Source organism: Georgenia sp. SUBG003, from assembly GCF_000715355.2.
Lineage (GTDB): Bacteria > Actinomycetota > Actinomycetes > Actinomycetales > Actinomycetaceae > Georgenia.
In genome coordinates this window covers 2,178,543-2,233,246 of the sequence record NZ_CP180204.1, presented here as the reverse complement: position 1 = coordinate 2,233,246, position 54,704 = coordinate 2,178,543, and the positions used below count along the sequence as shown (strand labels likewise).

At 73.3% G+C, this 54,704-nt stretch carries 56 protein-coding genes and 10 pseudogenes (2 of these 66 cut by a window edge); 31 read left to right on the top strand and 35 right to left on the bottom strand.

Annotated features, from left to right (window positions below):
• Window positions 1–594, top strand: partial view of a potassium channel family protein gene (locus tag DA06_RS11080; protein ID WP_043499984.1) — the 3' portion only. Its footprint begins 123 nt before the window's first position; only the last 594 of its 717 coding nucleotides appear in the window; its start codon lies off the left edge, out of view; it ends in the stop codon at window positions 592–594.
• Here DA06_RS11080 and DA06_RS11075 read toward each other — a convergent pair.
• Together DA06_RS11075 and DA06_RS11070 are read right to left on the bottom strand one after the other, a co-directional pair.
• Complete coding sequence (locus DA06_RS11075) at window positions 512–1,135, bottom strand: DUF3159 domain-containing protein (protein ID WP_418607714.1); 624 nt, start codon at window positions 1,133–1,135, stop codon at window positions 512–514. The two genes, DA06_RS11080 and DA06_RS11075, sit on opposite strands and share 83 nt — an antisense overlap.
• A gap of 112 nt (window positions 1,136–1,247) precedes the next feature.
• The gene (locus tag DA06_RS11070; RefSeq protein WP_043499976.1) at window positions 1,248–1,496 is read right to left on the bottom strand and encodes a hypothetical protein; all 249 of its coding nucleotides are present in this window, start codon (window positions 1,494–1,496) and stop codon (window positions 1,248–1,250) included.
• A gap of 220 nt (window positions 1,497–1,716) precedes the next feature.
• On the opposite strand from DA06_RS11070, the gene DA06_RS11065 reads away from it, so the two are divergent.
• Entirely contained in the window at window positions 1,717–3,030 is a 1,314-nt protein-coding gene (locus DA06_RS11065; protein ID WP_418607712.1) for a C40 family peptidase, read from the top strand.
• Between the two features lie 79 nt (window positions 3,031–3,109).
• A complete protein-coding gene (locus DA06_RS11060) occupies window positions 3,110–3,613 on the top strand; it encodes a nucleoside deaminase (RefSeq protein WP_043499974.1) in 504 nt (167 codons plus the stop codon).
• A gap of 32 nt (window positions 3,614–3,645) precedes the next feature.
• On the opposite strand, the gene DA06_RS11055 is transcribed toward DA06_RS11060, so the two are convergent.
• Window positions 3,646–5,121, bottom strand: coding sequence for a DUF222 domain-containing protein (locus tag DA06_RS11055; protein ID WP_418607710.1), 1,476 nt, complete (start codon window positions 5,119–5,121; stop codon window positions 3,646–3,648).
• On the opposite strand from DA06_RS11055, the pseudogene DA06_RS11050 reads away from it, so the two are divergent.
• Both DA06_RS11050 and DA06_RS11045 read left to right on the top strand, forming a co-directional pair.
• Window positions 5,066–5,398: pseudogene (locus DA06_RS11050) on the top strand (phosphotransferase); the annotation flags it as partial. The gene DA06_RS11055 and the pseudogene DA06_RS11050 overlap by 56 nt on opposite strands.
• A 14-nt stretch (window positions 5,399–5,412) precedes the next feature.
• On the top strand, window positions 5,413–5,607 hold the full coding sequence (locus DA06_RS11045; protein ID WP_052436645.1) for a hypothetical protein: 195 nt from the start codon (window positions 5,413–5,415) through the stop codon (window positions 5,605–5,607).
• Window positions 5,608–5,635: 28 nt separating this feature from the next.
• Here DA06_RS11045 and purB read toward each other — a convergent pair whose 3' ends face one another.
• Window positions 5,636–7,072 (bottom strand): adenylosuccinate lyase, encoded by a 1,437-nt coding sequence (gene purB / locus DA06_RS11040; RefSeq protein ID WP_043499966.1) that lies wholly within the window; start codon window positions 7,070–7,072, stop codon window positions 5,636–5,638.
• Window positions 7,073–7,367: 295 nt separating this feature from the next.
• On the opposite strand from purB, the gene DA06_RS11035 reads away from it, so the two are divergent.
• The 4 genes and pseudogenes from DA06_RS11035 to ligD all read left to right on the top strand — a co-directional run bounded on the left by DA06_RS11035 (window position 7,368) and on the right by ligD (window position 10,150).
• The gene (locus tag DA06_RS11035; RefSeq protein ID WP_043499964.1) at window positions 7,368–7,958 is read left to right on the top strand and encodes a histidine phosphatase family protein; all 591 of its coding nucleotides are present in this window, start codon (window positions 7,368–7,370) and stop codon (window positions 7,956–7,958) included.
• 75 nt (window positions 7,959–8,033) lie between these two features.
• Window positions 8,034–8,384, top strand: coding sequence for a PadR family transcriptional regulator (locus DA06_RS11030; protein WP_043499962.1), 351 nt, complete (start codon window positions 8,034–8,036; stop codon window positions 8,382–8,384).
• Window positions 8,381–9,124 (top strand): HAAS signaling domain-containing protein, encoded by a 744-nt coding sequence (locus DA06_RS11025; protein WP_043499960.1) that lies wholly within the window; start codon window positions 8,381–8,383, stop codon window positions 9,122–9,124. Before DA06_RS11030 ends, DA06_RS11025 begins: the two co-directional genes overlap by 4 nt.
• 61 nt (window positions 9,125–9,185) lie before the next feature.
• Window positions 9,186–10,150 (top strand): annotated as a pseudogene (ligD, locus tag DA06_RS11020) (non-homologous end-joining DNA ligase).
• A 72-nt stretch (window positions 10,151–10,222) separates the two neighbouring features.
• Here ligD and hemL read toward each other — a convergent pair.
• From hemL to DA06_RS11005, 3 genes and pseudogenes are all read right to left on the bottom strand, one after another.
• A pseudogene (gene hemL, locus DA06_RS11015) lies at window positions 10,223–11,580 on the bottom strand (glutamate-1-semialdehyde 2,1-aminomutase).
• Between the two features lie 131 nt (window positions 11,581–11,711).
• Window positions 11,712–12,761, bottom strand: coding sequence for a porphobilinogen synthase (gene hemB / locus DA06_RS11010; RefSeq protein WP_418607707.1), 1,050 nt, complete (start codon window positions 12,759–12,761; stop codon window positions 11,712–11,714).
• On the bottom strand, window positions 12,758–13,321 hold the full coding sequence (locus DA06_RS11005; protein WP_418607706.1) for a uroporphyrinogen-III synthase: 564 nt from the start codon (window positions 13,319–13,321) through the stop codon (window positions 12,758–12,760). The genes hemB and DA06_RS11005 overlap by 4 nt, the downstream gene beginning before the upstream one ends.
• A gap of 45 nt (window positions 13,322–13,366) precedes the next feature.
• Between DA06_RS11005 and DA06_RS11000 the strand changes: the two genes are divergently transcribed.
• Both DA06_RS11000 and DA06_RS10995 read left to right on the top strand, forming a co-directional pair.
• Window positions 13,367–13,801, top strand: a complete 435-nt coding sequence (locus DA06_RS11000; protein ID WP_418607705.1) for a GNAT family N-acetyltransferase — start codon at window positions 13,367–13,369, stop codon at window positions 13,799–13,801.
• A 91-nt stretch (window positions 13,802–13,892) separates the two neighbouring features.
• Window positions 13,893–14,909 (top strand): DNA topoisomerase IB, encoded by a 1,017-nt coding sequence (locus DA06_RS10995; protein WP_418607704.1) that lies wholly within the window; start codon window positions 13,893–13,895, stop codon window positions 14,907–14,909.
• On the opposite strand, the gene DA06_RS10990 is transcribed toward DA06_RS10995, so the two are convergent.
• From DA06_RS10990 to DA06_RS10940, 11 genes and pseudogenes are all read right to left on the bottom strand, one after another.
• A complete protein-coding gene (locus DA06_RS10990) occupies window positions 14,815–15,366 on the bottom strand; it encodes an FGGY-family carbohydrate kinase (RefSeq protein WP_418608498.1) in 552 nt (183 codons plus the stop codon). The two genes, DA06_RS10995 and DA06_RS10990, sit on opposite strands and share 95 nt — an antisense overlap.
• Window positions 15,367–15,490: 124 nt before the next feature.
• Window positions 15,491–15,952 (bottom strand): annotated as a pseudogene (locus DA06_RS10985) (rhamnulokinase); the annotation flags it as partial.
• A 167-nt stretch (window positions 15,953–16,119) separates the two neighbouring features.
• Window positions 16,120–17,136, bottom strand: a complete 1,017-nt coding sequence (locus tag DA06_RS10980) for an ABC transporter substrate-binding protein (RefSeq protein ID WP_043499939.1) — start codon at window positions 17,134–17,136, stop codon at window positions 16,120–16,122.
• A 54-nt stretch (window positions 17,137–17,190) separates the two neighbouring features.
• Window positions 17,191–18,207, bottom strand: coding sequence for an ABC transporter permease (locus DA06_RS10975; RefSeq protein WP_418607702.1), 1,017 nt, complete (start codon window positions 18,205–18,207; stop codon window positions 17,191–17,193).
• Window positions 18,204–19,859 (bottom strand): sugar ABC transporter ATP-binding protein, encoded by a 1,656-nt coding sequence (locus DA06_RS10970; RefSeq protein WP_418607701.1) that lies wholly within the window; start codon window positions 19,857–19,859, stop codon window positions 18,204–18,206. The genes DA06_RS10975 and DA06_RS10970 overlap by 4 nt, the downstream gene beginning before the upstream one ends.
• Window positions 19,860–19,964: 105 nt before the next feature.
• On the bottom strand, window positions 19,965–21,185 hold the full coding sequence (gene rhaI / locus DA06_RS10965; protein ID WP_418607700.1) for an L-rhamnose isomerase: 1,221 nt from the start codon (window positions 21,183–21,185) through the stop codon (window positions 19,965–19,967).
• Window positions 21,182–21,595, bottom strand: a complete 414-nt coding sequence (locus DA06_RS10960) for an L-rhamnose mutarotase (RefSeq protein WP_418607699.1) — start codon at window positions 21,593–21,595, stop codon at window positions 21,182–21,184. The genes rhaI and DA06_RS10960 overlap by 4 nt, the downstream gene beginning before the upstream one ends.
• Window positions 21,596–21,892: 297 nt before the next feature.
• Window positions 21,893–22,993 carry a rhamnose ABC transporter substrate-binding protein gene (gene rhaS, locus DA06_RS10955; protein WP_043499937.1) on the bottom strand — a complete coding sequence of 367 codons (1,101 nt, stop codon included), beginning with the start codon at window positions 22,991–22,993 and terminating at the stop codon, window positions 21,893–21,895.
• 60 nt (window positions 22,994–23,053) lie between these two features.
• Window positions 23,054–24,118, bottom strand: a complete 1,065-nt coding sequence (locus DA06_RS10950) for an ABC transporter permease (protein WP_418607697.1) — start codon at window positions 24,116–24,118, stop codon at window positions 23,054–23,056.
• Window positions 24,108–25,151, bottom strand: coding sequence for an ABC transporter permease (locus DA06_RS10945; protein WP_043499936.1), 1,044 nt, complete (start codon window positions 25,149–25,151; stop codon window positions 24,108–24,110). The genes DA06_RS10950 and DA06_RS10945 overlap by 11 nt, the downstream gene beginning before the upstream one ends.
• Window positions 25,148–26,635, bottom strand: coding sequence for a sugar ABC transporter ATP-binding protein (locus tag DA06_RS10940; RefSeq protein WP_043499941.1), 1,488 nt, complete (start codon window positions 26,633–26,635; stop codon window positions 25,148–25,150). Before DA06_RS10940 ends, DA06_RS10945 begins: the two co-directional genes overlap by 4 nt.
• A 610-nt stretch (window positions 26,636–27,245) precedes the next feature.
• Here DA06_RS10940 and DA06_RS10935 point away from each other — a divergent pair.
• From DA06_RS10935 to DA06_RS10920, 4 genes and pseudogenes are all read left to right on the top strand, one after another.
• Window positions 27,246–27,656: pseudogene (locus tag DA06_RS10935) on the top strand (LacI family DNA-binding transcriptional regulator); the annotation flags it as partial.
• A gap of 82 nt (window positions 27,657–27,738) precedes the next feature.
• Entirely contained in the window at window positions 27,739–28,263 is a 525-nt protein-coding gene (locus DA06_RS10930) for a substrate-binding domain-containing protein (RefSeq protein WP_418607694.1), read from the top strand.
• A 134-nt stretch (window positions 28,264–28,397) separates the two neighbouring features.
• Window positions 28,398–28,532, top strand: coding sequence for a hypothetical protein (locus DA06_RS10925; protein WP_418608496.1), 135 nt, complete (start codon window positions 28,398–28,400; stop codon window positions 28,530–28,532).
• 22 nt (window positions 28,533–28,554) lie between these two features.
• The gene (locus DA06_RS10920) at window positions 28,555–28,860 is read left to right on the top strand and encodes an SDR family oxidoreductase (RefSeq protein ID WP_418607693.1); all 306 of its coding nucleotides are present in this window, start codon (window positions 28,555–28,557) and stop codon (window positions 28,858–28,860) included.
• Window positions 28,861–28,869: 9 nt separating this feature from the next.
• Here the strand turns inward: DA06_RS10920 and DA06_RS10915 are convergent, their stop codons facing one another.
• The 3 genes from DA06_RS10915 to DA06_RS10905 all read right to left on the bottom strand — a co-directional run bounded on the left by DA06_RS10915 (window position 28,870) and on the right by DA06_RS10905 (window position 31,000).
• Window positions 28,870–29,961 (bottom strand): NAD(P)-binding domain-containing protein, encoded by a 1,092-nt coding sequence (locus DA06_RS10915; protein ID WP_043499932.1) that lies wholly within the window; start codon window positions 29,959–29,961, stop codon window positions 28,870–28,872.
• Between the two features lie 159 nt (window positions 29,962–30,120).
• On the bottom strand, window positions 30,121–30,477 hold the full coding sequence (locus tag DA06_RS10910) for a helix-turn-helix domain-containing protein (RefSeq protein WP_418607690.1): 357 nt from the start codon (window positions 30,475–30,477) through the stop codon (window positions 30,121–30,123).
• 193 nt (window positions 30,478–30,670) lie between these two features.
• Window positions 30,671–31,000, bottom strand: coding sequence for a WhiB family transcriptional regulator (locus tag DA06_RS10905; RefSeq protein WP_043499921.1), 330 nt, complete (start codon window positions 30,998–31,000; stop codon window positions 30,671–30,673).
• Between the two features lie 227 nt (window positions 31,001–31,227).
• On the opposite strand from DA06_RS10905, the gene DA06_RS10900 reads away from it, so the two are divergent.
• Window positions 31,228–31,995: a TIGR03089 family protein gene (locus tag DA06_RS10900; RefSeq protein ID WP_052436641.1), complete on the top strand. Its 768-nt coding sequence runs from the start codon at window positions 31,228–31,230 to the stop codon at window positions 31,993–31,995.
• A 5-nt stretch (window positions 31,996–32,000) separates the two neighbouring features.
• Here DA06_RS10900 and DA06_RS10895 read toward each other — a convergent pair whose 3' ends face one another.
• Window positions 32,001–32,435 (bottom strand): hypothetical protein, encoded by a 435-nt coding sequence (locus DA06_RS10895; RefSeq protein ID WP_418607689.1) that lies wholly within the window; start codon window positions 32,433–32,435, stop codon window positions 32,001–32,003.
• A gap of 37 nt (window positions 32,436–32,472) precedes the next feature.
• On the opposite strand from DA06_RS10895, the gene DA06_RS10890 reads away from it, so the two are divergent.
• The gene (locus DA06_RS10890) at window positions 32,473–32,835 is read left to right on the top strand and encodes a response regulator transcription factor (protein WP_418607686.1); all 363 of its coding nucleotides are present in this window, start codon (window positions 32,473–32,475) and stop codon (window positions 32,833–32,835) included.
• Window positions 32,836–33,014: 179 nt separating this feature from the next.
• Here DA06_RS10890 and ggt read toward each other — a convergent pair whose 3' ends face one another.
• From ggt to DA06_RS10875, 3 genes and pseudogenes are all read right to left on the bottom strand, one after another.
• On the bottom strand, window positions 33,015–34,850 hold the full coding sequence (gene ggt, locus DA06_RS10885) for a gamma-glutamyltransferase (protein WP_043499913.1): 1,836 nt from the start codon (window positions 34,848–34,850) through the stop codon (window positions 33,015–33,017).
• A gap of 159 nt (window positions 34,851–35,009) precedes the next feature.
• Complete coding sequence (locus DA06_RS10880) at window positions 35,010–35,747, bottom strand: S49 family peptidase (RefSeq protein WP_052436640.1); 738 nt, start codon at window positions 35,745–35,747, stop codon at window positions 35,010–35,012.
• Window positions 35,748–35,926: 179 nt separating this feature from the next.
• Window positions 35,927–36,619 (bottom strand): annotated as a pseudogene (locus DA06_RS10875) (S49 family peptidase); the annotation flags it as partial.
• Between the two features lie 190 nt (window positions 36,620–36,809).
• On the opposite strand from DA06_RS10875, the gene DA06_RS10870 reads away from it, so the two are divergent.
• The 7 genes from DA06_RS10870 (at window position 36,810) to DA06_RS10840 (ending at window position 42,379) form a co-directional block, all read left to right on the top strand.
• Window positions 36,810–37,133 (top strand): LLM class flavin-dependent oxidoreductase, encoded by a 324-nt coding sequence (locus tag DA06_RS10870; RefSeq protein WP_418607684.1) that lies wholly within the window; start codon window positions 36,810–36,812, stop codon window positions 37,131–37,133.
• Between the two features lie 34 nt (window positions 37,134–37,167).
• The gene (locus tag DA06_RS10865) at window positions 37,168–37,572 is read left to right on the top strand and encodes an LLM class flavin-dependent oxidoreductase (RefSeq protein ID WP_418607682.1); all 405 of its coding nucleotides are present in this window, start codon (window positions 37,168–37,170) and stop codon (window positions 37,570–37,572) included.
• A complete protein-coding gene (locus DA06_RS10860; protein ID WP_418607680.1) occupies window positions 37,569–37,736 on the top strand; it encodes a hypothetical protein in 168 nt (55 codons plus the stop codon). The genes DA06_RS10865 and DA06_RS10860 overlap by 4 nt, the downstream gene beginning before the upstream one ends.
• 146 nt (window positions 37,737–37,882) lie before the next feature.
• Complete coding sequence (locus DA06_RS10855; RefSeq protein ID WP_418607678.1) at window positions 37,883–39,985, top strand: FG-GAP repeat domain-containing protein; 2,103 nt, start codon at window positions 37,883–37,885, stop codon at window positions 39,983–39,985.
• Complete coding sequence (locus DA06_RS10850; RefSeq protein ID WP_043499907.1) at window positions 39,961–40,923, top strand: FIMAH domain-containing protein; 963 nt, start codon at window positions 39,961–39,963, stop codon at window positions 40,921–40,923. Before DA06_RS10855 ends, DA06_RS10850 begins: the two co-directional genes overlap by 25 nt.
• 232 nt (window positions 40,924–41,155) lie before the next feature.
• Window positions 41,156–41,308 (top strand): hypothetical protein, encoded by a 153-nt coding sequence (locus tag DA06_RS10845; RefSeq protein WP_418607676.1) that lies wholly within the window; start codon window positions 41,156–41,158, stop codon window positions 41,306–41,308.
• Between the two features lie 651 nt (window positions 41,309–41,959).
• Entirely contained in the window at window positions 41,960–42,379 is a 420-nt protein-coding gene (locus tag DA06_RS10840; RefSeq protein ID WP_052436638.1) for a matrixin family metalloprotease, read from the top strand.
• Window positions 42,380–42,424: 45 nt separating this feature from the next.
• Here DA06_RS10840 and DA06_RS10835 read toward each other — a convergent pair whose 3' ends face one another.
• From DA06_RS10835 to DA06_RS10820, 4 genes and pseudogenes are all read right to left on the bottom strand, one after another.
• On the bottom strand, window positions 42,425–42,916 hold the full coding sequence (locus DA06_RS10835; RefSeq protein ID WP_418607675.1) for a membrane dipeptidase: 492 nt from the start codon (window positions 42,914–42,916) through the stop codon (window positions 42,425–42,427).
• 118 nt (window positions 42,917–43,034) lie between these two features.
• Window positions 43,035–43,631, bottom strand: a pseudogene (locus DA06_RS10830) (dipeptidase); the annotation flags it as partial.
• A gap of 10 nt (window positions 43,632–43,641) precedes the next feature.
• On the bottom strand, window positions 43,642–44,445 hold the full coding sequence (locus tag DA06_RS10825; protein WP_418607674.1) for a hypothetical protein: 804 nt from the start codon (window positions 44,443–44,445) through the stop codon (window positions 43,642–43,644).
• 33 nt (window positions 44,446–44,478) lie between these two features.
• Window positions 44,479–45,600 (bottom strand): YhjD/YihY/BrkB family envelope integrity protein, encoded by a 1,122-nt coding sequence (locus tag DA06_RS10820; protein WP_043499895.1) that lies wholly within the window; start codon window positions 45,598–45,600, stop codon window positions 44,479–44,481.
• Between the two features lie 263 nt (window positions 45,601–45,863).
• Between DA06_RS10820 and DA06_RS10815 the strand changes: the two genes are divergently transcribed.
• Both DA06_RS10815 and DA06_RS10810 read left to right on the top strand, forming a co-directional pair.
• The gene (locus tag DA06_RS10815; RefSeq protein ID WP_052436636.1) at window positions 45,864–47,228 is read left to right on the top strand and encodes an APC family permease; all 1,365 of its coding nucleotides are present in this window, start codon (window positions 45,864–45,866) and stop codon (window positions 47,226–47,228) included.
• Window positions 47,229–47,403: 175 nt separating this feature from the next.
• Window positions 47,404–48,162 carry a hypothetical protein gene (locus tag DA06_RS10810; protein WP_052436635.1) on the top strand — a complete coding sequence of 253 codons (759 nt, stop codon included), beginning with the start codon at window positions 47,404–47,406 and terminating at the stop codon, window positions 48,160–48,162.
• 103 nt (window positions 48,163–48,265) lie between these two features.
• On the opposite strand, the pseudogene DA06_RS10805 reads toward DA06_RS10810, so the two are convergent.
• The 4 genes and pseudogenes from DA06_RS10805 to DA06_RS10790 all read right to left on the bottom strand — a co-directional run.
• A pseudogene (locus tag DA06_RS10805) lies at window positions 48,266–48,523 on the bottom strand (class I SAM-dependent methyltransferase); the annotation flags it as partial.
• 217 nt (window positions 48,524–48,740) lie between these two features.
• Entirely contained in the window at window positions 48,741–49,112 is a 372-nt protein-coding gene (locus DA06_RS10800; RefSeq protein ID WP_418607672.1) for a nuclear transport factor 2 family protein, read from the bottom strand.
• Window positions 49,113–49,191: 79 nt separating this feature from the next.
• Window positions 49,192–49,920, bottom strand: coding sequence for a nuclease-related domain-containing protein (locus tag DA06_RS10795; RefSeq protein ID WP_052436633.1), 729 nt, complete (start codon window positions 49,918–49,920; stop codon window positions 49,192–49,194).
• Between the two features lie 124 nt (window positions 49,921–50,044).
• Window positions 50,045–50,185, bottom strand: a pseudogene (locus DA06_RS10790) (DnaJ domain-containing protein); the annotation flags it as partial.
• A gap of 167 nt (window positions 50,186–50,352) precedes the next feature.
• Here DA06_RS10790 and DA06_RS10785 point away from each other — a divergent pair.
• The gene (locus DA06_RS10785) at window positions 50,353–50,898 is read left to right on the top strand and encodes an SRPBCC family protein (RefSeq protein WP_418607671.1); all 546 of its coding nucleotides are present in this window, start codon (window positions 50,353–50,355) and stop codon (window positions 50,896–50,898) included.
• A 126-nt stretch (window positions 50,899–51,024) separates the two neighbouring features.
• Here the strand turns inward: DA06_RS10785 and DA06_RS10780 are convergent, their stop codons facing one another.
• Complete coding sequence (locus tag DA06_RS10780; RefSeq protein ID WP_418607670.1) at window positions 51,025–51,201, bottom strand: hypothetical protein; 177 nt, start codon at window positions 51,199–51,201, stop codon at window positions 51,025–51,027.
• A 210-nt stretch (window positions 51,202–51,411) separates the two neighbouring features.
• Here DA06_RS10780 and DA06_RS10775 point away from each other — a divergent pair, with 210 nt between their 5' ends.
• The 3 genes and pseudogenes from DA06_RS10775 (at window position 51,412) to DA06_RS10765 (ending at window position 52,655) form a co-directional block, all read left to right on the top strand.
• Entirely contained in the window at window positions 51,412–51,714 is a 303-nt protein-coding gene (locus DA06_RS10775) for a hypothetical protein (RefSeq protein WP_418607668.1), read from the top strand.
• Between the two features lie 90 nt (window positions 51,715–51,804).
• Window positions 51,805–52,143 (top strand): annotated as a pseudogene (locus tag DA06_RS10770) (ketopantoate reductase family protein); the annotation flags it as partial.
• 356 nt (window positions 52,144–52,499) lie between these two features.
• Complete coding sequence (locus DA06_RS10765) at window positions 52,500–52,655, top strand: ketopantoate reductase family protein (protein WP_418607973.1); 156 nt, start codon at window positions 52,500–52,502, stop codon at window positions 52,653–52,655.
• 196 nt (window positions 52,656–52,851) lie between these two features.
• Here the strand turns inward: DA06_RS10765 and DA06_RS10760 are convergent, their stop codons facing one another.
• Window positions 52,852–53,523, bottom strand: a complete 672-nt coding sequence (locus DA06_RS10760; RefSeq protein WP_043499884.1) for a response regulator transcription factor — start codon at window positions 53,521–53,523, stop codon at window positions 52,852–52,854.
• A 231-nt stretch (window positions 53,524–53,754) separates the two neighbouring features.
• Here DA06_RS10760 and DA06_RS10755 point away from each other — a divergent pair, with 231 nt between their 5' ends.
• A protein-coding gene (locus DA06_RS10755; RefSeq protein WP_043499879.1) for an alanine/glycine:cation symporter family protein crosses the window boundary here: on the top strand, window positions 53,755–54,704 show its 5' portion. The gene runs 475 nt beyond the window's last position; the window shows 950 of its 1,425 coding nt (coding positions 1–950); it begins with the start codon at window positions 53,755–53,757; its stop codon lies beyond the right edge, outside the window.

Sequence of the window (54,704 nt, the reverse complement as noted above, 5' to 3'; positions counted from 1 at the left end):
GCCGAGGCGGAGTGGCTGCTCGCCGACGCGTGCGAGCCGAGCGCGCTGGCCGAGGCCGGCGCGCAGGACTGCGACGTGGTCGTGGCCGCCACCGGCGACGACAAGGTCAACCTCGTCGTCTCTCTGCTGGCGAAGACGGAGTTCGGGGTCCCGCGCACGGTGGCCCGGGTCAACAACCCCAAGAACGAGTGGATGTTCGACGACGCGTGGGGCGTGGACGTGCAGGTGTCCACGCCGCGGATCATGACCTCGCTGGTTGAGGAGGCGGTCTCCGTCGGCGATCTGGTGCGCATCTTCCGGTTCCACCAGTCCGGCGCGAGCATGCACGAGATCACCCTGCCGGCCGACTCGCCCGTGGTGGGCCGCCGCGTCGGTCAGGTGCTGTGGCCGCCGGACACGGTGCTGGCGGCGATCATCCGCGAGGACCGGCCCATCGCGCCCGGCGCCGACGACACCCTGGAGGCCGGGGACGAGCTGCTGGTGGTGGTCTCCGCGTTCGCCGAGGACCAGGTCACCGTGCTGCAGCAGATGCTGGCTCCCGCACCAGCACCCACGTCGCCCACAGCGTCAGGCCCCACAGCGGAAGCCCCATGACCAGCCGTGCGGTGCCCAGCCAGGCGACCTCTGCCTGCAGGAACAGGGGGACCTGCACGGCGAGCCGGAGCAGGAACATCCCGATCCACAGCCAGGTGGCGAGCCGGTAACGGAGCAGGCGCTGCCGCTGCGCGGGGTCCTTCCGCCAGGAGAAGTCCTGGCCCTTGAGCATGGAGACCACGACCCCCACGGCGGGCCACCCGGCGACCAGGGCGAGCGTCAGGACGACGGCGTAGGCGCCGTTGGTCCACAGCCCGAAGGCGAAGTAGTCCTGGGCCTCGCCCGTGCGCCACGCCCACACCACGCAGACGAGGACGCCGACGAGCCCGCCGGCCGCCTGGGTCAGCGGGGTGCGGGTCGCCAGGCGGAGGACCATCGCGACGACGGCGACGGCGAGGGAGGCGACGAGCGGCGGGACGAGGTCGCGCGTGGCGATGAAGACGACGACGAACACCAGTCCCGGCGCCATGGACTCCACGAGACCCCGGACACCGCCGATCGTCTCGGCCAGGGAGAAGTCCTCCCCCACGAGCTGTCGCATGGCGGAGCCCCGGGCGCCTCCGGCGACGCGCTCGGGCGGCCCCGGGCCCGCCCGACCCGGCGAGGTCGCCACGCCGCCCGGCCCGCAGACCCGCCTCCCGGGGATGGTCCGGCTACTGCCGGGTGACGGCGTTCGCCCACACCCAGGCGTAGCCCTCGCGGCCGTGGTCGTCGGTGTAGCGGATCCGTGCCGCCTTCGCCGTCCAGGCGACGGCGACCCCGGTGACGCGGTGATGGCCGGTGCGGGTGTGGATCCAGGCCGAGACCGGCAGCGGCTCGCCGGCCTGGTGCACCGGCGCGCCGTACTGCGCGGGACTCAGGCTGTAGGCCTGCTCCCGCAGCGGAACCTGCTCGATCGCCACCTCCCGATCATATCGAACTGACGTTCGATACGTGCTGTTACTGCTGAGGCTAGTGATGCATCTGATACGCATTTCCGCCCGGAACCGCCCTGATCCTTCCTAGACTCCAAGGGCCGGGTCGTGAGCCCGGTGGAGCCGTGGGCCTGGTAGGCCGCTCAGCCCGACGCAGTCGGCGGCTCTGCAGGCGCACACCTGGGAGGGGCAGGAAGTGGGAAGACGCGTGACTTCGCTAGGAGTCGCCGGGATGGTCGTGGCCGGGTCGCTCGTCGGTCTGCCGACGGCATCTGCCAAGGGTGGAGCGATCGGTGGGAGCGGAAGCGGCTTCTACCTGTCCGACACGTTCTCGTCGAAGGCCAACATCGAGCTCACCTACGGGTCGGCGGCCGACGACGTCTTCGTCGGCGACTGGGACGGTGACGGCGCCGACACCCTCGCCTACCGGCGCGGCAACGCCTTCTACGTCCGCAACTCCAACACCACCGGAGAGCCGGATCAGCTCTTCACGTACGGGCGTCCCGGAGACACCGTGCTGGTCGGCGACTGGGACGGTGACGGCGTCGACACCCTCGCCGTCCGGCGAGGCAACCTGTACCACGTCAAAAACAGCCTGACCTCCGGCGTCGCCGATTCCGTCGTGGCGTACGGCCGGTCCGACGACACCGTTCTCGTCGGCGACTGGGACGCCGACGGCAAGGACACGTTCGCGGTCCGCAGGGGCTCCGAGTACCACGTGCGCAACTCCATGAGTTCAGGGGTCGCCGACAAGATCGCCTACTACGGTCGGTCGGGCGACGACGTCTATGTGGGCGACTGGGACGGCGACGGTGAGGACACCTTCACGGTGCGCCGCGGCAGCGTGTACTACGTCGCCAACGCGATCCGCGGGGGCGAGGCCGATTTCGAGGTCGTGTACGGGCGGGCCACCGACACGACGCTGGTCGGGGACTGGAACGCCGACGGCGTCGACTCCCTCGGCGTGCGGCGCGTGGAGACGCCCGCGCCTACGAGCGTCGACTCAGGCGTCGTGCCCGAGCCCGATCCCGTGCTCGACGGTCTCGAGGAGGACGGTAAGGAAACCGGCACGCCGCCGCCGGTCCTCAGCGACGAGATGGCGAAGATCGCCGCGTCGTACGTCACCCCTGCGCCGTCGAGGGCGGGCGAGTCGGCGCTCAGTTGGGCCCGCACCCAGATCGGCGTGCCGTACGTGTGGGGCGGCGACTCCCTCGCCGAGGGCGGCTATGACTGCTCGGGACTCACGATGCGGGCCTACGAGCAGGCGGGCGTCAGGCTGCCGCGCGTCACCAGGGACCAGTGGGCCGCCACCTCGCGTGTCTCGCTCGACGACCTCCGCCCGGGGGACCTCTTGTTCTGGTCCAGCAACGGGCAGCCGAACGGGATCTACCACGTCGCGATCTACTCCGGCGTCAGCAACGGCCAGCGCATGCGCGTCCACGCGCCGAACAAGGACAAGGACGTCGAAGAGGCTCCCGTCTGGAACGGCAACCTCCTTCCGTTCGGTGGCCGGATCGGCTGACGGCACGCCCGACGGTCGCCGGCCCGCGAGTTCCTCGGGCGGGCCAGGAGGCGGGCCGCTCGGGCGAGGGCGTGGCACGATGCGGGTCATGCGCTCGGAGACGGTGTACCTGGAGCGCTGCGTCGCGCTCGCGGCCGAGGCTCTTGAGGCCGGGGACGAGCCGTTCGGCTCGGTGCTCGTCGGTGCGGACGGCGAGGTTCTCGCCGAGGACCGCAACCGCATCGTGAGCACCGGGGATGCGACCGCGCACCCCGAGATCGCTCTGGCCCGATGGGCGGCGGCTCACCTTGGTGCGTCCGAGCGTGCCGCCGCGACGGTCTACACCTCCGGCGAGCACTGCCCGATGTGCTCCGCCGCGCACGGCTGGGTTGGTCTGGGCCGGATCGTGTACGTGCACACGTCCGCACAGCTTGGGGAGTGGCTCGCAGAGCTCGGCGTCGCGCCGGGTCCCGTGCGGGCCATCCCGATCCAGGCGGTCGTGCCTGGGGTCACGGTCGATGGGCCTGTCCCGGGCCTCGAGATGCAGATGCGGCAGCTGCACCGCAGGTACCACGCCGCCGTTCGGTCCGGCGAGGGCTCGTAGTCGGGATCTCACTGTGCGCGAAGGGCCGCAGATCATGGTGTCTGCGGCCCTCGGCGGTGTGTTGGAGGTGCTCGTTCTCTCTCGTGTCGGGTGGCGTGCTCAGGCGGTGCGGATGGTGGTGATGGGGGGTGCCGTCGGGGGCGGGTGAAGGTCCACTGGTCGCCGGTGCGTTCGATGGTGATGTTGCGTTGGTGGACGTAGTCGTGGTGGTGCCAGCACAGCAGGATGCCGAGGTGGGCGGCGGTCGTGCCGTGGTGCTCGTACCACCAGATGGAGTGGTGGATCTCGCCCTCGCCGGGCGGGGCGTGGCAGTCGGGGTAGCGGCAGGTGCGGTCGCGGGCGATGATCGCGCGGGTCTGGGCGGGGGGTGAAGAGGCGTTCTTCGCGGCCGGTGTCGAGGATCTGGGAGTCGGGGCCGAAGATGACGCGGTGCAGGGCGCCGGCGCAGGTGAGGCGGGCGAGGAGCTGGGGGGCGAGAGGGGGTGCCGTCGGCCAGGGTGGCGGGTTCGGCGCCGAGGAGGGCGGCGTGGTCGAGGTCGCCGGGGATGACGGACCGTAGGTTGGCGCCGTGGGCGCCGTCGTCGTCGCCGTGGGAGGTGGGGGGTCCTCCCGCTCTTCTTCGCGTCCGGTTTGGCTGGCGGGCCGAAGGTGGCACCGGGGTGGTCGGTACTGGGCCGCTGGGCCGCGACGAGCCGGGTCAGGGTGTCGTAGGGGACGTGGACGGTCAGGTGGGGGGCGGATGCGGGCGCGGGTCTGAGGGTGCCGGTGTCGAGGGCGAGGCGGGCGAGGGCGGTCAGGGCGTGGGCGCGGCGTTGCGGAGGGGTGCGGGGGGTCGGTGGGCGCCGGGGGGTGCCGGTGCGGGCGTCGAGAGCTTCCTGCAGGGCCTGGCCGTTGGCGGTGGTGAGCCAGCCGGCGAGGTGGTAGCCGCCGGTGGTGGGGGGAGAGGGTGACCTGCTCCTTCTCGGAGTCCTGGCGGTGGGTGCGGTCGGCGGCGGCGGGGTCGGCGCGGTAGGCCCAGTGCTTGACCAGGTGGGTGAACTCGGTCGCGCCGAGGGTGCGGGCGTGGGCGAGGAGGAAGTTCTCGCCGAGGTCGGGGGTCGGTGAGGCGGTCGCGGACGGCGGGGGGTGGTGGCGGCGTGGGTGGTCAGGGCGGTGGCGTGGTCGGCGCTGATGGTCCCGGCGGCCAGGGCTTCGGCGGTGGCGGGCAGGTGGTCGCGCAGGCGGCGGGCGTGCCGGACGGCCTTGTGGGCGGTGGTGTGGTGGCGGCCGGTGCGGGCGCGGTACCAGGCGGCGAATGATCTCGCGCCGGTGGTGGCCCACATGCCGTCGGTCTCGGTGGCGGTGAGGAAGCGGGCGGTGAGGGCCTCGAGGCGGCGGTGGAGGGCCTCGGCGGCGTCGAGGGCCTCGAGCAGCTCGGCGGAGGGCAGAGCGGCGAGGTCGGTCCCGGTCAGGGTGTCGAGCCGGTCGCGGCGGCGGAGCGGCTGGCCGAGTTCGTCCTCGCGCTGCACCGCCCTGCCCCGCCGGACGCCCCGCACAACCCGGTGCGCGGGGTCCCGCTGTCCGCCCGGGACACCGCGGTGCGGGAGCGCCTCGCGACGCGGTGCCGTCCCCGACGCGACCGCGTCGGAGGCCTGTGGGGGCGAACTGGTGGAGGTCCCGTTCTGGGAGGGTGCGCCGTCGTGGATCCACGGGGACCTCCACCCGGCGAACCTCCTGCTGGACGACGCCGGAGGCCTCGCCGCCGTTCTCGACTTCGGCGACCTGGCGGCGGGGGACCCGGCCACCGACCTGGCGACGGCGTGGCTCACCCTCGCCCGGCCGGCGCGGCCGGCGCTTCGTCGCCGCCCTCGCGGGGGCGCTACGACGACGCGGCCTGGCTACGAGGCCGCGGGTGGGCGCTCTCGATCGCGACCGCGATGGTGGCGCACTCCGACGACGCGCCGGTACTTGCCGCCGTCGGCCGGGAGGCGCTGGCGCACGTGCTCGACGGCTGACGCCCGGCGTCGGACGGGCCGACGCCGGTCAGTCGTCCAGATGGCGGACCAGGCTCGTCGCGATCCCGGTGTAGGTGGCCGGCTCGAGCGCGAGCAGGCGGGCCTCGACGTCGTCGGGCAGACCGAGGCCGGCGATGAACTCCCGCATGCCCGGGCCGTCCACGCGGCGTCCCCGGGTGAGCTCCTTGAGGCGCTCGTAGGGATCCTCCATGCCGGTGGCGCCGGCGATCGACGCCGCCCGCATGGCCTGCTGGACGGCCTCGCCGAGCACCTCCCAGTTGGAGTCGAGGTCGCGGGCGAGGGCGTCGTGGTCGACGTCGAGGCCGGCGAGGCCCCGGCGGACGTTGTCGACGGCGAGCAGCGAGTGGCCGAACGCGGTGCCGATGTTGCGCTGCGTGCTCGAGTCGGTGAGGTCGCGCTGCAGGCGGGACGTCACCAGCGTCGCGGCGAGGGTGTCGAGGAGCGCGCAGGAGATCTCGAGGTTGGCCTCGGCGTTCTCGAACCGGATCGGGTTGACCTTGTGCGGCATGGTGGAGGAGCCGGTGGAGCCCTGGGCGGACAGGCGCTGGCGGAAGTAGCCGAGCGAGATGTAGGTCCACACGTCCGTGGCGAGGTTGTGCAGCACCCGGTTGAAGCGCGCGACGTCGGCGTACAGCTCCGCCTGCCAGTCGTGCGACTCGATCTGGGTGGTCAGCGGGTTCCAGGTCAGGCCCAGGTGCTCGACGAACGCGCGGGCCACGTCCTCCCAGTCGGCCCCCGGGACGGAGATCGCGTGGGCGCCGTACGTGCCCGTCGCGCCGTTGATCTTGCCGAGGTACTCGGTGCCCGCGACCCGGCGCAGCTGGCGGCGCAGCCGGTGCGCGAGGACCGCGAGCTCCTTGCCCAGCGTGGTGGGGGTGGCCGGCTGGCCGTGGGTGCGGGCGAGCATGGCTGCGCCGGCGTGCTCGCGGGCCAGGGCGGCGACGTCGTCGGTCATCGCGGTGGCGGCCGGGAGCCACACCTGCTCGACGGCCTCCCGCACCGTGATCGCGTAGGAGAGGTTGTTGACGTCCTCGCTGGTGCAGAAGATGTGCACGATCTCGTGCACGCCCGGCAGCACGGTGTCCTCGCCGAGGGTGGCCGGGGCGGCGTCCAGGCGGCGCTTGAGGAAGTACTCGACGGCCTTGACGTCGTGCAGCGTCTCGCGCTCGATGTCGGCGAGCTCGGCGATCTCGTCCGCGCCGAAGGAGGCGACGACGCCGCGCAGATAGTCCTTGTCCGCCTCGGTCAGGCGGGGCGCGCCCGGGAGGACGCCGTGGTCGGTGAGGTGGATCAGCCACTCGACCTCGACGTGCAGGCGGGCGCGGTTGAGCGCCGCCTCCGACAGGTGGTTCGCGAGGGGGGCGACGGTGCGCCGGTAGCGGCCGTCCAGCGCCCCGAGGGCGACGGGCGGGGTCAGGCTGGCCAGGTCGACGCGATCGCTCATGCGCGGCATTCTTCCAGCCGCCCTCAGGGGCCGCCGACGGCGTCCGACGGCCGGTCGCCCCGGGCCGTGCGGTGAGAGGTCGGCGTCGGGCTTACCGTCTCAGGCCGGACCGACCCGCGGCGCGTTCGCCGCCGCGGCCGACGCTCGATCAGTGGCTCTCGGCCGGTGAAGTCGGCCTGGACCGACTTCGGCAGCTCAGGGTCACTTGACCGGAAGTGCTGCCGAACGGGCTCGCCGCGGTGCGGGCGCGGGCCCGGGCGGGCATGCTCGTCGGAGCCCGACCCCTGGAGGAGTCATGCCCGACCTCGTCATCGTCCGTCACGGCGAGACCGAGTGGAGCCTGTCCGGCCAGCACACCGGCCGCACCGACATCCCGCTCACCGCGCGCGGGGAGGCGCAGGCCCGCGAGCTGCTGGACAACCTCGGCGGGCGGACGTTCGCCAAGGTGCTCGTCAGCCCGCGCCAGCGCGCACGCCGGACCGCCGAGCTCGCCGGGATCGAGGACTTCGAGACCGACGACGACCTCGTCGAGTGGGACTACGGCGAGGTGGAGGGCATCACGACAGCCGACTACAACGACAGTCGTCAGGCCCAGGGGCTGCCCGTGTGGAACCTGTGGACGGACGGGGCGCCGGGCGGCGAGAGCGTGGAGGACGTCGCCGCCCGGGTGGACCGGGTCCTGGACCGGGTGCGGCGGCTGCTCGAGGACGGCGACGTGCTCGTCGTCGGGCACAGCCACTTCTCCCGGATGGTCGTGGTGCGCTGGCTCGGCCTCCCGGGACGCCACGGGGAGAACTTCCTGCTCGACGCCGCGCACTGGGCGGTCCTCGGGCACAAGCGCGGCGCACCCGTGGTGCGGCACTGGAGCGTCCCACCCACTGCCTGACGACTCTGCGGCGGAGCACGGCGCAGCTGCCGACGCTCTTGTGCCGACGATGCGCCAGTCGCTATCTTGCGCGACATGGTACCCGGCGAAGACGCCATCCTGTCGAACCTGCGCCGCGGCGCACTCGAGTACTGCGTCCTCGCCCTCCTGCGCTCCGGGCCGCGCTACGGCCTCGACATCGCTCGCGTCCTGACCGTCGACGGCGTCCTCATGAGCGGGGAGGGCACCCTCTACCCGCTCCTCGCCCGTCTGCGGAAGGCCGGGCTGGTGGAGACCACCTGGCAGGAGTCGACCGCCGGACCGCCCCGCCGCTACTACGCGCTCACCGACGACGGTGAGCGCGCCCTCGCCACCTTCAACCAGGTGTGGCACCCGTTCCGGGACGCGGTGGACGCGGCCCTCGAGCAGAGAGCAGAACCGACATGAGCGCCGCCGACGCCCGCGTCACCGCCTACCTCGACGACGTCGCCCGCATGCTCGCGAACACCGACCCGTGGGAGAGGGCGGAGATCCTCGCGGAACTGCGTGAGCACATCGACGCCGCGCTCGCCGACCTGGACCGGCCCGCCGATGACGCGGTGGAGCGCGTGCTCGCCCAGCTCGGCCCGGCCGACCGCGTGGCCGTCGCCGCCCTGACCGACCCCGGCACGTCGTCGCGACGGACCGCGGTCACTGCCCCGCCGGCACTCGCACGGCCCTGGGTACCGGTCACCGTCGGGCTGCTCACGGCCCTGTCGGCCGGCCTCTATCTCGTGGTGCTGGCCGCGTCCGTTGCGCTCGCCGTGACGCAGCAGCCGGAGGTGGTACCTCCGGCCGAGGTGCAGAGTCCGATGCTCCCGGCGTCCTACGACGTCCTGTGGAGCATGCTCGTCCCGCTCGGCGTGGCCGGCCTCCCCTGGCTCGTCTCCACCATCCTCCTCGCGTCCTCGCCGTTGTGGACCGACTGGCAGAAGTGGGCCGGTGCCCTGCTCGTGCCCGCGCTAGCGGTGACGTGCGGGGCTGTGTCCTGGCTCGGCGCCTGGGGGCCGGCGAGCGCCCCGCGGTCGGTGCTCGCGGTGGCGGTCGGTCTCGCCGCCGCAGCGGCCGCGGTGCGGCTGGTCGTCACGCTGTGGCGGGACGGGGCGCGCCGGGCACGCGGCTGGCGGCCGGCGGCCGTCGCGGTCTGACGTCCGCGGTTACAGGTCCGTGGCGGGTGTCCGGACGCGCGTCCTGTGGTGGAGTAGCCCCATGGCCAAGGCGAAGGCGCCCGCGACCGAGCTCGAGGTGGGCGGGCGGACCGTGCGGATCTCCAACCCCGACCGCGTCTACTTCCCCGGCCCCGGCCACACCAAGCTGGACCTGGCCAGCTACTACGTCGCCGTCGGCGACGGCGTGGTCAACGCCCTGCGCGAGCGGCCCTGCATGCTCCATCGCTTCCCCGAGGGGATCGAGGGGGAGAAGGTCCACCAGAAGCGCCTGCCGCACGGGGCCCCCCGACTGGGTGCAGACCGTGCGGGTGCACTTCCCCCCGCTACGACCGCGACGCGGACGAGCTGTGCGTCACCGAGCTCGCCCAGGTGATCTGGGCGGTGCAGATGTCCACCGTCGAGTTCCACCCGTGGAACAGCCGGCGCGCGGACGTGGAGAAGCCCGACGAGTGGCGTATCGACCTCGACCCGGGCGACACCACCGACTTCGCCACCGTCCGCCGCGTGGCCGCGGTCGCCCGCGAGGTGCTCGACGGGCTCGGTGCCACCGGCTTCCCCAAGACCACCGGCGGCGACGGGCTGCACGTGTACGTGCGCATCAGGCCGAGGCACGGTTTCCACGACGTGCGCCGGGCGGCCCTGGCCTTCGCCCGGGAGGTCGAGCGCCGTGCCCCCGAGGACGCGACGACCACCTGGTGGCGGAAGGACCGCGACCCGTCGAAGGTCTTCGTCGACTTCAACCAGAACGCCCGCGACCACACCATCGCCTGCGCCTACTCGGTCCGCGGCACCCCGGACGCCACCGTGTCGGCGCCCCTCACCTGGGACGAGGTCCCCGACTGCGACCCGAGGGACTTCACCGTGGCCACGATGCCCGCCCGGTACGCCGACCTGGGTGACCTCCACGCCGGCATCGACGACGCCGTCTTCGACCTCGCCCCGCTGCTGGAGTGGGCGGAGCGGGACGAGGCCGAGGGTGAGGCCGCCCCGCCCGAGCCCGAGTGAGACGACGGCGGCCACCACGTGCCGCCGTCGTCCGACGGCGGACAGGTGCCGGGCACCCGTCCGCCGGGGCGCTCAGGCCGGCTGCGCGGCCGCCGCGGCCCGGGCCGCCCTCGGCAGCGCGGCGACGATCGCATCGAGCGCCGCGTCGTCGTGCGCGGAGGAGAGGAACCAGGCCTCGAAGACCGACGGCGGCAGGGCCACCCCGGCGTCGAGCATGGCGTGGAAGAACGGCGGGTGGCGGAAGGTGTCCTGCGCCTGGGCGTCGGCGTAGCTGCGCACGCCGTCGCGGGCGGCGGCCTCGCCGAAGAAGACGGAGAAGAGGCTGCCGGCCCGCTGCACCCGGTGGGCCACACCTGCCGCGTCGAGCGCCTCCCCGACGGCGTCCGAGACGATCCGTGCCGCCTCGTCGACCCGGGCGTACACGGCGTCGTCGGCCAGGCGCAGCGTGGCGAGGCCGGCCGCCGTCGCCAGCGGGTTCCCGGACAGGGTGCCGGCCTGGTAGACGGGGCCGGACGGCGCGAGGAGGTCCATGACCTCCGCCCGGCCGCCCAGCCCGGCGAGCGGCATCCCGCCGCCGACGACCTTGCCGAACGTGAACAGGTCCGGGACCCAGGGCGCCGAGCCGGTCGCGGTGACGTCCCCGCCGGCGGCCGCGCCGTCGAGACCCCACCACCCCCGACGGTCCGACGCGGAAGCCGGTGAGCACCTCGTCGAGGATCATCAGCGCGCCGTGGTCGGCGGTGAGGCGGCGGATCATGGCGTTGAAGCCGTCCTCGGGCGGCACGACGCCCATGTTGGCCGGCGCGGCCTCGGTGATGACGGCGGCGATCTCGTCGCCGCGCTCGGCGAAGACCGCCTCGAGCGCCGCGACGTCGTTGTAGGGCACCACGATCGTCTCCGCGGTGGTGGCCGGCGTGACGCCCGCCGAGCCGGGCAGCCCGAACGTGGCGACGCCGGAGCCCGCCTCCGCGAGCAGGGCGTCGACGTGCCCGTGGTAGCAGCCGGAGAACTTCACGACGACGTCGCGCCCGGTGGCGCCGCGGGCCAGCCGGATCGCCGTCATCGTGGCCTCGGTGCCGGTCGAGACGAAGCGGAGCTTCTCCGCGGCGGGCACGCGCTCGCGCACCGCCTCGGCAAGCTCCACCTCCGCCTCGGTGGGCGCGCCGAAGGAGAGGCCCCGGCGTGCGGCGGCCTCGACCGCCTGCACGACCTCGGGATGCGCGTGGCCGAGCAGGCCCGGGCCCCAGCTCATCACCAGGTCGACGTACTGCCGGCCGGTGACGTCCGTGATGTACGGGCCGGACGCCGAGGCGACGAAGCGGGGGGTCGCCGCCCACCGAGCCGTACGCGCGCACGGGCGAGTTCACCCCGCCCGGGATGACGGCCCGGGCGCGGGCGAACAGGTCGTGCATGGGGTCGGCGCCGGTCATCGGTCTCCTTCGGTTCGGGAACGATCGTCGCTGCAAGTTCGGTGCAGATATCGCACCGATGTTGTAGCAGTCCGGGCGACGGGCCGCGCCGGGGCCGTCCCCGCAAGGGCCGGTCGGCCCGGTCAGCCCGGTCAGCGCAGCCAGCCCGCCAGCTCGGTGGCCCAGTAGGTCAGGATGAAGTCCGCCCCGGCGCGCCTGACGCCCAGCACCGACTCCTCGATCGCGCGGCGCCGGTCGATCCAGCCGTTCGCCGCGGCGGCCTCGATCATCGCGTACTCGCCGGAGACCTGGTAGGCGGCCACGGGCACCGGTGAGACCTCGGCGACGTCGGCGAGGACGTCGAGGTAGCTCATCGCGGGCTTGACCATGACGACGTCGGCGCCCTCGGCCAGGTCGAGCGTGGCCTCGCGGAGCCCCTCGCGCCGGTTCGCCGGGTCCATCTGGTACGTGCGGCGGTCGCCCTGCAGCGTCGACTCGACGGCGTCGCGGAAGGGGCCGTAGAACGCCGAGGAGTACTTGGCGGAGTAGGCCAGCACGGAGGTGTCGGTGTACCCGTCGCGGTCCAGGACCTCGCGCACGGCGGCGACCTGGCCGTCCATCATCCCGCTGAGGCCGAGCATGTGGGCCCCGGTGGCGGCCTGCGCGAGCGCCATGTCCTGGTAGCGCACCAGGGTCGCGTCGTTGTCGACGCGGCCCGCGTCGTCCAGCACGCCGCAGTGGCCGTGGTCGGTGAACTCGTCCAGGCACAGGTCCGACATCACCACGACGGCGTCGCCCACCTCCTCGACGAGCGCGCGCAGCCCCGCGTTGAGGATGCCGTCCGGGTCGGTGGCGCAGCTGCCCACGGCGTCGCGCACCTCCGGGACGCCGAAGAGCATGACACCGCCGATCCCGGCCTCCGCCGCCTCCGTGGCGGCGCGGCGCAGCGAGTCCATGGAGTGCTGGAGGACGCCGGGCATCGAACCGAGCGCGACGGGCTCGCTCGCGCCCTCCTTGACGAACATCGGCAGCACGAGGTCGCGCGGGTGGAGGCGGTGCTCGCTGAGAAGGCTGCGCATCGCGGGGGTGGTGCGGAGCCGGCGCGGGCGGTCGACGGGCCGGACGGTGGGCCCGCCGGTGCCCGTGCGGCCGGCCGGGGGGCCCGCTGCGGTCCGGGTCGATCCGGTGGAGGGAGGTGTCATCGGTGCTGCTCCGATCGGTGGGCGAGGGCACGGCCGAGGGCGGTCACGAGCCCGGAGGGAGTCTGTTCGGCGGCGACGGCGTGGACGGTCAGCCCCACGCGGGCGGCCACCTGGGCGGTGGAGGAGCCGATCGCGACCACGCGCGGCGCGAGCTGGTCAGATGCGGAGCCGTACAGCTCGACGAGCGCCGAGGCGGTCGAGCCGGACGTGAGGAGGACGGCGTCGATCCGCCCGGCTGCGAGGTCCGCCGCGACGGCAGGGTCCGCCGGCCGCGCCGTCACGGTGCGGTAGGCGACGACGTCGTCCACGAGCCAGCCGAGATCACGCAGCCCGGTGGCGAGCGTGGGGGCGGCGATGGCCGAGCGCGGAAGGAGCACGATGCCGCCGCCCGGCGGTGCGCGGCCACGGGCGTCCCCGCGCCCCGGGGCGCACCGGCCCCGCTGACGATCGACCGCTACCGGCCCGAGGACCGGGCCGCGCTCTATCACGTCTGCCTGCGCACCGGCGACGCCGGGCGGGACGCGACCGGCCTGTACCGCGATCCCGAGCTGCTGGGTCACGTCTTCCTCGGCGCCTACCTCGCGCTGGAGCCCGGCCTGGCCCGCGTGCTGCGCCGTCCCGACGGCTCCGCCGCCGGCTACGCCGTCGGAGTCGCGGACACGACGGCGTTCGAGCGGGCGTGCGAGCAGTCGTGGTGGCCGCCGCTGCGGTGCCGCTACCCGCCCCCGGAGCCCGGTGACATCTCCGCGGACGCGAGCCTCGTCCGCGTCATCCACGCCGGCGTCCGCACGGACGGGACGTGGCTGGCCGAGCACGCCGCGCACCTGCACGTCGACCTGCTGCCGGAGGCGCAGGGCGCCGGGCACGGCAGACGGCTCCTTGCCACCCTGCTCGACGATCTCTCCTCCGCGGGCGCGTCCGGGCTGCACCTCGGCGTCTCGCCCGTCAACACCTCGGCCGTCGGGTTCTACCGGCACGTCGGGCTGCGCACGCTCGAGACCGGGACGCACCATCTGGTGCTCGGCACGCTCCTACGTTGACCTGCGGGCGGCGCCTCGGCGGGCGCTGCCTCCGCCTGTTCCGCAGACTGGCCTGGTCGTGTTCGCGGAGAGCTCGCGCGGGAGGGGACGGATGAGACTGCGGCGGGTGCAGGTCGACCGACCAGGCCTGGGCAGGCGACGGGCCGGGGACGGGTTCGTCTTCCTCGACGCCGACGGCGCGCGCGTCACGGACCCCGAGGTGATCACCCGGTGCCGTTCCCTCGTCATCCCGCCGGCCTGGACCGACGTGTGGATCTGCCCGGTGCCCAACGGTCACATCCAGGCCGTGGGCACCGACGACGCCGGGCGCCGCCAGTACCTGTACCACCCCGCGTGGCGGGAGAGCCGGGACGCGGCCAAGCACGAGCGCATCCTCGACCTCGCGCGGCGGCTGCCCGCCGCCCGACGCCGGGTGACGATGGACCTGAACCGGCCGGGCATGCCCCGTGAACGTGCCCTCGCCGTCGCCTTCCGGCTGCTGGACCAGGGGTACTTCCGGGTGGGCGGCGAGACCTACGCCGAGCACAACGGCAGCTACGGCCTCGCGACCCTGCGCAAGCGGCACCTGCGGATCACGAAGGAGGGCGACCTCGTCTTCGCCTACCTCGCCAAGTCGGGGCAGTCGCGCCGCCTGGTCCTGCACGACGGGGCGCTCGTCGAGCCGCTGACCACGCTGCGGCGTCGTCGCGGCGGCGGCGAGGAGCTGCTGGCCTACCGCCGGGGCGGCCGGTGGGTCGACGTGACCAGCGCGGACATCAACGAGTACGTCAAGGAGCGGCTGGGTCCGGAGGCGTCCGCGAAGGACTTCCGCACGTGGCACGCCACGGTGCTCGCGGCGCTCGAGCTGGCGCTGCGCACGCCCGGGGCCACCACGCAGACCGCCCACAAGCGGGCCGAGCGCGAGGCGGTGAAGGCCGTCGCGGAGTACCTGGGCAACACTCCGGCGGTGTGCCGCGCCTCCTACATCGACTCCCGGGTGCTCGACCTCGCCGAGCGCGGGCGGACCATCGACCTCAAGCTCGCGGCGCGGGCGGACAACCCGGACGACCCCGCCCCGCCCCGCACACCCACGCGCCGTGAACGTGCGGTGCTGGACCTGCTCGGCTGATCCGGCTCGCCGCTCGCCGGGCGAAGTCCGGGTGGGCGGGGTCGAGGACGACCCCCAGCGACGCCGCCTGCCGGGCCTCCGCGACGAGCGCCACCGGCTCGGCCGGCCTGCCCTCCGCCGCCCACTGGCGCTGGCACTCCTGCAGGATCCACAGACCGGTGAGGTTGCGGATGAGACGGACGCCGCCGTCGGTGCGGACCTCGTTCGTCAGGCCGGCCTCGAGGACGTCCGGAGTCACCAGCGCCTCGTCGAGCTCGACGCCGACCAGGGACCAGCTGCCCGAGGAGAGGAAGACCCGGTCGCTCTCGCGGGGCGGCAGTGCGTGGACGGCGCAGGCGGTGTCGTGGCTCCCGCCACGCAGGAGCTTGGTGCCGGGCCGGCCGGTCAGGGTGCCGATCTGGGTGCGTTCCTCGCTCAACGGCCCGAACCAGCCGGGGTCGACGCCGAGCAGCTCCATGACCTCCGTGGACCAGGCCCGCGCCCCGGGCGAGCACAGCCCGGAGGTGGAGCAGATCGCCCGGCTCCACCCCCCGTTCGCCGCCGAGCAGGTGCGCGACGTGGTCGGGGAGCATGAGGGCGGCGTCGATCTCCGCGCGCACCTCCGGCCTGTCCCGCAGGGTGGCGACGAGCTGGTGGGTGGTGTTGATCGGGTCGGGCTGGACGCCGGTGAGCTCCCAGAGCCGTCCGGCGGTGGCGCCCCTGCCGGCCAGGAGGTCCGGGACGCCCGCGGTGCGGGGGTCGCGGTAGGCGTACACCGGCGTGGCGAGGGAGCCGTCGGCGCGGACCAGGGCGTGGTCGACGCCCCAGGTGTCGACGGCGACGCCGGCGACCTGCTGGCGGTCCAGGGCGGCGGCCAGGCCGTGACGCACCTCGGCGACGATGCCCGCGACGTCCCAGACGAGCGCACCCGAGTCGTCCTCGGCGTGCAGGGGGAAGCGGTGGGCCTCGTCGAAGCTCACGGAGGCGCCGTCGTACCGGCCCAGCACCACGCGACCGGAGCTGGACCCGAGGTCCACCGCCGCGACCGCCGTCGCCGCTCCCATCCGTCCCTCCTCTCGTCCTCGTCGTCGCAGAACGGGCCCCGCCCCCGGGCGCGCGCCGGTGGGGAGCGTCCGGGTGGCGTGAGGAAGCCACGCCCTCGTGTGCGGCTACCGCTGTGCGGAGCCCGCCGCCGGCCCGGCCACCGGCGGCCGGGCCGACGCCGCGGAGCTCACTGGTACAGCGCGCGGGCGATCTCCTCGTCCTCCATGTTGGTGGAGTCGTACCAGTAGAAGCCGGTGTCGACGACCTCCTCGACCTGCTCGCCGTTGACGGCGGCGATGGCGGTCTCCACGGTCTGGTAGCCGATCTGGTAGGGGTCCTGGGTGATGGCGCCGTCCATGGTGCCGTCGTTGATGGCGTCGATCTGGCCCTGGCCGGAGTCGAAGCCGATGACCGCGAGGTCCTCGGCCCGGTTGAGCTCGCGCACGCCGTTGACGACGCCGATGGCCGAGCCCTCGTTGCAGCCGTAGATGCCCTTGAGGTCGGGGTTGGCCTGGAGGATCGACTTGGTGATGTCGGTCGAGCGGAGCTGGTCGCCGCCGCCGTACTGGACGTCGACGACCTCCATGCCGGCCTCCTCGATCGTCTCGACGAACCCGTCGGTGCGCTGGATGCCGGTCAGGGACGTCTGGTCGTGGCACACCACGGCGACACCGCCCTCGCCGCCGGTGAGCTCGACCATCCTGTTCGCCGCCTCGGCGGCCGCGGCGTAGTTGTCGGTCGCCACGGTGGAGACCGGGATGTCCGACTCGACGCCGGAGTCGAACGCGACCACCGGGATGCCCTGGGAGTCGATCTGCTGCAGCAGCGGGATCGACGCCTCGGAGTCGAGGGCCGCGAAGCCGACAGCGTCCGGGTTGCCGGCGAGCGCGGTCTGGAGCTGCTGGAGCTGCTGCTCGACGTCCGCCTCGGTGTCGGGACCGTCGAAGGTCACCCGCACGCCCAGCTCGTCGGCGGCGTCCTCCGCACCCTGACGCACGGCCTGCCAGAACTGGTGCTGGAAACCCTTGGAGATCAGGGCCACGTAGGTCTCCCCCTCGGCGGCGCCCCCGCCGGGCTCGGAGGTCCCGACGCCGCCGACGGCCTCGGTGGGGGACGTACCGCCGCCTCCGCCGTCGGAACAGGCGCCGAGGGTCAGCGCCAGGGCAGAGAGCATGACCGTTGTGGCCATCGTGGTCTTGCGCATCAGGTACTCCTTCGTCCGGATGGGGATGGTCGGGTCTGCGGGCGGGCCGCCCGGCTACACGCGGGACTCGCGGCGCCGGCGGACGTTGTCGGCGAAGACGGCGACGAGGATGACGACGCCGACGGCGACCTTCTGCCACTCCTGCGGGATCGCCATGATCTGCAGGCCGTTGTTGAGGGTGGCCATGAGGATGGCGCCGATGATCGTGCCGAGGATCGACGCCCGGCCGCCGGAGAGGGACGTGCCGCCGATCACGACGGCGGCGATCGCCTCGAGCTCGTACCCCAGGCCGAGGGCCGGCTGGGCGGAGTTGAGGCGCGACGCCATGACGACCCCGCCGATCCCGGTGAAGACGCCGGCGAGGACGTAGATCCTGATGAGCCACGCCCGGGTGTTGACGCCGGACATCCTCGTGGCCTCCTCGTTGGACCCGATGGACAGCGCGTAGCGCCCGACGAGCGCCTTGTTGAGCAGGACGCCCGCCAGCACGGCGAGCACGAGGAAGATCAGCACCGCGTTGGGGACGCGGGGGATCAGCGTGCCGAGGGCGATCTGGCCGAAGCCGGGCACCGACGTGAAGTACAGCGGCGTGGCGTCGGAGATGACGAGCGAGAGCCCGGACGCCGCCATCATCATGGCCAGCGTCGCGATGAACGGCGGGATGCCGAGAACGGCGACGTTGAGGCCGTTGACCAGGCCGACGAACGCCCCGAACGCCACGCCGAGCACCACGGCCAGGGGCATGGGGAGCCCGAGGAACGCGTCGGTGGCGAACACGGCCGTCATGACCGAGCACAGCGTCATCGCGGTGCCGACCGAGAGGTCGATGCCACCGGTGGCGATGATGAACGTCGCCCCCAGGGCCAGGATCCCGGTCACCGAGGCCGCCAGCAGGATGCCGAAGACGTTGGAGGTGCTCAGGAAGTTCGGGCTCGCGAGGGCGAAGAAGGCGAAGAGCGCGATGAGGGCGCCGAAGGCGAGGAACTGCTGGAGGCTGACGGAGCGCCGTCGGGCCTCGGGGGTCTCGGACGCCGCCTCGCCGGGCCGCACGGCCGGCGCCGCGGCGCTCACGAGTCCGCTCCCATCGACTCCGTGCTGAAGAGCGTGGCCAACTCCATGATCCTTTCCTGGGTCGCTTCCTCCCGGTCGAGGAAGCCGGTGATCCGGCCCTCGCACATCACCGCGATGCGGTCGGAGAGCCGGAGCACCTCGGGCAGCTCGGAGGAGATGACGATGATCGACTTGCCCTGCCGCACGAGCTCGTTGAGCAGGTTGTAGATCTCGTCCTTGGCGCCCACGTCGATCCCGCGGGTGGGCTCGTCGACGATGAGGACGTCGCAGTCGCGCGTGAGCCACTTGCCGATGATGGTCTTCTGCTGGTTGCCGCCGGAGAGGTTGCGGGCGAGCTGGTGCACCGACGGGGTCTTGATGCGCAGGGCCCTGACCTGCGTGCGGGCCTCCTCGGTGATGCCGCGCTCGCGCACGAAGCCGACCGAGTTGGAGAACCGGCGCAGGGAGGAGAGACCGATGTTGGCGCGGACGGACTGGTCCAGCAGCAGCCCGTAGCGCTTACGGTCCTCGGAGAGATACCCCACGCCGTGGGCGACCGCGTCCGCGGGATTGCGGATGGTGACCTCCCGGCCGCCCACCTTGATCGTGCCGGCCGTGGTCGGGTCCGCGCCGACGACGGCGCGCGCCATCTCCGTCCGCCCGGCGCCCATGAGCCCGGCGAAGCCCAGGATCTCCCCGCGGCGGAGGGTGAAGCTGACGTCCTGCAGCAGGTGCCGGGTGCTCAGCCCCTCGACCTCGAGGACGGGCTCGCCGACCTCCCGTTGCGGCGGCCGGACGTCGGTGGCGATGGAGCGTCCGACCATCATCGAGATGATCTGCGGGATCTCCACGTCGGCGGTCGTGACGGTTCCGACGTACTGACCGTCGCGGATGACGGTGACCCGGTCGGTGATCTCCTTGATCTCCGGCATCCGGTGGGAGATGTAGATGATGCCGGTCTCGGGGGTCACGAAGTCGCGGATGAGCCGGAAGAGGGTCTCGATCTCGGTGTCGGTCAGGGCCGCCGTCGGCTCGTCCATGATGAGGATGCGGGCGTCGAAGGACAGCGCCTTGGCGATCTCGACCATCTGCTGCTGGGCGACGGTGAGGTCGCGGACGCGGCGGGCGGGGTCGATGTCGATCTTCAGCCTGCGCAGCAGGGCGCGGGCGTCACGTTCCTGCTGACGGTCGTCGATGAGCTGGCCGAGGAGGCGGCGCGGTTCCCTGCCCATGTAGATGTTCTGGGCGACGGTCTGGTCCGGGACCAGCTCGAACTCCTGGTGGATGATCGCCAGGCCAGCGGCGAGCGCCTCGTGCGGGTTCGAGATCGTCGACGGCCTGCCGTCGAGAAGCACCTCGCCGCCGGGGTCGGGGTCGTAGATGCCGGCGAGGATCTTCATCAGCGTCGACTTGCCGGCGCCGTTCTCGCCGCAGACACCGAGAATCTCGCCGCGCCGCAGGTCGAGCGAGACGTTCTCCAGGGCCTTGACGCCCGGGAAGGACTTCGACACCGACCGCACCTCGAGCAGCAGGGAGCCGGCCGGGGCGGCAGGGACGGCGGCCGTACCGGCCGGGGCTCCGGCAGTGGCCGGCTCCGGTGCGGCGTGCGCGACGGGCACGGCGTCCTGCCCGGGAGGGTCGGCCACCGGGTCGCGGCCCGGGACCGTGGTCATGACTGCCTCCTGCACGGGGCACCCGCGGGCAGGGGTGCCGCGCCGGGGACGTTGTGGATGTGCACCGTTCTCACCTGCTTCGTCGCTAGGCGGAAATGTGAGCGCTCACAAAATGTAACGCGCGTCACATACCGGGACAAGCGGTCGAGGTCTCGATCTGGTCACGCCCCCCCAGCCGGCCTGGACACCGCCGACCCGCTCGGTGACGACCTGCTCCCCGTACCCCGAACGCGCGTACGCGGCCACGGGGTCCGCCTCCAGCCCCTGCTCGGCACGCAGCTGTGCGAGCAACGGCCGCACGTCGGTGTTGTAGGCGTCCATGAGCACGGCGTTCGCTCCGAGCACGTCGCCGGAGGCCTGGGCGGACCGGAGGGCGTCGCGGTCCACGAGCAGCGCCTTCGCCGTCGCCTCCTGGACGTTCATCACCGAGCGGATCTGGGCGGGGATCTTCGGCTCGATGTTGTGGCACTGGTCGAGCATGAAGTTCACCCCGGCCTCGGGGCGCAGGGCGTCGGCGGCGACGATCTCGTTCATGATCCGGAAGAGCTGGAACGGGTCGGCCGCGCCGACCATGAGGTCGTCGTCGGCGTAGAAGCGCGAGTTGAAGTCGAACGCCCCGAGGCGCCCGACCCGCAGCAGCTGCGCGACGATGAACTCGATGTTGGTGCCCGGCGCGTGGTGGCCGGTGTCCAGGACCACCATCGCACGCTCCCCCAGGGCGAGGCAGTGCAGGAGCGAGGTGCCCCAGTCGGGGATGTCGGTGGCGTAGAACGCCGGCTCGAAGAACTTGTACTCGAGGATCAGCCGGTGCTCCGGGCCGAGCGCGGCGTAGATCTCCGCCAGCCCCTCGGCGAGTCGCTCCTGGCGGGCGCGCAGGTCGTCCTGGCCCGGGTAGTTCAGCCCGTCGGCGAGCCAGATCTTCAGGTCCCGCGACCCGGTCTCCCGCATGATCTCGACACACCGCAGGTGGTGCTCGACGGCCTTGCGCCGCACCCGGGCGTCGGGGTTGCACAGGGAGCCGAGCATGTAGTCGTCGTCCTGGAAGACGTTGGAGTTGATCGCGCCGAGACTCACCCCCAGCTCGGCGGCGTGCCGGCGCAGACCGGCGTAGTCGTCCACCAGGTCCCAGGGGATGTGGAGGGAGACCCGCGGGGCGACGCCGGTCCAGCGGTGGACCTGGGCGGCGTCGGCGACCTTCTCGTACGGGTCCCGCGGGACACCCGGCTGTCCGAACACCTTGAACCGCGTGCCGGAGTTGGCGAACGCCCAGGACGGCAGCTCGATGGTCTGCGCGGCGAGGGCAGGGCGCGGGTCGGGGGCGGTCATCGTTCTCCTTCGTGGGCGTGCCCGCCGGCCGGGCGGACAGAGTCTGCTGCGGCGGCGCGGTCGGCGTCCGGCGCCACCGCGGCGAGCTGGTCCTGGAGGTGGAAGACCTCCTCGAGGGGCACGAACGACTCGTCCGGCCGGCCGGACCCGGCGTTGACGAAGTACCGGGACATCTCGGTCTGCCACCGGGCGTTGACGTCGGTGCCTGCCACGGCGGCCCGGGCCGCGGCGAAGTCTTCCGTCTCGAGGTAACCGACGAGCGTGCCGTCGTCGGCCAGGAACAGCGAGTAGTTGCCCCACCCGGCCGACTCGAGCGCGCGCAGCATCTCCGGCCAGACGGCCGCGTGCCGCTCGCGGTACTCGTCGGCCAGCTCGGGCCGGATGCGGGCCAGGAAGCAGATCCGCTGCATACGTTGGCCTTTCGTGAGTTTCCGGGCTTGGGATGCCGGACGCCGGGACGACGGCGGTAGTTCCGCCGTCGTCCCGCGACCGCGGCCCGGTGGCCTGGCTCCCATGGAGCCCGGAGTCTTGGCAGCCCGTCGGGCAGGTGCCGGAGCGAGCCGATGACTTCTCCACCACGAGATGACGCCTCGCGGAGGAGATGACATCTCGCGGAGGAGATGACGCCTCGCGGAGGAGATGACGTCTCGCGGAGGAGATGACGTCTCGCGGAGGAGATGACGCCTCGCGGAGGAGATGACGTCTCGTCAGAAGTCGAAGTCGTCGATGTTGTCGGCGTTGAACCGCGTGGGCGGGCCGAGGACGATCACGCCGTCGGGGCCGATCTCGTACTCGCCGAGCTCGCCCGCCTCGAACGTCTCGCCCTCCTCGCCCGTGATCATCCCCGAGGCCATCGCCGCACCGGTGTAGGCGGCCAGCTGCCCCAGCGCGCCGGGGTCCCACAGGGCGAACTCGGTGACGGTGCCGTCCTTGACGAACTCGCGCATCTGGTTCGGCGTGCCGAGCCCGGTCAGCATGACCTGCCCCTTGTAGTCGGAGCCCTGGAGGTACCGTGCGGCCGCGGCGATGCCGACGGTGGTGGGCGCGATGATCGCCTTCACGTCGGGATTGGCCTGGAGGAGCCCCTGGGTCTCGGAGAAGGACTTCTCGTCCTCGTCGTCGCCGTAGACGGTCGCGACGAGCTCGATGTCGGCGTAGTCGGGGTTGCTCGCCAGCTCCTCCTCGATGACCGCGATCCAGGCGTTCTGGTTCGTGGCGTTCGCCGTGGCGGAGAGGATGGCGATCTGGCCGGAGCCGCCGATCTGCTCCGACGCCATCTCGATGAGCGTCCTGCCCACCTCCTCGCCGTCCACCTGAGAGACGAAGACGTCGCGGCAGGAGGGGTCGACGTCGGAGTCGAACGTGACGACGGCGGTGTCCCCCGCCATCGCCTGCTCGAGGGAGGAGCACAGCGCGTTCGGGTCGTTGGCGGAGAGCAGGACCGCGTCGACCGCCTGCTGGGTGAGGGTGTTGATGTAGCTGACCTGCGAGGAGGCCGAGGCGTCGGAGGGGCCGGTGTACTCGTAGGTACCCTGCAGCTCCTCGACCACCTGCTGCGCACCCTCGGACGACACCTCGAAGTAGGGGTTGTTGACCTGCTTGGGCAGCATGGTGATGGCGAGGCCCTCCTCGAACTCGGTGGCCCCGCCGCCTGTCGCACCGCCGGTCGCCGGTGCGGGACGGCCGGCGGTCGGCTCCTCGTCCGCAGAGTCCTGCGTGGTGCCGCCGCAGGCGGCGAGGGTCAGGGCGAGCCCCATGGCGAGGGCCGCGGCGGTCGTCCGTGAGCGTCGTTGCTGGCGGAGAGACATGGTGGGTCCTTATCTGCCGTGCCGCCGGCGGCGGCGTGGTGGTCCGGGGTGGTGCGGGGTCTAGGGGCCGGCCGGCACCTCCTCCCCCGCCGGCTCCGCGGCGACCGCACGGGCCCGCCGTCGCCGGGCAGCGCGCAGCCGTACGGCCGCGGTGACGTTGGGGATGAGCACGGAGACGATGAGCAGGAGGCCGGTGACCACGGTGAGCGCCTCGGTCGAGACCCGCTGCAGCCGGAGGGCGTTCTGCACCGAGCCGAGGAGGACGACGCCGGCCAGGACGCCGGGCAGGGTTCCCCGCCCTCCGAAGATGGAGACGCCGCCGAGCAGGACCGCGGCCACGACCGTCAGCTCGAGGCCGACGGCGTTGTCCGCGCGGGCCGAGGAGTAGCGCAGCGTCCAGTACACGCCGGCCAGGCCCGCGACCGCGCCGGAGGTGACGTAGAGCCAGAAGCGGGTCCGGCCGACCCGGATCCCGGCGTAGCGGGCGGCGGTCTCGTTGGCGCCGATCGCGAAGACCGACCGCCCCACCGGGGTGGCGTGCAGGACGACGCCGAAGATCACCGTGAGGATCAGCAGCGGCACCAGCACGTTGGGTACCCCGCCGCCACCCACGGTGCCGATCACCCAGCCGGTGAAGCTGCGCGGGAAGTCCGCGACGGCGGTGTCGCCGAGGAGGACGAACGCCAGCCCGCGGTAGAGCGCCAGGGTGCCGATGGTGACGGCCAGCGCGGGCAGGCCGAGGGCGGTGATGAAGAGCCCGTTGACGGCTCCGAGCACGGCCCCGACCACCACGACGAGTGGGATGATCGTCTCCAGCGGCAGCCCGCCGTTCCACATCACGCCCATCGCGGCGCTGGTCAGGCCCACCATGCTGGCGATCGACAGGTCGATCTGGCCGGTGATGATGATCAGGGTCGTGGGCAGGGCCAGCAGCAGGATCGGCGCGAGGTCGAGGACGAGGAAGCCGAAGTTCCGCGCGGTGCCGAAGTGCTCGGTCCCGACCGAGGCCACGACGAGGAACAGCACCGTCACCACGATGATCGCGGTGTCCCAGCCGAGGGTCGGCCTGAAGGCGAGGCGCTCCTCGCGTCCGACGTCGGGCGAGTTCTTCTGGTCAACGGACACGGGAGGAGCTCCTCCTCAGCGAGGCGGCCAGGCGCAGGGAGACCAGGCGGTCGAGGCCGATCGCACCGATGATGAGCGCGCCGACGATGGCGCGCTGCCAGAACTGGTCGATGCCGAGCGCGGGCAGGGCGTTGTTGATGACGGTGAGGATGAGCGCGCCCAGCGCGGCGCCGAACACGGTGCCGGACCCGCCGAAGATGGCCACCCCGCCGACGACGGCGGCCGCGACGATGTCGAGCTCGAGCCCGCTGCCGGCGGAGGCGTCGACCGTGCCGAAGCGGGCGGCGTAGAGGACGCCGCCCAGGCCCGCGATCGCGCCCGCGGCGACGTAGGCCCACATGAGCCGGCGGGTGATCGGAATGCCGGCGAGCGCCGCGGCCTCGGGGTTCGAGCCGATGGCGTAGAGGTCGCGCCCGGCCCGGTAGCGGGCCAGGTAGACGCCGGCGACCACGAGCACCACCAGCGCGACGAGCATGAGGTACGGGACACCGAGGACCCGCCCGGTGCCCAGCGCGAGGAAGCCGCGGGGCATGTCGCCGGCGTTGATGCGCGAGCCGCCCGCCCAGAAGTACACGAGCCCGCGGAAGACGTAGAGGGTCCCGAGCGTGGCGACCAGCGGCGGCACCTTGCCCAGGGCGACGAGCGAACCGTTCACGACGCCGCAAGCCGCCCCGATCGCGATCCCGACGACAGCGCCGGCGACCACGGGCAGTCCCGGGTTCGTGCTGAGCACCGTGGCGGTGCCGAACGCGGACAGCCCCAGCACCGATCCCATGGACAGGTCGATGCCCTTGGTGAGGATGACGAGGGTCATGCCGGTGGCCAGCAGCACCGTGAGAGCGGCGGCGAGAAGGAGGTCGCGCAGGCTCTGCGGCGAGAGAAAACGGGGGTTGGCGACCGCGGTCCCCACCACCAGGACGACGAGCACGAGCACCAGCCCGGCCGCCCGGAACTGGCGGCTGAGGGCGAGGAACCGCGAGCCGGCCTGGGCGGTCGTCGCCGGCTCGGCGGGCCGGGACTGCACGGACGTCACGCGGTCACCTCCTGCCGGGTGGCGGCCCGGATCACCGACTCCTCGGTCGCCTCGGTCCGGGGGATGTCGGCGGTCAGCCGCCCCTCGCGCATCACGAGGATCCGGTCCGCCATGCCCAGGACCTCGGGAAGCTCGGAGGAGACCATGAGGACGGCGACGCCCCGGGCCGCGAGCTCGGACATGAACCGGTGCACCTCGGCCTTGGTGCCGACGTCGATGCCGCGGGTCGGCTCGTCGACGATGAGCAGCCGCGGGTCGGTGCCGAGCCACTTCGCCAGCACGACCTTCTGCTGGTTGCCGCCCGAGAGCGTGGCGACGGCGTCCGTGAGCCGGCCGTACTTCGTGCGCAGCAGCTCGGTCCACCGTCTCGCCTCGACCCGCTCGGTGCGGCCGGTCAGCAGGCCGAACCGCGCGAGCTGGCGGGTGCGGTTCAGGGTGGTGTTGCGCACGACCGACATGTCCATCACCAGGCCCTGCTGGCGGCGGTCCTCGGGGACGAGCGCGACGCCCGCCGCCATGGCGGCCCGGGGTCGGTGCGGCGGGAGCTCGCGGCCGTCGACGCGCACCGTCCCGCCCTCGCGGGGGTCGACCCCGAAGACGGACTGGACGACCTCGGTGCGTCCGGCGCCCACGAGCCCGGCGAGGGCGACGATCTCGCCGGCGCGGACGGTGAAGCTCACGTCGGAGAACACCCCGGCCCGGCTGATGCCGTCGACCTCGAGGACCACCTGGCCCGGCTCGACGTCCTTCTTCGGGAACAGCGCGGACAGCTCGCGGCCGACCATCCGGCGCACCATCTCGTCCACGGTGATCTCGTCGACCAGGTGGGAGGAGACGAAGGCGCCGTCGCGCAGGATGGTGACCCGGCGGCACAGGGCCTCGATCTCGTCGAACCGGTGGGAGATGAAAAGAACCGCAGCGCCGTCGTCCCGCAGAGCCCGCACGACGGTGAAGAGCCGCTCCACCTCGACGCCCGAGAGCGCCGCGGTCGGCTCGTCCATGACCAGGATCCGGGCGCCGCGGGAGATGGCCTTGGCGATCTCGACGATCTGCTGGTCGGCGATGGACAGGCCCTGGGCCAGGCGGTCCGGGGCGATCGGGACGGCGAGCCGGGCGAAGAGCTCGGCGGCCTCGCGGTGCATGGCGCGCCGGTCGATGGCGCGGGCGCGGCCGAGGGGCTGGCGGCCGATGTAGATGTTCTCGGCGACGGTGAGGTCCGGGAAGAGGGTCGGCTCCTGGTAGATGACGGCGATGCCGGCCGCCATCGCGTCGGCCGTCGAGGTGAGGTCGACGGGGCTGCCGTCGATGAGCACGCGGCCGCCGTCGGGCCGGTGGACGCCCGCCAGCACCTTGATGAGGGTGGACTTCCCGGCACCGTTCTCCCCCACCAGGCCGTGCACCTCGCCGGGGTAGAGCTCCAGGTGAACACCGCGCAGCGCACGGATCGCGCCGAAAGACTTCGAGACCTCCTCCAGCGCGACCACGGGCCGGCCCGGCGCCGCCGCCTCGCCCGTCTGCGCGGTCGCGTGGTCCGGCCCCGCACCGCCCGGCGGCACTGCGCCCGCCCCGTCACGGCGTCCGTGCCCACCGAGGCGCCCGGCCCCTCCGCCCCCCGCGGCGCGCGCGACGGCGGCCTCCCGATCCGCCCGTCCGGGCCTCAGATCGTGGCCGGTCCCGCCGTCGGCAGCGTCGGTGGCGTGGTCGGACAACGTCGTCCTCCGATGAATCGTTTCAACGTGCGGCAGAAACTACCCACCACTCGCCCGGCGGTCAACGACTTCGCGGGTCACGTTTGGGTCACCGGCCCGCCATGCTCGCCCACCTCCTCGACCGCCGCCCCGGACCGCACACTCGGGCGCCAAGGACCGGCGATTCGGCGAGGAACGGGCCGAAAAGCCGTCGGCACGGCAGCGTTGACGCCGCCGTCGCCACCACTGTCCGCCGTCCGCACACCTCCCGGCGCCACTCCGGCGGCACCGACCGGGACACCCCGGCCACCGGGCCTGAAACGTTTCAGCGTCGAGGTCCGCCGCCGCTAGACTCCGTCGGCAGCGACCCGTAGGACGAAGGAGCGACCCGCAGGACGGAGGGACGATGCCACCGAGGAGCCGGACGGGCCGGCGGGCGTCGATCACCGACGTCGCCCGCCTTGCGGGAGTGTCGGCCGGGACCGTGTCGAACGTGCTCAACCACCCCGAACAGGTCTCCGAGCGGACCCGGGCCCGGGTGCTCGACGCCATCGAGCAGCTGTCGTTCGTGCGCAACGCCTCGGCCCGTCAGCTCCGCGAGGGCCGCTCGCGCACCGTGGGGGCGGTCGTCCTCGACGTCGCCAACCCGTTCTTCACGGCAACCGCTCGTGGCATCGAGGACCGCCTGGGCCAGGACGACCTCGTGCTCATGCTCGCCAGCTCCGACGAGAACCCCGAGCGGGAGGCCCGGTTCGTCCGCCAGTTCGTCGAGCACGGGGTGCGCGGCCTGCTCGTCACCCCCTCACGAGCGACCCTCGACTCCCTCCTGCGGGTCCGGGAGCGCGGCACCGACGTGGTGCTCGTCGACCACACCAGCCCCTTCCCCCGGCATCTCGTCGGTGGCCGTCGACGACGTCCGCGGAGCGGCCCTGGCCGCCGCCCACCTCCTCGACCTGGGGCACGAGCGGATCGCGTTCCTCAACGGCCCGGCGACCATCCGGCAGTGCGCCGACCGCCGGCAGGGCGTGGTCGGAGCGCTCGTGGCCGCTGGTCAGGACCCGGGCCGCGCGCTCGTCGAGGTGGCGCTGGAGTCCCTCAACGCCGACGGCGGGGCCCGGGCGACGGCCGCGCTCCTCGACCGGCCGGGGCCGCTGCCCACGGCCATCTTCTGCGTCAACGACCTCACCGCGCTGGGCGCGCTGCGGGTGCTGCGGGAGGCGGACCTCCCCGTCCCCCGCGCGATGGCCGTCGTGGGCTACGACGACGTGAACTTCGCCGCCGAGCTCGCCGTGCCGCTCACCTCCGTCCGGCAGCCCAGCCACGAGATCGGGTGGCGCGCCGCGGACCTGCTGCTCGGTACCGGCGAGCCGGAGCAGGTGCTCTTCCAGCCCGAGCTCGTGGTACGGGCCTCCTCCGCCGGCTGAGCGGCGGCCCCCTCACCCTCCCCTCACCCCCGTGCCCCAGGGTGCTGCGAGGAGGGGGGCCGATCGGGTTGTGGGCCCCCCGGAGGCGCTCCTACCGTCGGAGGGGAACCCAGCGACGAGCGAGGGAGCGCGCCGTGGTCCTCTCAGTGCGTACCGCCACCGTCCGCGGCGCCGCCCTGGCGACGCTCCCGCTGCTGCTCGCGGCCGCCCTCGCGCCCGCCGCGCTCGCCTCCCCCGGCGACGACGCCGCCCTCCTCACCGCCCGGTGACGGGCAGGCCGGCACCAGCGAGGTGGCCGACTACGTCGTCGTCCTGCGCGACGGGACGAGCGACGGCACGGTGGCCACGCAGGCGGAGCGCCACGACGCCGAGCTGGCCCACGCCGGCATCCGGGTGGTGGCCGTCGCCCCCGGCACCACCGACACCGGGATCCACGCCGCGGCGGGCGATCCCGACCGGCCCCGCCGGGTGGCGGCCCGCGTGCCGCTGGGCCGGGTCGCCAGCCCGGAGGAGATCGCCCGGGTCGTGATGTTCGCGCTCTCGCCCGAGGCCTCCTACCTGACCGCCACGACCATCACCGCAGGGGGAGGGCTGTGAGGCAGGCCGCTACGCGCGCACCGCACCCGTCACCAGAGCCGCGCTGCGGGCACGCCGGCGGATGCCGTCGACCACCAGCTCCGCGTCGTGCGGGACCCCGACGACGTTGTGCGAGCCGAACCGGTACTGGAACAGCTGGCCGAGCACGTACAGCCCCGGCTGCCCGACGACGGCGCCGCGGTCGTTCGGCAGGGGGCCGGACGCGTCGAGCCCCGGCAGGTCGATCCACTCGAAGCCGGGACGGAAGCCGGTCGCCCACACGACGTTCGTGACGTCGAGGACCTCGCCGTCGGCGGTCTGCGGCAGCCCGCCGACCACCCCGGTGACCCGCGGTGCGCGGCGCACGCCGGCGTCGTCGAGGTCCTGCGGCTTGACCCGGATGAGCGGACCGCTGTGCCCGGAGAGCATCTTGGCCCGAGACCGCCGGCCGGGCGGGGTGTTCTGGGTGAGGATGTACGTCCACGCGAACGTCAGCACCGGGAAGACGACGTGGAACGCCGGCGACTCGATGCGCATCGGAAGGTGCCCGGGGTGCCGGCCGGCGAGCACCACCGGGTGCGTCGGTGCGACGTCGAGGGCGATGTCCGCCCCGGAGTTGCCGGCGCCGACGACGGCGACCGGTCCCGGCTGCAGCTGGGCCGGGTTGCGGTAGTCGCCCGAGTGCAGCTGCACGACCGCGGGGGAGAGCTTCCCGGCGAACGACGGCACGTGGGGGACGCGCTCCGCCCCGGTGGCGAGCACGACGTTGTCGGCCTCGAACACCTCGGGGCCCGCGGTGACCGTGTAGCGGTCGCCCTCGCGGAACAGCCCGTCCACGTGCACGCCGGTGCGGACGTCCATGCCGAAGCGCTCCGCGTACGCGGCGAGGTAGGCGGCCATCCGCGCGCCGCTGGGGAAGCGATCCTCCCGGGGGAAGGGCATGCCGGGCAGCCCGTCGCCCGTCGCCGGGGTGAACAGGCGCATCGTGTCCCAGCGGTGGTTCCACGACCCGCCGACCTTCTCGTCCGCCTCGAGGATCATGAACGGCAGCCCGTGCCGGGCGAGGTGGTACCCGACGGCGAGACCCGCCTGGCCGGCACCGATGACGATCGTGCGGTTCATGATCGGCTCCTTCGTCTTGTTCCGACGAAGGTGACGCTACGGAGCGGCGCACCTCGGCCGCGTCGGTGAGACCACCCATTCACAGCCTCGCCCGGACATGGGTACCGGCGGCTGTGGCCCGGGAGAGCGCGCAGGCGCAGGGCGGTCGGTGCCGTGGGCTCAGACCAGGTGCCACTCGGCCGCGCGGGCGGTGGCGGCGGCGCGGCTGGTGACGCCGAGCTTGGTGAGGATGCTGCTCACGTGCCGGTCGACGGTGCGCTCGCTGATGTACAGCTCGCCCGCGATGGCGCGGTTCGTCGCCCCGGTCGCGACGAGCCGCAGCACCTCGACCTCGCGCGCGCTCAGCGTCCGCCGGGCCGGGCGGTCGAGGGCCGGCGGCGCGCTCGACGAGCGCGCGGTACTCGACGAGCCCCTGCCGCACGGCGTCGCCGAAGGTGGTGGCCTCCGGCGCCGGACGACGCGGACGCGGGTCGCCTCGTCGAGGCCGGCCCCGGCGACGGCGTCGTGGACGGGCACCCCCGTGCCGAGGTCCTTCCCCGGGAGCCCCGACGTCGACGACGAGGACGACGTCGGGCAGGTGCGTCTGGGCTGCGATCGCGGCGAGTGTGCGCTGGAGGTAGACGGAGACTCCTGCGCTGACCACCACGGCGAGCGTGGAGGGCCTGAGGGGGGTGGGGTGCGTGGCCGCCATGAAGAACGGGCGGCAGCGTCAGACTGCGCGGCGCTTGAGCTTGCGACGCTCGCGCTCGGACAGGCCGCCCCAGATGCCGAACCGCTCGTCGTTCTCGAGCGCGTACTCGAGGCACTCGGCGCGCACCTCGCAGGAGGTGCAGACCCGCTTGGCCTCGCGGGTGGAACCGCCCTTCTCGGGGAAGAACGCCTCGGGGTCGGTCTGCGCGCACAGGGCGTGGTCCTGCCAGGCGAGAGCCCCCTCCTCGGGGCCGTCCAGGTCCACGAGCCGCAGGACGTCGGCGCCGCCCTGCGGGGTCTCCGCCGGCATGCCGAAGGTCAGCGGACCATCACCGAGAATGTTCCACACGGCACTTCCCCTCTCCTTCAGCGGACCAGACCCCTGAATTACACGCGTGTCATCCCCGTTCGTCAAGCGGAACGGTGCTATATCAGCGCTCGAAATCTCACCCGTGTGGTTCCGGGCGGCGTGTCGCCCGGCGTGTCGCGGAGCCGGCGGGGGAACCGGCGCGAACCGCCGAGATGGTGCGTGACCGCGGCCGCCCGCTCGGGGAGCCGGCCCGTACTCTCAGGACCATGACGCATCCCGACACCCTCCCCGGCCGGCTCCTGGAAGCGTTCGCCCGCGACGGCGCCTCCCCCAGGCTCACCTGGTACGGGGCCGACGGCGAGCGCACCGAGCTGTCCGGGCGGGTGCTCGCGAACTGGGTGACGAAGGCGGCGAACCTCCTGGTCGAGGAGGCCGACGCCGAGCCCGGCACCACCGTGGTGCTGGACCTGCCGGTCCACTGGCGCACCCTGGTGTGGGCGCTGGCGTCGTGGACCACGGGCGCGCGCGTGGTCCTGCCCGACGAGGAGCTCGACGAGGTCGACGTCGTCGTCACCACCGACCCGGGGACCGCGCCGGGTGCGGAGGGGGCCGACCTGGTCCTCGCCGTCGCCCTGCCGGCGCTGGCGATGTCCTGGGACGGGCCCGAGCTGCCGAACGAGGTGATCGACGCGGCCGCCGAGCTGATGAGCTACGGCGACCAGCTCGGTTACGTCTCCGAGCCGGAGGACGACGACGTCGCGCTCGTGGGCGCGGGACTGGAGGCGACGTTCGGCGAGCTCGCCGACTGGGCGCGAGGCACGCTCGAGCTCGGCAGGCCCTCCGGCCCGGACGAGGACGACGACGAGCCGGAGCCCGTCCGGGCGCTCGTCTCGCCCCGCGACCTCGCAGGGCTGCTGGAGCAGGCGCTCGCCGTGTGGCGGGCGGGTGGGTCGCTGGTGCTCGCCGAGCCCGGGACGGACGGCGGGGTGCTCGATCGGATCGCCGCCGAGGAGCGGGTGGACCTGCGCTGGTAAGCGGCTCAGAACTCCCACTTCCAGCCGGTCGTCCCCTCCGGGGCGTAGACGACCGTACCGTGGGTGCTCGCGGAGTCCAGCACGACCTTGCCGCTGACCGTCTCGCCGAGGTCGACGAACGGAGGGAGGAGGGCGGCGTCGTCGAGGCACGCCCACGACGCGTCCGTGGCCACGATCTTCTGCGCCCGCCCGTCGGGGGCGGTGATGCCGAAGATGTCCGGCGTCAGCGCGGTGTAGACGTCCCCCGGAGTCCCTGCCTCGACCGGAGGGGCCTGGCCGCCCGGGGCTGCGGCGGCGTCCGGCGTCGTGAGGCTCGCCGTGACGTCGAGGATCACGAAGGTCTCGACCGGCTCGGCCTGGACGCCCCTCGCGGTGCACGACGCCGTCGCCTCGAGCGAACCCACCGTCAGGGACAGGACAGCCCCACCGGCGCCGGCCACCTCGTGACGGATCGTCGCGCCGGTCGGGACGACGGTCGTGCCGCCGGGGCCCCACCGCCCGCCCCCGGAGGGTCACCGCGGGCCCCTGGACGGCGCCCGCGGCTCTCGGCCCGACGAGTCCGCCGAGCACCTGACGGCCGGACATTCGGCGACCGGGCACCCGGCGGCCGACGACGAACGCCCGTCGCCCGAGCACCTGACGCCCCGCGAGCGCGAGGTTCTGGGCCTGCTCCTGCAGCGGCTGACGAACGCCGAGATCGCAGACGAGCTGCACCTGGGGCTGCCCACGGTCAAGACCCACGTCAGCGCCGTGCTGCGCAAGCTGCGGCTGACCCGTCGGCTGGACCTGTTCCGCGACGTCGCACGAGGGAACCACCGTGCCACGCCGACGACGCCCTAGGTGCTCGTCCACGCTCGGGACGCGCACCTGACGCATTCACGCGAGGCGCGGGCCGGCGTCGTGCGGGACCGTCGCCGGTACCGGTGAGCGCGGCCGGGCGGTGGAGGCGCGGGTCCGGGGAGCGGCCGAGCGGTGGCCGCGCCGACGCCACCGCCCGGCCGGTCCGTGGCCCCGGGTCGTCAGTGCGGGACGGGCTGGACCACCGCGGCGCTCCCGCCGTGGAACCGGGTCGGTTCGGCGGCCGCCAGCAGCCCGCCGTCGCCGAGGAACTGCACGCCGTTGACGTTGCCGACGGGGTCGGCGGCGGGGGTGGGCAGCTTGTGCCCGTAGGCCTTCAGCGCCTCCTGCGTCGCCGCGGGCAGGGTCGCCTCGAAGTTGGTGTTCTCGCCGTTGATGTTGCCGAGCCGCGGTGCGGCGATGGCGTCGGGCAGGTCCATGTCCAGGTCGATGAGGTTGACGGCCACCTGCGTCACGGTGGTGATGATGGTCGCCCCGCCCGGCGTCCCGTACGCGGCGAACGGCTCGCCGTCCGGGCCGAGGATTATCGTCGGGCTGATGCTCGAGCGCGGCCGTTTCCCGCCGTCGGGCGAGTTCGCCAGGCCGGGCTCGGTGGCGAAGTCGGTCAGCTCGTTGTTGAGCAGGAACCCGTACCCGTCGACGGCGATCCCGCTGCCGCCGATCTGCTCGATGGAGAAGGTGAGGGCGACGATGTTGCCCCACCGGTCCGTCGTCGTCAGGTGCGTGGTGGAGCCCGTGGCCGCGACGGCGGAGGCGAGGACGACGCCGTCGTCCGCGGCGCCGTCGGGGTCGCCGGCGGGCAGGGGCTTCGGCGTCGCCGCGAACGGCTCGAGGATCAGCTCGCGGCGCTCGTCCGCGAAGTCCTGCGAGAGCAGACCCTCGACGGGCACGTCGACGAAGTCCGGGTCGCCGAGGTACTCGCCCCGGTCGGCGAACGCGAGCGCCTCGGCCTCGATGAGCAGGTGCAGCACGTCGGCCTCGGGCAGCTCGGAGAGCTCGTAGCCCTCGAGGATGTTCAGCGCCTCGCCCACGGTGGTGCCGCCGGACGACGGCGGACCCATCCCGAACACCGTGTGGTCGCGGTAGTCGACCGCGGTGGGGTCGCGCCACCTGGCCTCGTACTCGTCGAGGTCGTCGAGCTCCATCAGCCCGGGCCGGACTTTGCGCTCGGCGCCGGCGACCACCGGTGGGTGCTGGACGGTGTCCACGATCGCCTCGGCGACCTCGCCCTCGTAGAACGCGTCCGCCCCGCCCTGGCTGATGAGCTTGTAGGTCCGGGCGAGGTCGGGGTTGCGGAAGACGGTGCCGGCGGCCGGTGCCGCGCCGTCGACGAGGAACGTCTCCCGGGTGGAGGTGAAGTCGGCGAAGATCTCCAGGTTGTCGCGGGTCCGCTCCTCGTACTCGGCGTCGACGACGAACCCGCGCTCGGCCACCACGCGTGCCGGCTGCAGGAGCCTGTGCAGCGGCACGGTGCCGTACTCCTCCAGCGCCAGCTCCCACCCGGCGACGAGACCTGGCACGCCCTGGGAGAGGCCGGAGACCCGCCGCTCGGCGAACGGGATCTCCGTGCCGTCCTCGCGGAAGACGGTGGGCGTCGTGGCCGCGGGGGCGGTCTCGCGGGCGTCGATCGAGGTGACCTCGTCGTTCGCGGCGTCGTAGACGAGGAAGAACCCGCCGCCGCCGATGCTGCCGTCGTAGGGCCGGGTCACCCCGAGCATGGCGGACGCGGCGACCGCGGCGTCGACGGCGTTGCCGCCCTTCTGCAGAACCTCCAGGCCCGCACGGGTGGCGTACGGGTCGAGCGAGGTGACCGCGCCGCCGTGGCCGACGGCGGTGGCCTCCTTCTCGGGCGGGTGCGGGAGACCGTTCCCGCCACCCTTCCCGCTCCCGCCCTTCGCCCCGGCGGGGCTCGCCCCGGCCACGAGCGCGGCGACCAGCGTGAGTGCGACGACCAGCAGCGCGAGGATCCGTCCTCGGCGCAGCACGGATCCAGACATGCCCGCTCCCCTCGACGGCACCGCCTCGTCGGCGCGGCGGTGGTGGGCCGACGGTAGCCCCGGGCACCCGCACGGCGGATCAGTCCGGAGGGATGAGGTGGCCGCTCGTGAGAGGTCGCCCGCTCGACGAGGTGAGCAGCCCGCGAGGGGTAACGACCGTCACCGGATGGTGACCGCGCGGTCGAACCAGGTCAGCACCTTCTCCGACCCGAACGGCCACAGGCCTCCGAGCGCCCCGGCGGCGTCCTTGCCGAAGGTCGGCAGGCCCGGCAGGTTCGGGCCCGTGGAGACGGTGCGTGCGGGGGCGTCGTCGGGCAGTCCGCCGAGGCGACGCGCGGCGGCGAGGCCCGCCTCGAGGTCGCCGAGCTCGTCGACGAGACCGATCTCCCTGGCGTCCTGCCCGCTCCAGATCCGGCCGCGCCCGATCTCGTCCACCCGCTCCCGGCTGAGGCCGCGGCCGGTGGCCACCCGGGCGACGAACCGCCCGTACACCTCGTCCATCATCTTCTCCGCCCACGCGCGCTCGTCGTCGGAGAAGGGGCGGTGCGGGCTCTCGAACAGCGCGCGGTCGCGTCCGACGGTCTCGGGGTTCAGGCCGTGCCGGTCGTCGAACTGGGTCAGGACCGGCTTGCCGACGACGACGCCGATGCTGCCGGTGAGCGTGTACGGGTCGGCGACCACGTGGTCGGCCTGGGCAAGGACGTAGTAGCCGCCGGAGCCGGCGACCTCGCCCATGACGGCGACGACCGGCTTGGTGCACCGAGCCACGGCGCGGCCGACGACGTCGGAGGCCAGGGCGGAGCCGCCCGGCGAGTCCACGAACAGCACGATCGCCTTCGTGTGCTCGTCCCGCTCGGCCTTGCGCAGGGCGGCGACGACGGTCTCGGATCCGGACATCGGCCCGGGGGAGGAACGGCAGCGGCGGGGTCCGGCGGGAGTGCCCCGTGACGATCGGGCCGATGACGGGGACGACGGCGACCCCGTCGGCCTTCCGGCCCGCCTTCCGTGCGGTCAGGTCGGCCATCATCAGCTCGATCGCGCGGCCCCACTGCTGGTCGACGGGGGGTGACGATCTCGTCGTCGTAGGCGATGCGGGTGACGAGGCCGAGGTCGAGGAGCTGGCGGGCGCTGGTGAGCGCCGTCCCGAACACGGCGTCGCCGTCGGCGCCGCGCGCCTCGAGCACGTGCGACTGCCAGCTGCGCTCGGCGGAGCTGACGTAGGCGGTGAGCTGCTCGCGGTCGTACTCGTCCATGCGGTCCTGGGAGAACCGGGTGAGCGCGGTCTTGTACTCGCGGATGCGCAGGTTCTCGAAGGTGATGCCGTGCCGGCCGAGGAACGCGCCGTAGAAGACCTGCTCGGCGGCGAAACCCGGCAGCGAGACCTCGGCGGACTCGGGGGCGACGACCTCGGTGAGGTGCGCCGTCGTCAGGAGGCTGCGCATGGAGACCTGCGGCACGTACCCGACCACCCGCTTGCTCTGCGCGAGGCGGCCGAGGGCGAGGCCGATCGCGTGCGCGGTGGCGAGGCCGACCCTGAGGTCGCCGACGCGGACGAGGACGCCGCGCAGCCAGTCGGCCTTCGCGAGCCGGTCCAGTCGTGCCGTGAGGCCCTCGAAGGACTCGTTGCGCTGCAGCAGCTCCTGGACGGGGGCGTTCCGGCGGTAGGTCGGGTAGCTGCCGTGGAGGTCGAGCACCACCCAGTCGGCGGCGCCGTCGGCGGCGGCCCTGCGGGCGAGGGTGAGGCGAAGTTTCTCCGGGAGTGGGGCCATGCCTCAGCGTAGCCAGGACCTACGACACGACCGACGGCGATGCGGGTGCACGACGCGTCGCCGCCGGCCTCGCGCCGGGGTCTCCTCGAACGGCTCGAGGTTCAGCGGCGCCGACGCGGGAACGTCACGCCGCTCGAGCACTGCCTCGGAAAGAGGTGGCACGGGCGGCCGACCTCCGTAACGCTGGGCCATGGTCTCCGTCACCGTCCAGGCCCTCCCGAGGGACGCCGCGTCGTGGCTCGACCTGGCCCGGGAGGTGGAGGCGCGCGGGTTCGACGCGCTGACGACGGCGGACCATCCCGGGTCCATCGCCTCGCCCTTCGTCGCGCTCGCCGCGGCGGGCGCCGTCACGTCTCGGATCGGCCTCGGCTCGTACGTCACGAACGGCGGCGTGCGCGAGCCGCAGCACGTCGCGGCCGACGTCGCGACGCTCGACGTCGTCTCCGGCGGTCGTGCCCGCCTCGGCCTGGGCGCGGGGCACACCCCCGGCCGAGTGGCGGGCCGTCGGGCGTGAGCGTCCGGGTGTCGCGGCGCGCGTGGAGCGGTGCATGGCCGTGGTCCGGGCCGTGCAGGGCCTGCTCGCGGGCGAGGAGGTCAGCGTCGACTCCGCGCGCCTGACCGTGCACCGCGCCCGGCTGGACGCGCCCCGGCCGGTGCAGGACCGGATCCCGCTCACGGTCGGCACCTCGAACTCGCGGCTGCTGCGGTTCGCCGGGGAGCACGCGGACGTCGTCGGCCTCAGCGGGCTGGGGCGCACGCTCGCGGACGGGCACATGCACGCCGTGCGCTGGACCACGGAGGTCGTGGACCGGCAGGTCGCGCTCGTGGCCGAGGGGGGCGGCGGACCGGAGCCGGCCGCCGGCGCTGGAGGCGCTCGTCCAGCTGGTCCGCGTGACCGACGACGCCGAGGGGGGCGGGCGCCGAGATCGCGGAGCACGCCGGCGTCCCGGTGAGCGAGCTGCTGGCCGTGCCGTACGTGCTCGTCGGCACGGAGGACGAGATCGTCGCCGCCGTCGCGGAGCACCACCGCCGCTGGGGCATCACCCGGTACGTGGTCCGGGCCGACGCCATCGGCGCGATGGCCCCGCTGCTGCCCCGGCTCGCCGCGATCGGCTGACGGGACGACCACCGGCCTCGGGCGGTGATCGCCGGGACGAGAGTTACGGACCGAAAACCCCTACGGCGGATCCGGCCCCGGCGTAGATTTCGGCCCGTACCACTCGCAATACCTCTCCCCCTGAGGACACCCCTATGAGAACCGCCGTGCGCGGGCGATCCGCGCTGCCTCGAACCATCGGAATCGCCGGGACAGCGGCGCTGCTCGCCGCCCTTGCCGTCACCCTGCCGCCGCAGGCGGCGGCGGCCCCCGTGCCGTGGGAGCACGACACGACCATCGACCTCCTCGCCCTGGCCAAGAACTCGGCCCCGGCGCCCACCGTCGCGGACTGGGACGGTGACGGCCAGGACGATCTCGTCGTCGGGCTCCGCTCGTCCGCGCAGCTCGGCGGCGTCGCCGTCGCGCTGCGGGAGGACGACGGCGACCTGGCGCCGCCGGTGTCCGTCTTCGACAGCGGCACCGCGACCAGCACCACCGGATGGACGCTGTACATGCGCCCCGCGGTCGGCGACTGGGACGGCGACGGTGACCAGGACCTGCTCGTCGGCACCTACTACAGCAACAAGGGCGTGCTCCTCTGCGAGAACGTCGCCGACGGCGGCGCTCCCGTCGTCCGCGGGGAGGACTGCGAGCCGCTGCGAACGGCCGCCGGGGCCGTCGTCGGCGCCACGACGGGCAGCACGGTCGGCTACGCCTCCCCCGAGCTCGTCGACTGGGACCTCGACGGCGACCTCGACCTGCTCGTCGGCACCGGGGCGTCGGCCGCGGAGAAGGGCGTGCGCCTGTACCGCAACGTCGGGAGCGCCGGCGCCCCCGTCCTCGCGGCGCCCGAGTCCGTCGTCGCGCGGGCCACCACCCCCGGCCTGGCCGCGGAGTCGTACTTCGAGCCGACGGTCGTCGACATCGATGACGACGGCCGCCGGGACCTCCTGATCGCCGGCGACCAGGTGGGCAGCGCCCGCGAGTTCACGCTGCACGAGTGCCTCAACACCGGCACCGACGGCGCACCCTCGTTCACCGCCTGCACACCCAGCCGCCTTCCCGGGCTGGTGAGCAACGTGGTCGCGGCCGCCGACTGGGACGACGACGGCTATCTCGACCTGCTGCGCGGGTTCCACTCCGGCTACATCACCAACCCCGTGACGCTCCTGCACGGCAAGGCGCCGGACGGCGACGGTGACGGCGTCTCAGACTCCATCGACAACTGCGCGACCGTTCCGAACGCCCCCGACCTGATGCTCGACAAGGCCAACCCGGTCCAGATCGACACCGACCGCGACGGGCTCGGGGACGTCTGCGACGAGGACGACGACGGCGACGTCGTGGTCGACACCACCGACAACTGCCCGCTGACCACCAGCGAGGACCAGGCCGACGTCGACGGCGACGGCCGCGGCGACGCCTGCGACGCCCGCGACGACCGTCCCGGGCACCCGGGCACCGGCACCTACGAGGTGGAGCAGGCCGACCGCATCGAGTGGGGCCGCAAGCCGGTGATCATGCTCCGCGCCGACGCCATGTCCGTGGGCTACCGCAGCGAGATCGCCGAGGCGCTCTCGACCGAGGCGCTCGACCGCGGGCTGCCGTTCTCCCTCGCTCTCATCCCGTGGGACACGGCTCGCCTGGACGGCTCCGACACCCCGGAGTTCCTCAACTCCGTGATCGCCGACCCGAACTTCGAGGTCGTCCACCACGGGACCTACCACACGTGCGTCTACACGCCCTACGTCGAGAAGTACGGCTCCTCCGCCTCCGAGTTCGACTGCGGCATGGACGTCTCGCGCGCCTTCAACCTCCTCAGGGTCGGCCAGCAGGCCATGACGGACACCGTCGACCTCGACCGGGCGAGCCACCAGCTCACCGGGTTCATCCCGCCGACGGACGCCTACGACGACGCAGCCGGGCAGCCATGCAGGCCGTCGGCTACAGCTGGGTCTCCTCCGCCTGGTACGCGGAGCCGGCCGGCCGGGAGGACTTCGCCTACGTCGACGACACCGGAATGGTGCACATCCCGTGGTCGCAGATCGCGTGCGGCAACGGCGCGGCGTCGTGGACCAACTGCCAGGCCCCCCTCACGCAGGGGATCGGCGCCCACAGCGGCGTCGACTGCGACGTCGCGGAGCTGTGCGCCCCGACCAAGGACGGCAAGGACTACTCCGACTGGCAGCAGCACGCCGACAACTCGCTCGCCGACCGGTGCGAGAACGACTTCGGCCGGTACGGCATGTGCGAGGTCCTCTTCGAGCTGACCTCGTACGACGGTGACTTCGCCGACGGCAGCCTCGACCCCCGGGCCTTCGCCGGGTACCGGCAGACGCTCACCGAGCTCGAGGACCTCGCGGAACGCTCCGGCGCCGTGTTCATGACGCTCGGCCAGTACGCCGCGGCGCTGCAGGCCGAGGACCACGTCGCCCCCGTGATCTCCGTCGGCACGGCGGACGGTGCGGCGTTCTCCTACACGGAGACGTTCACTGTGGACGTCGAGGCGTCCGACGACCTCAGCGGTGTGCACGCCGTCGACATCACGCTCGACGGCGAGGAGGTCACCGACGGCACGACCGTCGAGCTGGGTGGTCTCGCACTCGGTGAGCACGTCCTCGCCGTCACCGCCGAGGACGTCGCCGGCAACCGGAGCACCTCGCAGGTGACGTTCACCGTCATCGACGACGTGGCGCCGGAGATCGCCGTCGCCGGCCCGGTGGCCGGCACGTATCTCCATCACGAGACCGTCGTGGTGGACGTCGAGGTCACCGACGCCCGCAGCGACGTCGACGAGGTCGTGGTCACGCTCGACGGCGAACCGGTGGACGACGGTGCCGCGATCGACCTTCTCGACCTCACGCTCGGCCGGCACACGGTCGCGGTGGTGGCCACCGACGTGGCGGGCAACCGGTCGCAGACCAGCGTGACGTTCACCGTGGAGGCGACGATCGACTCGCTCCGGGCCACGGTGGAGCGGTACGTCGCCGACCGGAGCATCACCAACCCCGGCACCGTCACCAGCCTGAGGCAGCTGCTCGACGCCACCTCCTCGGCGTTCGCCGCCGGCCAGACCGGCACCGCCGTGAACCAGCTGGTGGCGTTCGAGAACCTGCTCGCGGCTCAGTCCGGCAGGCACGTGCCGGCCGACGTCGCCGGGCTGCTGACCACGGACAGCACGGCCGTGCGGGAGCCCTTCGCCGGCTGACCACGTCGCGGGAACGTCCCCCGGTGCCTCGGCGCCGGGGACGTTCCCGTCCCCACGGTCACGTGCTCAGCCATGGCTGCACCTTCGATCGCCCCGTTGCGCCGACGGTCGCAGGGTAGAACCGGCACGTAGCGGATGTCACCGCTCGAAGGTGAGTCGCTCCGTCCGGATGTCGGTGGCGGGGGTGACGATGGAACGGTCAGGAAGTAGGAAGCGGACGGAAGGGGCTGCCATGGCCGTCGCCACCATGACCGAGATCGAGCCGGACGTCGACGTCTTCGCGGACTGCGTGAAGGTCTGGTGCGAGGACTGCGACGGGCCCGCGCTGCTGCTGGATGGGTTCTGCGAGACGTGCGGCGCCCGGGACCATGACGCCCTGATCTGACGCCGCCCCTCGAGCCGGTGCCGCCGGCGGTCTGTGGGCTGCTGCCGGGCCTGACTTCCGCCCCGGACGGATCCAGGACCGCCCGGGCCGAAACAGGGGCGTGGCCGGACGCTCGCTGGCAGACTCCCGTCATGGGAGCGAACGTGTGGGACAGCCTCACGCTCGGTCCCGCCCGGCGGCGCCGCCGGATGAACCGGCAGCTCCGAGAGCTCGACCGGCTGGATCGACGCCATGGGCCGGGTGCCGCGTCGCTGTACGGCTCGTACGCGACGGGCGACGCGCACCTCTCGCCCTATTCGTACGCACACGGAGCTCCGGGAGCCGGCGACCGGCCCCTGCCGCCGGTCCCCGCCCCTGAGCCGCGACGCCGTGGCTCCCTGGTCCTCGCCGCGGTCGCCGTGCTCGCCGCGGGCGGCGGCGCCATGCTGCTCGTCGCTCCCGGTCAGGAGCGGCTCGCCGCCGCGCCCGTGGTCGTGCCCGGCGCCGGATCTTTCGTGTTCATGCAGGAGCAGGACGGCGAACCGGTCACCTACGACCCGTGCGAGCCGATCCGGTACGTCGTGAACGACGAGCTCGCCCCCGACGGCGCGGCAGCCCTGCTCACCGAGGCGCTGGACACCATCTCGGACGCGACGGGCCTGGTCTTCGAGAGTGCTGGCAGGACGGACGAGCGACCCGACCCGCAGCGGCCCGCGCGCGACGTCCTGCGCTACGGCGCCGAGCCCTCCCCCGGTCCTCGTCGCCTGGGCCACCCCCGAGCAGGTTCCCGACCTGGCCGGCGGCGTGGTCGGCGTCGGGGGCAGCATCTCCGAAGGCGTGGGCGGGAGCGCCATGCGCTACGTCAGCGGCATCGTCTACCTCGACGCCGCCGAGATCTCCGGGCTCCTGCGGCGCGCGGACGGCGAGGCGCAGGTTCGCGCCGTCATCGTCCACGAGCTCGGGCACCTCGTGGGTCTGGACCACGTCGACGACCCGAACGAGCTGATGCACGCCAAGAACCTGGGAAACACCCAGCTCGGCCCGGGCGACCGCCAGGGGCTCGCCGCCGTCGGCTCCGGCAGCTGCACGTAGTCGCCGGGCCGCCGGCCCGTCCGCAGGTTCTCGGCCGTCGGTCGCTCAGGCCATGGTGGGCCAGAGGATCTCGGACGCCGCGTCGTCGGCGTCGCGCAGGACTCGGAGCACGTTCTCGCCCGCGAGCGCCGCGAGGTCGGACCGCGACCAGCCGCGCTCGGCGAGCGCCTCGAACAGGCGGGGGTAGCCGGAGACGTCCTCGAGCCCCTCCGGGAGGCGGTCCACACCGTCGTAGTCGCCGCCGAGCCCGATGTGGTCGACGCCCGCGACCTCGCGGGCGTGCTCGAGGTGCGCCACGACGTCGTCGATCCCCACCCGGGGACGCGGGTGCCGCGACTCCCAGACGGCGAGCCGTTCCCGCCAGGCCACCTCGGGGTCCAGCCCGACGTTCTCCTCCGCCACGGCGGCCGGGTGCTCACCCGGACGGGGCGCGCGGGGCCAGTGCCAGGCTCCGCCGTCGAGCGCGGCGCGGGCCTCGGCGTCCCAGGCGGCCGCGGCGGGCGAGACGAACTTGGGCACGAAGGTCACCTGGAGCACACCGCCGTTGGCGGTCAGCCTCTCCAGCACGGCGTCGGAGGCGTTGCGGGGGGTGGTCGCACACGGCGCGGCAGGAGGAGTGGGAGAAGATCACCGGCGCCGTGGTGGCTGCGAGCGCGTCGAGCTGGGTGGACTCCGCGGTGTGGGAGAGGTCGACGAGCATGCCGATGCGGTTCATCTCGGCGACAACGGCGCGCCCGGCGTCGGCCAGGCCGCCGGCCGCGGGGGCGTCCGTGGCGGAGTCGGCCCACGAGACGTTGTCGTTGTGCGTCAGCGTCATGTACCGCACGCCCAGACGCGCGAACACCCGCAGCACACCGAGCGACTCGCCGATCGAGTGCCCACCCTCGGCGCCGAGGAGCGAGGCGATCTGGCCGCGGGCGAAGGCGCTGCGGACACCGTCGGCGGTGCAGACGAGCTCGAAGGTGTCGGGATAGCGGGCGATCAGGCGGTGGGCGGCGTCGATCTGCTCGAGCGTCCCGAGCACCGCCTCCGCACCGTGGAGCGTGGACGGCACGAAGACCGACCAGAACTGTGCACCTACCCGGCCGGCGCGCAGGCGCGGGATGTCGGTGTGCAGGCCGTCGCGCCGCCGGTCCAGGTTCTCGACGGAGTAGCCGGCGACGGTGCGCAGCGCGTACGGCAGGTCGTTGTGGCCGTCGACGAGCGGCGTGGTGGTCAGGACGTCCTCGACGAGGCGCGCGATGTCGGACATGGGTCGATTCTCAGCCCTGGGCGCCGGCGGGGCGGACGAAGAGCGCCGGGACGTAGTGGTAGGCGGGCCGCACCTCCATCGTCAGGTCGGCAGGGTCCTCCACCTCGAACCCCATCGTGAACCGGGCGGTCCCGCCCGGCTGGAGCATGGTGCCGGGCGGGCCGGTGAGACCGGCGTCCGGGTCGTAGACGGGCGGCGCGTCCGCGCCGCCGCTCGTCATCGCCACGAAGACGGACGTGTTGACCGGCTCGTCGGTGCCGTTGAGGATGACGACGTCGACCGTCAGGACGCCGGTGGCCGGCGGCGCGGTGGACGACGTCCGGGCCAGGGCACCGGCACCGGTGCCGACGGCCTCGGTCCCGGAAGTCCCGGCGCCGGGGCGTGCGGACGCCGGGGCCGACGCGGGCTCGGTGGCCGTCTGCGGAGGAGGCGAGCCCGCCGTGGGGTCGCCGCCCTCCTGAGGCCCCTCCTCCTGGTCGAGGTCGTCGTCCGTGACGGCGAGCTCCGCCGGGCGTCCGGCGGTGACGGCAAGCCCGTTGTCCCAGACGTAGGTCTGCCCGAACGCCAGGGATCCCGAGGGGCCAGCCGACCTCCTGCGGAGTCGGCGGGGTGGAGTACGGGCGGCTGCGGGCCGTCGAGCCGGACGGCGCGGGGAGCGTCTGGCTGCTGACGTCCAACGTCTCCCGCGGCAACCCTGCGCCCGACGACGACCGGATCGTCGTGGTCCCGCTCCAGGCGCTTCGGTAGACGGCGCCCGAGCGGGACGCCTGACGGCCGCAGCCCCCTGGGAGCTGCAGCCGCCTGGCAGCCGCACCGGCCTGGCTGCCCGGTGCCGGCGGGGTGCGGCTCAGCGGTGGCGTGCCTCGTCCGCGTCGTGGCCGGTGCGCTCGGGCTCGCGGGACGACACGTGCAGGTCGTCGACCTCGTCGGGGTCGGCGGTCCGGCCCCGGGACTCGCGCAGCGCACGCCCGCGCTCGACGTCCTCCTGCGCCTTCCTCGCCTTCTTGTCGCTGGCCTTGGTGTCACGCGGCGGCAGCTGCACCGTCTCCTCCGCGGGGATGCCGGCCTGCAGCTGACGGGCCCGCTCGAGCTCGGCGTCGAACTCCGCGCCGAAGAGCAGCGCGAGGTTCAGTATCCACAGCAGCAGCAGGAAGATGATGACGCCCGCCAGCGCGCCGTAGGTCGCGTTGTAGCTGTCCCCGCCGGAGAGGCTGATGTAGATCCCCAGGCCGAGGGCCGCGAGTGCCGCGACGAGGATCGCGATGACGGCGCCCGGGCTGACCCACCGCATCTTGGGCTGCTTCACGTTCGGGGTGACGTAGTAGAGCAGGGCGATGGTGACGACGACGATGAGCAGCAGCACCGGCCACTTGGCGATGCTCCAGACGGTCCGGCCCACGTCGCCCATCCCGATGATGCCGAAGACCGCCTCGGCGATCGGCCCGGACACCACGAGGATCACGCCGGCTGCGGCCACGAGGATGAGCATCACCAGGGTGAGCAGGTACATCAGCGGGCGAAGCTTCCAGACGGGGCGGCCCTCGGGCACCTCGTAGATGCGGTTCATCGCCCGGGAGAAGGCGTTGACGTAGTTGGACGCCGTCCACAGGGCCACGAGCAGGCCGATGACCAGGCCGAGCCCCGCGGCGTCGGTCTGGGTGATGTTGTCGAGGATCGGCTCGAGCCGCTCCATCGAATCTTCCGGGACGAACTCCGACGCCATGTCGATGATCGCCTGGGTGCTGCGACCCTGCCCGACGAGGCTGAGGATCGAGGCGAGGGCGATGAGCGCGGGGAAGAGCGAAAGCACCCCGTAGTAGGTCAGCGCGGCGGCGAGGTCGGTGCAGTCGTCGTCCATGAACTCGCGGACCGTCTTGCGCAGCGTGTAGCCCCACGAGGGCTTCCTGATGTCCGTGATCGAGTCGGGCTTGGCCGGATGCTCGGCGTCCACCGCGTGCTTCTTGCTCATCGAGATTCCCCTCCGCGTGTGCTGCGGCACCCGAGGTGCCGTGCGTGCTGCCAGCGTGAGGCCACCTCCCGGGAGCGGCAACCGGAGGCCGAGCTCCCGCCCGTCCGGGTTGCCGGCGGACCGAGGTCAACCCGAGGGCCGTCGTCCCGACCGTCCGGGTGCCGGTGAACCGCGGGGCCGCCCCGCGCTGGATCGAAGGCTGGGGCGTGGGGTCCACCGCTGCTCCGGTTGCCGGACCGCCCTGCCGGCCCGAGTCTGAGCCGATGACGACCGACGCGCCGGCGGGGCAACGCTCACGCCTGAAGAAGGGCATCACGCCCGCCCTGCTGTTCCTCTTCATCCTCGGGGACGTGCTCGGGGCCGGTGTCTACGCCCTCGTCGGTGTGCTGGCCGAGGAGGCCGGCGGGATGATGTGGGTCCCGCTGCTGCTCGCCATGGTCATGGCGCTGCTGACCGCGTCGAGCTACGCCGAGCTCGTCACGAAGTACCCGAAGGCCGGCGGTGCCGCCGTGTTCGCGCGCCGCGCGTTCGGCCGGCCCCTCATCTCCTTCCTCGTCGGCTTCTCCATGCTCGCCGCCGGGGTGACGAGTGCGGCGGGGCTGGCGATCGCTTTCTCCGGCGACTACCTGGCCACGTTCGTCGACATCCCCACCGCCCTGGCCGCGCCGGTCTTCCTCGCCCTGCTGGCCCTGCTCAACGCGCGCGGCATCAAGGAGTCTGTGCGCTCCAACGTCGTCATGACGGTCATCGAGGTCTCCGGACTGGTGCTGGTCATCGTCCTGGGGGCCGTCGCCGTCGGCGCCGGGCAGGGGGACGCGGGCCGGCTGACAGAGCTTCCCGACGGCGTGGGTCTCGGCGCGGCCGCCCTCGGCGGCGCCCTGATCGCCTTCTACTCGTTCGTCGGTTTCGAGGTCTCGGCCAACGTCGCCGAGGAGGTCCACGACGTCAACCGCGTGTACCCGCGCGCCCTGTTCGGCGCCCTGGCGGTGGCCGGCGCGGTGTACGTGCTCATCGCCGTGGTCGCCGCCCTCGTCATCGACCCCCAGGACCTCGCCGGCTCCACGAGCCCGTTGCTCGACGTCGTCGGAGCGACCGGGATCGGCCTACCGGACTGGGCGTTCAGCGCCATCGCCCTGGTCGCCGTCGCGAACGGTGCGCTGCTGACGATGATCATGTCCAGCCGCATGGCCTACGGCATGGCCGACGAGGGGCTCCTGCCGCACCCGCTGACGAAGGTCCTGCCGAACCGGCGCACGCCCTGGCTCGCCATCGTGCTCACCACCCTGCTGGCGGTGGCGCTCACCCTGGTCGGCGACCTGGCGATGCTCGCGGAGACCGTGGTCCTGCTGCTGCTCTTCGTCTTCCTCAGCACCAACGTCGCGGTGCTCGTGCTGCGCAAGGACCGGGTCGAGCACGCCCACTACCGCACGCCGGTGGTCCTGCCGGTGCTCGCCGTCGTCTCCTGCGTCGTGCTGCTGGCGCAGCAGTCGCTGGAGGTGTGGGCCTACGGGCTGGGGATGCTCCTGCTCGGCGTGGTGCTGCACCTGTTCACCCGGCGCACCTCGCACGCCCGGGTGATGCGGGCCGAGCACGCGGAGGAGCGGGCCGCCGCCCTGCGCAGCCGCTAGGCGATGGCTCCCTGCGAGCGATGCCCTCGTGCCTGCTGATGGCCTCCGGTCCCGCGGTCCGGCGCCGGACCGGGCCGTCCGCCGAACCGGTCGCCCCGGCCGCCACGCTGGCGGACGACGCCGCGGCAGGGGATCGTTGACCTGTTCCGGTCCGCTTCGACGAGAGGTGACGAGGATGGCCCCCCTCCGGGCGGTGGTGACAGCTGCGGCCGCGGGCGGCGGTGTGCTGCTGGGCGTTGCGGTCGTGGCGCTCGGAGTGGTGCGCCAGGCGAAACCGATGCACACCCGCGGGTCCGTGGTGAAGGCGTCGATCAACCTGCACTCCCGCCCGGCCGAGCTCGGCATGCCGCTCGGTGTGCCCGGCCGCCGCGAGGCGACCGTGCGTTTCTCGCGCGGGATCGGGCTGCCGGAGGCGTTGCCCGACATCCAGGGCCTCGCGCTGCGGGTGCACGACGCGTCCGGGCCCATCGACGTCCTGCTCGCCTCCACCGGCCGCGGCCGGTGGAGCCGGTGGCTGCTCACCTTCCGCCGTCGTCCCGAGGACGGCCCGCTCACGAGCCTGATGCCGTACAAGGGGCCGCACGGACCGGTGCTCCTCGGCGCCGAGCCGTCCCAGGACCCGCGCATCTTCGTGCTCGAGTGGGCGACGCCGCGCGGGCCGTGGCGCACCTTCGCCACGCTGGAGTGCGAGCGGCCGCCGGCCGACGGGCACGACGCCCCGATCCGGTTCCGGCCGCTGTCGAACACGCCGCTCGGCCTGGGCACGTACGAGTGGACGGCGCAGCTGCGGCGCTACGGCTACCGCTGGGCGGCGGCGGTCTCGCCCGCCCTGCCCAGGAGCGCCACGAGGAAGTCGGAGCCCTGGCCGAACGGCCGCAGGTCCCAGCTGGACAGGAGCACCGCGGGCTCGAGCCCGGACGCGCGGCGTCGCTGAGGAACTCCTCGAACCCGTAGCCGCGGCCCGCCCCGAAGCCGACCGCCGCCCGGCCGCCCGGGCGCAGGTGCAGGCCGAAACGGCGCAGGACCTCGCGCCGCGTGCTCGGGGCGAGGAAGGTCATCACGTTTCCCGCGCAGACGATCGCGTCGAAGCCCTCGATGATCCCGCGGGCCGGCAGGTCCAGCTCGGCGAGGTCGCCGACCAGCCAGGTCGGGCCAGGATGGTCCTCCTCCGCGGCGGCGACCAGCACCGGGTCGACGTCGACGCCGACCACCTCGTGGCCCGCTGCGGCCAGGGCGGAGCCCACCCGGCCGGGTCCGCAGCCGGCGTCGAGGACCCGCGCGCCGCGGGGCACCATCGCGTCGACCAGGCGGGCCTCGCCGGCGAGGTCTGCCCCCGAGGCCGCCATGGTGCGGAACCGCTCGACGTACCACCTCGAGTGGTCGGGGTTCGACTCGGTGATGCGCTGCCAGCCGCTCGGCTCGGGCACGGTGTGCCTCCTCTCCCTGGTTCCGGATGCTTCCTGGTGAATGCCCCCGGGCGGTGCGCTGTCGCCGGCCGGCGGGCGGTCCGGCTCAGCCGCCGTGGCTCTGGCTCCGGCCGTCCTGGACCGCGTAGTAGATCGTCTGGGCGACGATCCGCCCGTCCCGCACGACGAACGAGTCGACGCCGTTGCGCACCCGCACCTGCGGCGAGCGGCCGCTCCACCGCAGCATCCCGAAGTCGCCCTCGACCATCAGCGCCTCGTAGCGGAACGCCCCGGGCCCCAGGTAGGACGAGAGCAGCCCGGCCCGGTGCCGCACGGCGTCCAGCCCCCGGCCGGCGCCCTCGCCCCAGGAGAGCAGGACGACGTCGGGGTCGTAGTTCTCCGCCAGGTCGGCCTCGAGGTCCCCCTCCTCACGGTGGGCGAGATGGGACTCGAGGACCTCTCGGGTGGATCTCGTCACGATGCCTCCGTTCGTCCTGCCCACCGTAGGCCGCCCGAGGCCCGGTTGTCCGCCCGGGCCCTCCAGCCGCCGGCGTGGGTCACACGAACCGGATGTGGTCCTGCAGCCGGGTGCGGACGTCGAAGAAGGCGGCATCGTCCAGGCGGCCCGTGCCGGGCAGGCCGACCGCCAGCAGGAACCCCAGCGAGCTGCGCCGGACGGCGAGCCGGGCGGGCCGGCGCCCACGGCCCCGGCGCAGGAGCACGACGTCCTCGGCGAGCGCGCCGTCCGGCAGCACGAGCACGACGGCCGTGGCCGCGACGCGCCACGACCTGAGGACCCGTGCCCTGCGCTCGAGCGACCGCACCGGCTGCGCGCCCGGTGCGAGCGCCTCGCTCACGAGCTCGCTGCCGCGGGGACGCGCGGGTGCGCCCCAGTCCTCGGACTGCAGGACGAACACGCCGGTCGGACCCAGCACGACGTGGTCGAGCTTCGCGGAACCGGAAGGCCCCAGAGTCGCGTCGGAGGTCCAGGCGCCGCTGTCGCTGGCCGTCGCGACGTCGTGCCAGACGGCGAAGGACGGACCCAGGCTGCTCAGGATCCGCGCCGTCGCCTCCTCCGCGAGCGCGTCCGAGAGGGCGTGCCGCACCTCGTGCGGCGCCCGCCGGAGCAGGTCCTCCTGGTACGGGTCGGGGAGGTCGACGCCACGACCGACCCACTCCCGCATGAGCGTGAGGTAGCGCTGCCGCGACGCCCCGCCCGGGTGCCCGTACGAGCGGGCGGACGACGGCGCACGGGCGCTGCCCCGGCTCGTCCCGGTGGTCCACACCCGCGTGCCCTCGTCCGCCTGCCGGGCGGACCGGGCCGACCGGCGGGGCGCCGGCCGCCGTGCGGTCGTACTCCGCCCTGAGTGCCGGGGTGCCCACACGCTCCCAGGCGAGCTGCACCGCGTGGAACGCGGCCGGGTCGCCGCCGAGGTCGGGGTGGGTCTCGCGCTGGCGGCGTCGGTACGCGCGCCGCAGCTCCTCGGCGGACGCGTGGCGGTCCACACCGAGGACGTCGTAGGGCGTGGTACCTGGATCGGCGTCGGTCATGGAGATCTGTGGGGGTGTGCAGCGGCCTACACGGTACCTCCCCCCGACGGCGAACGTCCCGAAGGTCTTCCTCTCGCCTCGCGAGGTGCGCCGGGATCCTCGATGCTGGAGGAGACAGAACGGGCGGGCGCGCCCCGCCCCCTCGCCCGACGAGAAGGAGTTCTGGCATGACCACGAAGGTTCACAAGACGGTTGAGGTCGACGTCCCGGTCACCACGGTCTACAACCAGTGGACGCAGTTCGAGGAGTTCCCCCACTTCATGGGCGGCGTGGAGAAGGTCACCCAGCTGACCGACGCGAGCCTGGAGTGGGAGGCCCAGATCGCCGGTGTGAAGCGGAAGTGGAAGGCACGGATCGTCGAGCAGGTCCCGGACACCAGGGTGGGCTGGGCGGCGACGGAGGGCGCGACGAACGCCGGCACGGTGGAGTTCCGTGACCTCGGCGCCGGCCGTACCGAGGTGAGTCTGACGCTGGAGTTCGAGCCGGAGGGCGCCGTCGAGAAGGCCGGCGACACGCTGGGCATCGTCGAGCGGCAGGCGGAGTCGGACCTGAAGAAGTTCAAGGAGTTCATCGAGGACGAGGGCTACGAGACGGGCGCCTGGCGCGGCACCATCGGCGCCGGCGGGACGGCGACCGGCGCGGTCCAGGACCCCGCCGCCGGGTCCACGGGCCTGGGCACCGACCCCGGCCTGGGTGGGACCACCCGGCTCTGACGGCTCGGGACGTGGCCGTTCGACGGTCACGCTGAGACGAGGAGGGCAGGCGCACGTGCGCCTGCCCTCCTCGTTGCTCGCTCCATGGTGCGCCTGTGCGGACGCAACCTCCAGAGAGTGGCGACGTCAGGACGCGGTCTCGTGCGAGGTGGCCCCCAGCTGGGCTGCAAGGTCTGCGGGGGTGGTGACCGGCAGGTCGCAGACGAACCCGCGGCACACGTACGCCGCAGAAACGCCGCGGACGAGGGGCCGGTCCGCCAGCAGCGGCACGCCGGGGGCGTCCGGCGCCCCGACGGCGACCACGAGCCCCGGCGAGGTGCTCGCCCGGGCGAGGGCGGCCAGCTCCGCGGCTGCGTCGTCGTCCCCGGCCCCGTCCGCGCCGTCTGGCCGGTAGAGGCACGGACGCGGCCGCCCGACCCTGTCCGGCGGGCCGGCTCCGCCCGTTTCCGCGCTGGTGCCGGGACCGCTCGATAGGATCGGGTGCCGGCGCTCGAGGGTCTGTGAGGAGCTGAGATGGTCACCAGGAGGACCTGGGCGGTGATCGGGGGCGCGCTCGGCGCCGTCGGCATCGCCGGAGCTCTCGGTGCCGCCGCCGGGGAACCACGCGATCCCGTGGATCTCGACGCGGTCCGGATCACGTCGGCGAACGACGGCACCGCTCCCGGGGCCACGCCGCGGCCGGACCCGACGCCGTCGCCGGCGGGCTCGCCGTCCGGGGGGCGGCACCCCGGCGCCTGCCGGGACCGGCGACGACCGTCCGGACGACGTCGACGACGACCTCGACGACGACCTGGACGACGACCTGGACGACTCTGACGACGATGACAACGACCCGGACGACGACGACTCCGCCGGTCCGACCGTCGTCTCACCGCCCAGCCCCATCACCGCGGACACTCCCGACTGATGCTGTCGGTACTCGGACCCGGGGCCGTCGGCGGCCTGCTCGCGGCCCTGCTGCACAGGGCGGGAGAGGACGTGGTGGTCGTGGCGCGCCCGGGGAGCGCCCGGCGGATCGTCGGCGAGGGCCTGGAGATCCGCTCGGAGCTCTTCGGCAGCTTCACGGCCATGGTGCCGGTGACCACCGCGGTGCCGGCCGGCTCCGCCGTCGTCCTCGCGGTCAAGGCCTACGGGCTGTCCGACGTCCTGCCCGAGCTCGCCGCCGCGGCGCCGAGCGAGGTGCTGGCCCTGCTCAACGGGCTGGGGCACGCAGAGGCTCTCCGCGAGGTCCCGAACGCCACGTGCGGCTCGGTGCAGGTGGAGGCGGCACGGGAGGACGGTGCCGTCGTCCACCGCGGGCAGTTCCTCATCGTGAACGTGCCGGCGGGTGCGGACGGCCGCATCGCCGAGGCCCTGCGGCGCGCGGGCGTCGACGTGCGTGTGCGTGGTTCGGAGCAGGACGTCCTGTGGGCCAAGTACGGCTTCCTCGCACCGACGGCCCTCCTCACCTCGTGGGCGGACCTGCCCCTCGGGCGGGCCCTCGAGCACGACCCTGACGTCTCGCGCGGCCTGGTCGCGGAGGTCGCGGCCGTGGCCACGGCAGACGGCTACCCCGCCACGCCCGACGGCCTGGACACCCTCCTGCGCAGCTGCCGCCGACGATGCAGTCGTCGCTCCAGCACGACGTGCGAGCGGGCGGACCCACGGAGCTCGAGGCGATCGGGGGTCACCTGCTCGTGCTGGGGGAGCGGCACGGCGTCCCCACTCCGACGATCGCCCGGGTGGTGGGCGACCTCCGACGGCGGGTCCGGGAGTGAGCCCAGACTGAGCCGGCCAGGAAGTGCGAGCCGGGGTGGCGGGAGCGAACGGTAGCCGCGTGAGCTCGGGCCGCCGGGCGTGAGCTGGGGCCGCCGGGCGTGAGTCGAAGCCGCCGGGCGTGACCCCGAACCGCCGGGCATGGGCTCGAAGCCGCGGGGGGATCGCAGGCGGGGCCGAAGCCCGCCCGGGCCTTCCTCAGCGCGTGGCGTGCACCAGCCGGTAGCCCATGCCCCGGACCGTCTCCACGTGCGCCGCGCCGATCTTCCTGCGCAGGTAGCGCACGTACACGTCCACCACGTTCGACCCGGGGTCGAAGTCGTAGCCCCAAACGCGGGAGAGCAGCTGCTCGCGCGAGAGCACCTGGCCCGGGTGCGTCATGAACGTCTCCAGCAGGGCGAACTCGCGCGCCGAGAGGTCGACCTCGGCGCCCTCCACGGTCACCCGTCTGCTGCGCAGGTCCAGCGAGAGGTCGCCGTGGGCCAGGACCGTCGTCTCGACGGTGGCCGGCTCGCTGCGCAGCCGCAGCCGCACCCGCGCCAGAAGCTCCTCGAACCGGAACGGCTTGGCCATGTAGTCGTCGGCGCCGCCCTCGAGACCGGCGACCGTGTCGTCGACCGAGGACCGGGCGGTGAGGATGATGACGGGGACCGTGACGCCCTGGCCGCGGATGCGGCGGAGCACCTCGAAACCGTCCATGTCCGGCAGACCGATGTCGAGGATGACGAGGTCGTACCCGTCGGTGTGGGCGTGAGCGAGGGCCTCGCGGCCGGTCGTGACGGCCGTCGGCCGGTGCCCCGCCGCCCGGAGGCCCTTGGTCACGAACGAGGAGATGCCCGCCTCGTCCTCGACGATCAGGATCTGCGCCATCTTCCCTCCAGGTCGGCCCGGACCGTGCCGGCCCGGACGAGGTCGGCCCGGAACAGGTCGGTCCGGCCGTTCCGGACAGTCTGGCACCTCGTTCCCGGCCGGGCGGGGACCCGCCGAGCACGCCCGCCGTGCTCCGTGGGTGGACGGCAGCTCGATGCGGCAGGCCTCAGGCACTAGGTTGCGTGCATTCCCGACCCGGACGGCCCGGGACCGAGTACGAGAGGGGACCGCATGGACAGCGAGCGGCTCGCGACGATCCTGGGTGACATCAGCGGCGTGGTGTGGGGACCGTTCGTCCTCATCCCGCTCCTGCTGGGCACCGGCATGTACCTGACCATCCGGCTGGGCGGACTGCAGTTCCGCAAGCTCGGCGCGGCCCTGCGACTCGCCCTGGTCAAGCGCAAGGACGAGGGCGCCGACGGCGACATCTCGCACTACCAGGCCCTCACCACCGCGCTTGCCGCCACCGTCGGCGTCGGCAACATCGCCGGTGTCGCCACCGCCATCCACCTCGGCGGGCCGGGTGCCCTGTTCTGGATGTGGGTCACCGGTCTGCTGGGCATGGCCTCGAAGTACTCAGAGGCGTTCATGGGCGTGCGGTTCCGCACGAAGGACGCCAGGGGCGACGTCTCGGGCGGCCCCCAGTACTACCTCGCCCGGGCCATCCCCAACCGGTTCGGCCTCGTCCTGAGCCTCGTCTTCGCCGTCTTCGCGGTGCTGGCCAGCTTCGGCATCGGCAACATGACCCAGTCCAACACCGTCGCCACCTCGGTGGAGGAGTCCTTCGGGGTTCCGGTGTGGATCGTCGGCCTCGTGCTGGCCGTCGCCACCGGCGCGGTGCTCATCGGCGGGATCCGCTCGATCGGCAAGGTCACGGCCGGCTTCGTCCCGCTGATGATCGTCCTCTACGTCGTCGCGTCCCTGGTGCTGCTGGTGATGAACGTCGCCGACATCCCGCAGGCGCTCGCGCTGATCTTCACCGACGCGTTCACCGGCACCGCGGCCGCCGGCGGCTTCCTGGGCTCGACGATGATCCTCGCGATCCAGTACGGCGTCGCCCGCGGCATCTTCTCCAACGAGTCGGGCATGGGCTCCGCCGCCATCGCCGCCGCGGCCGCCCAGACCCGGCACCCCGTCCGCCAGGGGCTGGTCTCCATGACGCAGACCTTCATCGACACCCT

What these genes read in the sequence shown, in the direction of transcription:
- DA06_RS11075 (WP_418607714.1), bottom strand. Translation starts at nt 1,135, where the DNA reads ATGCGACAGCTCGTGGGGGAGGACTTCTCCCTGGCCGAGACGATCGGC.
- DA06_RS11060 (WP_043499974.1), top strand. Translation starts at nt 3,110, where the DNA reads ATGCGGGTCATGCGCTCGGAGACGGTGTACCTGGAGCGCTGCGTCGCG.
- purB (WP_043499966.1), bottom strand. Translation starts at nt 7,072, where the DNA reads ATGAGCGATCGCGTCGACCTGGCCAGCCTGACCCCGCCCGTCGCCCTC.
- DA06_RS11035 (WP_043499964.1), top strand. Translation starts at nt 7,368, where the DNA reads ATGCCCGACCTCGTCATCGTCCGTCACGGCGAGACCGAGTGGAGCCTG.
- DA06_RS11030 (WP_043499962.1), top strand. Translation starts at nt 8,034, where the DNA reads ATGGTACCCGGCGAAGACGCCATCCTGTCGAACCTGCGCCGCGGCGCA.
- DA06_RS11025 (WP_043499960.1), top strand. Translation starts at nt 8,381, where the DNA reads ATGAGCGCCGCCGACGCCCGCGTCACCGCCTACCTCGACGACGTCGCC.
- hemB (WP_418607707.1), bottom strand. Translation starts at nt 12,761, where the DNA reads ATGACACCTCCCTCCACCGGATCGACCCGGACCGCAGCGGGCCCCCCG.
- DA06_RS10995 (WP_418607704.1), top strand. Translation starts at nt 13,893, where the DNA reads ATGAGACTGCGGCGGGTGCAGGTCGACCGACCAGGCCTGGGCAGGCGA.
- DA06_RS10990 (WP_418608498.1), bottom strand. Translation starts at nt 15,366, where the DNA reads ATGGAGCTGCTCGGCGTCGACCCCGGCTGGTTCGGGCCGTTGAGCGAG.
- DA06_RS10980 (WP_043499939.1), bottom strand. Translation starts at nt 17,136, where the DNA reads ATGCGCAAGACCACGATGGCCACAACGGTCATGCTCTCTGCCCTGGCG.
- DA06_RS10970 (WP_418607701.1), bottom strand. Translation starts at nt 19,859, where the DNA reads ATGACCACGGTCCCGGGCCGCGACCCGGTGGCCGACCCTCCCGGGCAG.
- rhaI (WP_418607700.1), bottom strand. Translation starts at nt 21,185, where the DNA reads ATGACCGCCCCCGACCCGCGCCCTGCCCTCGCCGCGCAGACCATCGAG.
- DA06_RS10960 (WP_418607699.1), bottom strand. Translation starts at nt 21,595, where the DNA reads ATGCAGCGGATCTGCTTCCTGGCCCGCATCCGGCCCGAGCTGGCCGAC.
- rhaS (WP_043499937.1), bottom strand. Translation starts at nt 22,993, where the DNA reads ATGTCTCTCCGCCAGCAACGACGCTCACGGACGACCGCCGCGGCCCTC.
- DA06_RS10915 (WP_043499932.1), bottom strand. Translation starts at nt 29,961, where the DNA reads ATGAACCGCACGATCGTCATCGGTGCCGGCCAGGCGGGTCTCGCCGTC.
- DA06_RS10900 (WP_052436641.1), top strand. Translation starts at nt 31,228, where the DNA reads ATGACGCATCCCGACACCCTCCCCGGCCGGCTCCTGGAAGCGTTCGCC.
- ggt (WP_043499913.1), bottom strand. Translation starts at nt 34,850, where the DNA reads ATGTCTGGATCCGTGCTGCGCCGAGGACGGATCCTCGCGCTGCTGGTC.
- DA06_RS10880 (WP_052436640.1), bottom strand. Translation starts at nt 35,747, where the DNA reads ATGTCCGGATCCGAGACCGTCGTCGCCGCCCTGCGCAAGGCCGAGCGG.
- DA06_RS10870 (WP_418607684.1), top strand. Translation starts at nt 36,810, where the DNA reads ATGGTCTCCGTCACCGTCCAGGCCCTCCCGAGGGACGCCGCGTCGTGG.
- DA06_RS10865 (WP_418607682.1), top strand. Translation starts at nt 37,168, where the DNA reads ATGGCCGTGGTCCGGGCCGTGCAGGGCCTGCTCGCGGGCGAGGAGGTC.
- DA06_RS10850 (WP_043499907.1), top strand. Translation starts at nt 39,961, where the DNA reads ATGTGCGAGGTCCTCTTCGAGCTGACCTCGTACGACGGTGACTTCGCC.
- DA06_RS10845 (WP_418607676.1), top strand. Translation starts at nt 41,156, where the DNA reads ATGGCCGTCGCCACCATGACCGAGATCGAGCCGGACGTCGACGTCTTC.
- DA06_RS10820 (WP_043499895.1), bottom strand. Translation starts at nt 45,600, where the DNA reads ATGAGCAAGAAGCACGCGGTGGACGCCGAGCATCCGGCCAAGCCCGAC.
- DA06_RS10815 (WP_052436636.1), top strand. Translation starts at nt 45,864, where the DNA reads ATGACGACCGACGCGCCGGCGGGGCAACGCTCACGCCTGAAGAAGGGC.
- DA06_RS10810 (WP_052436635.1), top strand. Translation starts at nt 47,404, where the DNA reads ATGGCCCCCCTCCGGGCGGTGGTGACAGCTGCGGCCGCGGGCGGCGGT.
- DA06_RS10785 (WP_418607671.1), top strand. Translation starts at nt 50,353, where the DNA reads ATGACCACGAAGGTTCACAAGACGGTTGAGGTCGACGTCCCGGTCACC.
- DA06_RS10775 (WP_418607668.1), top strand. Translation starts at nt 51,412, where the DNA reads ATGGTCACCAGGAGGACCTGGGCGGTGATCGGGGGCGCGCTCGGCGCC.
- DA06_RS10765 (WP_418607973.1), top strand. Translation starts at nt 52,500, where the DNA reads ATGCAGTCGTCGCTCCAGCACGACGTGCGAGCGGGCGGACCCACGGAG.
- DA06_RS10760 (WP_043499884.1), bottom strand. Translation starts at nt 53,523, where the DNA reads ATGGCGCAGATCCTGATCGTCGAGGACGAGGCGGGCATCTCCTCGTTC.